General features: G+C 72.5%; 51 protein-coding genes and 2 pseudogenes (2 of these 53 cut by a window edge). 31 read left to right on the top strand and 22 right to left on the bottom strand.

The features are described from left to right. The 4 genes from AC0VY3_RS23935 to msrB all read left to right on the top strand — a co-directional run. Positions 1–234: the final stretch of a pyrimidine reductase family protein gene (locus AC0VY3_RS23935; protein ID WP_103511957.1), read on the top strand. The gene continues 555 nt to the left of window position 1, outside the view; only the last 234 of its 789 coding nucleotides appear in the window; its start codon lies beyond the left edge, outside the window; the stop codon is at positions 232–234. Between the two features lie 163 nt (positions 235–397). Continuing rightward, positions 398–850, top strand: a complete 453-nt coding sequence (locus AC0VY3_RS23930; RefSeq protein ID WP_030079682.1) for a hypothetical protein — start codon at positions 398–400, stop codon at positions 848–850. A gap of 69 nt (positions 851–919) precedes the next feature. After that, the gene (murC, locus tag AC0VY3_RS23925) at positions 920–2,320 is read left to right on the top strand and encodes a UDP-N-acetylmuramate--L-alanine ligase (protein ID WP_475550555.1); all 1,401 of its coding nucleotides are present in this window, start codon (positions 920–922) and stop codon (positions 2,318–2,320) included. 50 nt (positions 2,321–2,370) lie between these two features. Beyond that, the gene (gene msrB, locus AC0VY3_RS23920) at positions 2,371–2,778 is read left to right on the top strand and encodes a peptide-methionine (R)-S-oxide reductase MsrB (RefSeq protein WP_475550554.1); all 408 of its coding nucleotides are present in this window, start codon (positions 2,371–2,373) and stop codon (positions 2,776–2,778) included. A 91-nt stretch (positions 2,779–2,869) separates the two neighbouring features. Here the strand turns inward: msrB and AC0VY3_RS23915 are convergent, their stop codons facing one another. Further along, entirely contained in the window at positions 2,870–3,337 is a 468-nt protein-coding gene (locus AC0VY3_RS23915; RefSeq protein WP_103511954.1) for a hypothetical protein, read from the bottom strand. Positions 3,338–3,389: 52 nt separating this feature from the next. Beyond that, complete coding sequence (locus AC0VY3_RS23910) at positions 3,390–3,584, bottom strand: hypothetical protein (RefSeq protein WP_475550553.1); 195 nt, start codon at positions 3,582–3,584, stop codon at positions 3,390–3,392. 16 nt (positions 3,585–3,600) lie between these two features. On the opposite strand from AC0VY3_RS23910, the gene AC0VY3_RS23905 reads away from it, so the two are divergent. Then, complete coding sequence (locus AC0VY3_RS23905; protein ID WP_475550552.1) at positions 3,601–4,839, top strand: hypothetical protein; 1,239 nt, start codon at positions 3,601–3,603, stop codon at positions 4,837–4,839. Next, positions 4,823–5,644 (top strand): alpha-ketoglutarate-dependent dioxygenase AlkB, encoded by an 822-nt coding sequence (locus AC0VY3_RS23900; RefSeq protein WP_475550551.1) that lies wholly within the window; start codon positions 4,823–4,825, stop codon positions 5,642–5,644. Before AC0VY3_RS23905 ends, AC0VY3_RS23900 begins: the two co-directional genes overlap by 17 nt. 256 nt (positions 5,645–5,900) lie before the next feature. Here the strand turns inward: AC0VY3_RS23900 and AC0VY3_RS23895 are convergent, their stop codons facing one another. Next, positions 5,901–6,473 carry a peptidoglycan-binding domain-containing protein gene (locus AC0VY3_RS23895; RefSeq protein ID WP_103511950.1) on the bottom strand — a complete coding sequence of 191 codons (573 nt, stop codon included), beginning with the start codon at positions 6,471–6,473 and terminating at the stop codon, positions 5,901–5,903. 552 nt (positions 6,474–7,025) lie between these two features. Between AC0VY3_RS23895 and AC0VY3_RS23890 the strand changes: the two genes are divergently transcribed. Next, positions 7,026–7,766: a dienelactone hydrolase family protein gene (locus tag AC0VY3_RS23890; protein WP_475550550.1), complete on the top strand. Its 741-nt coding sequence runs from the start codon at positions 7,026–7,028 to the stop codon at positions 7,764–7,766. 36 nt (positions 7,767–7,802) lie between these two features. Here AC0VY3_RS23890 and AC0VY3_RS23885 read toward each other — a convergent pair whose 3' ends face one another. From AC0VY3_RS23885 to AC0VY3_RS23875, 3 genes are all read right to left on the bottom strand, one after another. After that, the gene (locus AC0VY3_RS23885; RefSeq protein WP_146065951.1) at positions 7,803–8,183 is read right to left on the bottom strand and encodes a hypothetical protein; all 381 of its coding nucleotides are present in this window, start codon (positions 8,181–8,183) and stop codon (positions 7,803–7,805) included. A 259-nt stretch (positions 8,184–8,442) separates the two neighbouring features. Further along, the gene (locus tag AC0VY3_RS23880) at positions 8,443–8,688 is read right to left on the bottom strand and encodes a DUF397 domain-containing protein (RefSeq protein WP_475550549.1); all 246 of its coding nucleotides are present in this window, start codon (positions 8,686–8,688) and stop codon (positions 8,443–8,445) included. Next, positions 8,685–9,563 (bottom strand): helix-turn-helix domain-containing protein, encoded by an 879-nt coding sequence (locus AC0VY3_RS23875; protein ID WP_475550548.1) that lies wholly within the window; start codon positions 9,561–9,563, stop codon positions 8,685–8,687. Before AC0VY3_RS23875 ends, AC0VY3_RS23880 begins: the two co-directional genes overlap by 4 nt. 153 nt (positions 9,564–9,716) lie before the next feature. On the opposite strand from AC0VY3_RS23875, the gene AC0VY3_RS23870 reads away from it, so the two are divergent. Further along, positions 9,717–10,178 (top strand): ATP-binding protein, encoded by a 462-nt coding sequence (locus AC0VY3_RS23870; protein ID WP_475550547.1) that lies wholly within the window; start codon positions 9,717–9,719, stop codon positions 10,176–10,178. A gap of 95 nt (positions 10,179–10,273) precedes the next feature. Here the strand turns inward: AC0VY3_RS23870 and AC0VY3_RS23865 are convergent, their stop codons facing one another. Then, on the bottom strand, positions 10,274–10,630 hold the full coding sequence (locus AC0VY3_RS23865) for a PRC-barrel domain-containing protein (protein ID WP_103511944.1): 357 nt from the start codon (positions 10,628–10,630) through the stop codon (positions 10,274–10,276). Between the two features lie 415 nt (positions 10,631–11,045). Between AC0VY3_RS23865 and AC0VY3_RS23860 the strand changes: the two genes are divergently transcribed. From AC0VY3_RS23860 to AC0VY3_RS23850, 3 genes are all read left to right on the top strand, one after another. Continuing rightward, a complete protein-coding gene (locus tag AC0VY3_RS23860; protein ID WP_103511943.1) occupies positions 11,046–11,249 on the top strand; it encodes a cold-shock protein in 204 nt (67 codons plus the stop codon). Between the two features lie 240 nt (positions 11,250–11,489). Further along, complete coding sequence (locus tag AC0VY3_RS23855; protein WP_475550546.1) at positions 11,490–12,941, top strand: DEAD/DEAH box helicase; 1,452 nt, start codon at positions 11,490–11,492, stop codon at positions 12,939–12,941. Positions 12,942–13,025: 84 nt separating this feature from the next. Continuing rightward, positions 13,026–13,367 (top strand): SCO5918 family protein, encoded by a 342-nt coding sequence (locus AC0VY3_RS23850; protein ID WP_103511941.1) that lies wholly within the window; start codon positions 13,026–13,028, stop codon positions 13,365–13,367. 98 nt (positions 13,368–13,465) lie between these two features. Here AC0VY3_RS23850 and AC0VY3_RS23845 read toward each other — a convergent pair whose 3' ends face one another. Then, entirely contained in the window at positions 13,466–13,825 is a 360-nt protein-coding gene (locus tag AC0VY3_RS23845; protein ID WP_103511940.1) for a hypothetical protein, read from the bottom strand. Between the two features lie 67 nt (positions 13,826–13,892). Further along, on the bottom strand, positions 13,893–14,393 hold the full coding sequence (locus tag AC0VY3_RS23840) for a MarR family winged helix-turn-helix transcriptional regulator (protein WP_475550545.1): 501 nt from the start codon (positions 14,391–14,393) through the stop codon (positions 13,893–13,895). Positions 14,394–14,454: 61 nt separating this feature from the next. Between AC0VY3_RS23840 and AC0VY3_RS23835 the strand changes: the two genes are divergently transcribed. Continuing rightward, on the top strand, positions 14,455–14,823 hold the full coding sequence (locus AC0VY3_RS23835) for a VOC family protein (RefSeq protein WP_103511938.1): 369 nt from the start codon (positions 14,455–14,457) through the stop codon (positions 14,821–14,823). Positions 14,824–15,153: 330 nt separating this feature from the next. Here the strand turns inward: AC0VY3_RS23835 and AC0VY3_RS23830 are convergent, their stop codons facing one another. The 3 genes from AC0VY3_RS23830 to AC0VY3_RS23820 form a co-directional block, all read right to left on the bottom strand. Next, positions 15,154–15,702 carry a hypothetical protein gene (locus AC0VY3_RS23830; RefSeq protein WP_146065950.1) on the bottom strand — a complete coding sequence of 183 codons (549 nt, stop codon included), beginning with the start codon at positions 15,700–15,702 and terminating at the stop codon, positions 15,154–15,156. A 14-nt stretch (positions 15,703–15,716) separates the two neighbouring features. Next, positions 15,717–17,996, bottom strand: a complete 2,280-nt coding sequence (locus AC0VY3_RS23825) for a hypothetical protein (protein WP_103511936.1) — start codon at positions 17,994–17,996, stop codon at positions 15,717–15,719. A 152-nt stretch (positions 17,997–18,148) separates the two neighbouring features. Next, the gene (locus tag AC0VY3_RS23820; RefSeq protein ID WP_103511935.1) at positions 18,149–20,653 is read right to left on the bottom strand and encodes a GTPase-associated protein 1-related protein; all 2,505 of its coding nucleotides are present in this window, start codon (positions 20,651–20,653) and stop codon (positions 18,149–18,151) included. 188 nt (positions 20,654–20,841) lie between these two features. Between AC0VY3_RS23820 and AC0VY3_RS23815 the strand changes: the two are divergent. From AC0VY3_RS23815 to AC0VY3_RS23780, 8 genes and pseudogenes are all read left to right on the top strand, one after another. After that, positions 20,842–21,411, top strand: a pseudogene (locus AC0VY3_RS23815) (alpha/beta fold hydrolase). Between the two features lie 132 nt (positions 21,412–21,543). Then, complete coding sequence (locus AC0VY3_RS23810) at positions 21,544–22,386, top strand: hypothetical protein (RefSeq protein WP_475550544.1); 843 nt, start codon at positions 21,544–21,546, stop codon at positions 22,384–22,386. A gap of 9 nt (positions 22,387–22,395) precedes the next feature. Then, positions 22,396–24,651: a bifunctional serine/threonine-protein kinase/ABC transporter substrate-binding protein gene (locus AC0VY3_RS23805; RefSeq protein WP_475550543.1), complete on the top strand. Its 2,256-nt coding sequence runs from the start codon at positions 22,396–22,398 to the stop codon at positions 24,649–24,651. A gap of 1 nt (position 24,652) precedes the next feature. Then, the gene (locus AC0VY3_RS23800; protein WP_475550542.1) at positions 24,653–27,157 is read left to right on the top strand and encodes a bifunctional serine/threonine-protein kinase/ABC transporter substrate-binding protein; all 2,505 of its coding nucleotides are present in this window, start codon (positions 24,653–24,655) and stop codon (positions 27,155–27,157) included. 296 nt (positions 27,158–27,453) lie between these two features. Then, positions 27,454–28,482 (top strand): L-threonine 3-dehydrogenase, encoded by a 1,029-nt coding sequence (gene tdh / locus AC0VY3_RS23795; RefSeq protein ID WP_103511932.1) that lies wholly within the window; start codon positions 27,454–27,456, stop codon positions 28,480–28,482. Between the two features lie 68 nt (positions 28,483–28,550). After that, positions 28,551–29,750: a glycine C-acetyltransferase gene (locus AC0VY3_RS23790; RefSeq protein WP_103511931.1), complete on the top strand. Its 1,200-nt coding sequence runs from the start codon at positions 28,551–28,553 to the stop codon at positions 29,748–29,750. A gap of 46 nt (positions 29,751–29,796) precedes the next feature. Continuing rightward, positions 29,797–30,720 (top strand): LysR family transcriptional regulator, encoded by a 924-nt coding sequence (locus AC0VY3_RS23785; protein ID WP_103511930.1) that lies wholly within the window; start codon positions 29,797–29,799, stop codon positions 30,718–30,720. A 52-nt stretch (positions 30,721–30,772) separates the two neighbouring features. Continuing rightward, positions 30,773–30,901 (top strand): hypothetical protein, encoded by a 129-nt coding sequence (locus AC0VY3_RS23780; RefSeq protein WP_475550541.1) that lies wholly within the window; start codon positions 30,773–30,775, stop codon positions 30,899–30,901. A gap of 270 nt (positions 30,902–31,171) precedes the next feature. Here the strand turns inward: AC0VY3_RS23780 and AC0VY3_RS23775 are convergent, their stop codons facing one another. Both AC0VY3_RS23775 and AC0VY3_RS23770 read right to left on the bottom strand, forming a co-directional pair. Continuing rightward, on the bottom strand, positions 31,172–33,853 hold the full coding sequence (locus AC0VY3_RS23775; protein ID WP_475550540.1) for an ABC transporter permease: 2,682 nt from the start codon (positions 33,851–33,853) through the stop codon (positions 31,172–31,174). Positions 33,854–33,879: 26 nt separating this feature from the next. Continuing rightward, positions 33,880–34,578 (bottom strand): ABC transporter ATP-binding protein, encoded by a 699-nt coding sequence (locus AC0VY3_RS23770; protein WP_475551726.1) that lies wholly within the window; start codon positions 34,576–34,578, stop codon positions 33,880–33,882. A 179-nt stretch (positions 34,579–34,757) separates the two neighbouring features. Here AC0VY3_RS23770 and AC0VY3_RS23765 point away from each other — a divergent pair, with 179 nt between their 5' ends. Beyond that, a complete protein-coding gene (locus AC0VY3_RS23765) occupies positions 34,758–35,990 on the top strand; it encodes a sensor histidine kinase (protein ID WP_103507003.1) in 1,233 nt (410 codons plus the stop codon). After that, positions 35,978–36,637 (top strand): LuxR C-terminal-related transcriptional regulator, encoded by a 660-nt coding sequence (locus AC0VY3_RS23760; protein ID WP_086778155.1) that lies wholly within the window; start codon positions 35,978–35,980, stop codon positions 36,635–36,637. Before AC0VY3_RS23765 ends, AC0VY3_RS23760 begins: the two co-directional genes overlap by 13 nt. 47 nt (positions 36,638–36,684) lie before the next feature. Here the strand turns inward: AC0VY3_RS23760 and AC0VY3_RS23755 are convergent, their stop codons facing one another. After that, complete coding sequence (locus AC0VY3_RS23755; protein WP_103507004.1) at positions 36,685–37,077, bottom strand: VOC family protein; 393 nt, start codon at positions 37,075–37,077, stop codon at positions 36,685–36,687. Between the two features lie 77 nt (positions 37,078–37,154). Here AC0VY3_RS23755 and AC0VY3_RS23750 point away from each other — a divergent pair, with 77 nt between their 5' ends. Both AC0VY3_RS23750 and AC0VY3_RS23745 read left to right on the top strand, forming a co-directional pair. Continuing rightward, complete coding sequence (locus AC0VY3_RS23750; protein ID WP_181010689.1) at positions 37,155–37,796, top strand: nucleoside/nucleotide kinase family protein; 642 nt, start codon at positions 37,155–37,157, stop codon at positions 37,794–37,796. Between the two features lie 119 nt (positions 37,797–37,915). Then, positions 37,916–39,064: an aminopeptidase P family protein gene (locus AC0VY3_RS23745; RefSeq protein WP_103507006.1), complete on the top strand. Its 1,149-nt coding sequence runs from the start codon at positions 37,916–37,918 to the stop codon at positions 39,062–39,064. A gap of 37 nt (positions 39,065–39,101) precedes the next feature. On the opposite strand, the gene treZ is transcribed toward AC0VY3_RS23745, so the two are convergent. After that, on the bottom strand, positions 39,102–40,862 hold the full coding sequence (gene treZ / locus AC0VY3_RS23740) for a malto-oligosyltrehalose trehalohydrolase (RefSeq protein WP_103507007.1): 1,761 nt from the start codon (positions 40,860–40,862) through the stop codon (positions 39,102–39,104). A gap of 212 nt (positions 40,863–41,074) precedes the next feature. On the opposite strand from treZ, the gene AC0VY3_RS23735 reads away from it, so the two are divergent. Beyond that, on the top strand, positions 41,075–42,493 hold the full coding sequence (locus AC0VY3_RS23735) for a GH1 family beta-glucosidase (RefSeq protein ID WP_103507008.1): 1,419 nt from the start codon (positions 41,075–41,077) through the stop codon (positions 42,491–42,493). Between the two features lie 14 nt (positions 42,494–42,507). Continuing rightward, positions 42,508–43,638 carry an alpha-L-fucosidase gene (locus AC0VY3_RS23730; protein ID WP_103507009.1) on the top strand — a complete coding sequence of 377 codons (1,131 nt, stop codon included), beginning with the start codon at positions 42,508–42,510 and terminating at the stop codon, positions 43,636–43,638. On the opposite strand, the gene AC0VY3_RS23725 is transcribed toward AC0VY3_RS23730, so the two are convergent. From AC0VY3_RS23725 to AC0VY3_RS23715, 3 genes are all read right to left on the bottom strand, one after another. Then, on the bottom strand, positions 43,610–44,521 hold the full coding sequence (locus AC0VY3_RS23725) for a GNAT family N-acetyltransferase (RefSeq protein WP_103507010.1): 912 nt from the start codon (positions 44,519–44,521) through the stop codon (positions 43,610–43,612). The genes AC0VY3_RS23730 and AC0VY3_RS23725 overlap by 29 nt on opposite strands. A 250-nt stretch (positions 44,522–44,771) precedes the next feature. Then, positions 44,772–45,017: a hypothetical protein gene (locus tag AC0VY3_RS23720; RefSeq protein ID WP_103507011.1), complete on the bottom strand. Its 246-nt coding sequence runs from the start codon at positions 45,015–45,017 to the stop codon at positions 44,772–44,774. After that, entirely contained in the window at positions 45,014–45,994 is a 981-nt protein-coding gene (locus AC0VY3_RS23715) for a GNAT family N-acetyltransferase (RefSeq protein WP_103507012.1), read from the bottom strand. The genes AC0VY3_RS23720 and AC0VY3_RS23715 overlap by 4 nt, the downstream gene beginning before the upstream one ends. A 141-nt stretch (positions 45,995–46,135) precedes the next feature. On the opposite strand from AC0VY3_RS23715, the gene AC0VY3_RS23710 reads away from it, so the two are divergent. From AC0VY3_RS23710 to AC0VY3_RS23700, 3 genes and pseudogenes are all read left to right on the top strand, one after another. After that, a complete protein-coding gene (locus AC0VY3_RS23710) occupies positions 46,136–46,873 on the top strand; it encodes an FHA domain-containing protein (protein WP_475550539.1) in 738 nt (245 codons plus the stop codon). Positions 46,874–47,016: 143 nt separating this feature from the next. Continuing rightward, positions 47,017–47,307: pseudogene (locus tag AC0VY3_RS23705) on the top strand (LysR family transcriptional regulator); the annotation flags it as partial. Between the two features lie 47 nt (positions 47,308–47,354). Further along, entirely contained in the window at positions 47,355–48,389 is a 1,035-nt protein-coding gene (locus tag AC0VY3_RS23700; RefSeq protein WP_475550538.1) for a cytochrome P450, read from the top strand. A 25-nt stretch (positions 48,390–48,414) separates the two neighbouring features. Here the strand turns inward: AC0VY3_RS23700 and treY are convergent, their stop codons facing one another. Further along, positions 48,415–50,793, bottom strand: a complete 2,379-nt coding sequence (gene treY, locus AC0VY3_RS23695) for a malto-oligosyltrehalose synthase (protein ID WP_103507502.1) — start codon at positions 50,791–50,793, stop codon at positions 48,415–48,417. Positions 50,794–50,875: 82 nt separating this feature from the next. Next, a complete protein-coding gene (glgX, locus tag AC0VY3_RS23690) occupies positions 50,876–53,005 on the bottom strand; it encodes a glycogen debranching protein GlgX (protein WP_103507503.1) in 2,130 nt (709 codons plus the stop codon). Positions 53,006–53,399: 394 nt separating this feature from the next. On the opposite strand from glgX, the gene AC0VY3_RS23685 reads away from it, so the two are divergent. Together AC0VY3_RS23685 and AC0VY3_RS23680 are read left to right on the top strand one after the other, a co-directional pair. Continuing rightward, on the top strand, positions 53,400–54,635 hold the full coding sequence (locus tag AC0VY3_RS23685) for an SAV2148 family HEPN domain-containing protein (RefSeq protein WP_475550537.1): 1,236 nt from the start codon (positions 53,400–53,402) through the stop codon (positions 54,633–54,635). Between the two features lie 96 nt (positions 54,636–54,731). Then, positions 54,732–55,445, top strand: a complete 714-nt coding sequence (locus AC0VY3_RS23680; RefSeq protein ID WP_103507505.1) for a 3'-5' exonuclease — start codon at positions 54,732–54,734, stop codon at positions 55,443–55,445. A 40-nt stretch (positions 55,446–55,485) separates the two neighbouring features. Here AC0VY3_RS23680 and AC0VY3_RS23675 read toward each other — a convergent pair whose 3' ends face one another. Next, on the bottom strand, positions 55,486–55,962 hold the 3' portion of the coding sequence (locus AC0VY3_RS23675) for a phosphotransferase enzyme family protein (protein ID WP_475550536.1). Its footprint extends 390 nt past the window's final position; only the last 477 of its 867 coding nucleotides appear in the window; its start codon lies beyond the right edge, outside the window — the gene reads right to left on this strand; the stop codon is at positions 55,486–55,488.

Genomic DNA, 55,962 nt, shown 5'->3' with positions numbered 1-55,962 from the left:
GACCGGGGGCTGACCCGGCAGCTCACCGAGGGCGGACCCCGGCTGCTCGGCCAGTTCGTGGCCGCCGGTGTGCTGGACGAGCTGTGCCTGACGATCTCCCCGATGCTCACAGCGGGTGACGCCCAGCGCATCGCCGGAGGCCCCGGGGTCGCCGTGCCGGAACGTTTTTTCCTGGCATCGCTGCTGGAAGAGGCCGGTTTCCTCTTCACTCGGTACCGTCGGACTGACAGTTAGCGGAATTTCCCGTTCCGGTTAGCTTCGGCTGGGCACACTTATCCCTGCAGTCCCCGTGGAAGCGCGGGGAAGGATGGTTTCAGCAAACGACCGTCGACGGTCGAGCCGGCAGTCGACGAGACGAAGAAGCGGAAGGGCGCCTGTCGTGTTCACAAGCGTTTTGATGATCGAGAAGCCGCTCACTCCCGAGGACGTGGATTTCGTCACCACCCTCCACGGCGAGGAGCGGATCTCGTTCGTCGTTCTGTTGCAGCCGCGCGGTGACCAGGCCGATGTCCTGCTGCGCGCGATCGACGACGTGGCGATGGGGGAACTGAAGGAAGCGGTCCGCGAGGGCGAGGAGCCGGAGGGCAACGAGGCCCGCGAACCCGCCGAGATCGGCCTCGAATACTCCCTACGGGCGCTGCGCGAGGCGGGCTCCGAAGCGGTCGGACAGGTGATCGAGGATCACCCGCTCGACAAACTGAAGACCGTGGTCGAGGACGCGGGCGCCGACGAGGTGATCGTCCTGACGGCCCCGCACTACGTGGAGGAGTTCTTCCACCGCGACTGGGCCTCCCGGGCCCGGCACAAGGTGGGCGTCCCGGTGCTCAAGCTCTTCGCGCACAGCGAATAGGCTGAAGCCGCGCGGCCCCCGGAGGCAAGCCGGTACCGCGCCACCACGTCACGGACCCTAGGAGCACAGATGGCACCCGGCATTCCCGCCGCCATGGAACGACCGCACTTCATCGGCATCGGCGGCGCCGGAATGTCGGGCATCGCGAAGATCCTCGCGCAGCGCGGGGCGAAGGTGGCGGGCAGCGACGCCAAGGAGTCCGCCACCGTCGCATCGCTGCGGGTGCTGGGGGCGACCGTGCACATCGGACACGCGGCAGGCCATCTGGCCGACGACGCGTCCTGCGTGGTCGTCTCCAGCGCCATCCGCGCCGACAACCCGGAGCTGCTCCGGGCGAACGAGCTGGCCATCCCGGTGGTGCACCGCTCCGACGCGCTGGCCTCGCTGATGAACGGCCTGCGCGCCATCGCGGTGGCCGGCACCCACGGCAAGACGACGACGACGTCGATGCTGGCCGTCGCCCTCTCCTCGCTGAGCCTGGCCCCCTCGTACGCCATCGGCGGCGACCTGGAGGGCCCCGGCACCAACGCCACGCACGGCGAAGGCGACATCTTCGTCGCGGAGGCGGACGAGAGCGACCGCAGCTTCCAGAAGTACGACCCCGAGGTCGCGATCGTCCTCAACGTGGAGCTGGACCACCACGCGAACTACGCCTCGATGGACGAGATCTACGACTCCTTCGAGACCTTCGTCGGCAAGATCGTCCCCGGCGGCACCCTGGTCGTCTCCGCCGACCAGCCCGGCGCGGTCGAGCTGACCCGCCGGGTCCGCGACCTGTCCGACCTCAAGGTCGTCACGTACGGCTCCGCCGAGAACGCCGACGTACGCGTCCACAAGGTCAACCCGCGCGGCCTGAGCAGTGAGGTCACCGTCCTCCTCAACGGGAAGTTCCTCACCTTCACGGTCTCGGTCCCCGGCGCCCACTACGCCCACAACGCGGTCGCCGCGCTCGCCGCCGGCGTCGCCCTCGGTATCCCGGCGCACAACCTGGCCTCCGCCCTCGGTTCGTACACCGGGGTCAAGCGCCGCCTCCAGCTCAAGGGCGAGGCGGCGGGCGTGCAGGTGATCGACTCGTACGCCCACCACCCCACCGAGATGACCGCCGACCTGGAGGCCATGCGCGGCGCGGCCGCCGACGCCCGCATCCTGGTGGTCTTCCAGCCGCACCTGTTCTCCCGTACCCAGGAGCTGGGCACCGAGATGGGCCAGGCCCTCGCGCTGGCCGACGCCTCCGTGGTCCTGGACATCTACCCGGCCCGCGAGGACCCGATCCCGGGCATCACCAGCGCCCTGATCATCGACGCGGCGAAGGAGGCCGGGGCCGAGGTCACCGCCGTCCACGACCAGGCGGACGTGCCCGCCGCCGTCGCGGGAATGGCGAAGCCCGGCGATCTCGTTCTCACCATGGGAGCGGGCGATGTCACCGACCTCGGCCCGCGCATCCTGGACCACCTGTCGAGCGGCCGGTAGCCGAGTGGCGACCGGATCGAGCGACCACCTGTCGAGCTGAGGAGCGGGACGTGTCGTACGACGTCGAGAAGCCGGACGAGCAGTGGCGGGCGGAGCTGAGCCCCGCCGAGTACGCGGTGCTGCGCCAGGCCGGCACCGAACCCGCGTTCAAGGGTGAGTACACCGACACCAGGACGGCGGGCGTCTACTCCTGCCGGGCCTGCGGGGCGGAGCTGTTCCGCTCCGACACCAAGTTCGAGTCGCACTGCGGCTGGCCGTCCTTCTACGACCCGAAGAACACCGACGCGGTCGAGCTGATCGAGGACCGCAGCCACGGCATGGTCCGCACCGAGGTGCGCTGCGCCCGCTGCGGCTCGCACCTGGGCCATGTCTTCGAGGGCGAGGGCTACCCGACCCCGACGGACCAGCGCTACTGCATCAACTCGATCTCGCTGACCCTGGCGCCGGACGAGAGCTGAGCCCGGCCGGGCTCACACCTGTGCCCCCGCTCCCTCCCGGCATACGCGGGAGGGAGCGGGGGCACAGTGCTGTCACCCCCACGGCGGGGGATCACCCGTCCGAAGACGTCTCCGCCTCGGACCGCAGCAGCGGGTGGATCACGCCCGGGAAGACCGTCGCCTGCACGATCTCCTCGGCCGACCCGCCCTGCACGACGGTCTCCGCGACGCCCCAGGGCCGCCCGGCCAGGTGGATGGTCAGGGTGTACGAGGAGGAGCAGCCGGTGCACTCGTAGCGGTCGGCCCAGGTCTCGACCTCGGTGGTGGAGCCCGGGTAGCGCTTCACATGGCGGTGGCGGGCGTGGCAGTGGTCGCAGGTCTCGCCCGGCTCGCAGGTCCCGCCGCACGGACACGGCACGTCGAAGCTGTCGGCGGGCTTCCAGCGCTGCACGAGGACGGCGTCGCGGGTGGCGCCCATGTCCTTCATGGCCTTGAGGTTGCGGGCGGCGACGTTGTACGACTCGCCGGTGGCGGCCATCCGGTCGCGGATGACGTCCTTGCGTCCGCGGTTGGTCGTCATGTGGTTCCTCCTGGGTTCACGCAGCCCGCCAGGAGGCCCATGAGTCAGATCATTACCTCTTTACGTTACCCGCCCCGGACCCGTACGCGTCGGACAGCCTGATCCGCACGGTGGAGCCGCCGGTCGAGACGCGGACGACGACGAGCGCGGTGAGCGCCGCCGCGGTCGGTGACGGCGAGCATGCCCGGCGTACAACGGAGAACGCGAAGAACGCGAAGAACTTCGTTGCCGGCTTTCGAGACCCCATGAGAGCATCACGCCCGATGCATACAGCAGAGGTATCAGAAGCCTGTATCGAGGACGCGAACAACGTCCTGATCGCTCCTTCGGCATTGCAGGACGACGACGCGGTCCGGGACTTCTTCGGCTCCACGATCACTCCGGAGCACCTTGCCTCCGGGGCGCCGGACCTCGCGCGGAAGACCGTCTACCTGTGTGGCGATGTCTCCGGAATCAGCGCCCACCCATTGCGCCCGGCCGACCGGGTGTTCGTCGTCCGCGAGCTGTCGACCGGTTACGACGAGCGCGCCGACGCACCGTGGGCCGTCGTCGGCATCGGCAGGGTGCCCCTCCGCGTGCACGGAGTCGGCGTGTACTACCGGCGCTTCTTCGAGCGCGATGCCGATCACTTCGGACGGATCAGCGCGGAGCACGCATTCCAGTCCCTGACGGAGTCCACCAAGCCCGGAACCGCCCACCGCAGCGGAATCTATCTCACGCCCGTCACGGAAGACGGTGACGGACTGCATTTCCGCCTGCTCCGGTGCTCCACGAACTTCTCGGGGCCGACCGAGAGCTTCCGCCCGACCGACACGGACATCGTCGATGCGCTGAACCGCGAGGCCGCCGACGTCTTCCGGAATCAGGCGCTGCTGAATCACGTCCTCGCGCAGGTCTACCACAACACCCTCGCCACGCCCGAGCGCAAGCAGTCCAAGGCCAGGATCTCGGCCCATGCCGACAAGACCAAGGACATGCCCGCCAACGGCATCATGGCTTTCTGCACGTTCTACGACGGGCTCGACAAGCTGCGCCCCTTGGCCGAAGACCCCTTCGATTACGGCGTGAAGCGTGCCAGCGGCCTGACCAGACTGCACTTCCGCCTCAAGAAGTCGGCAGAGGGAGGAGAGGGGCCCGAAGAGACCGCGCTCCCGGAGCAGTTCACGCTGACGCTCTATCCCGGCTCCGTCTTCTTCATGCCGCTGTCCACCAACCGCCGGTACACGCACGAGATCCGGCCCTCGGGTCTGGACGCCGAGTTGCTGCCGACCCGCCTGGGATATGTGGTGCGCTGTTCGAGCGCCGAAGCCGTGCACAAGGACGGCGACACCTTCCTCAAGAAGGCCGGAGGCCTGGTGAAGCTGGGGCCGCCCACGGAGGACGGCATGGACGATCTGCGCAGGCTGTACGCCGAGGAGAACAGGACCGCGTCCTTCATCGACTACGGCGGCAGGTTCCTCTTCAGCATGAACTCCGGAGACTACGATGCGCCCCGGGTCTAGCCTCTCGGACGAGATCCGCTCGTACGCGCTGCCTATCGCGCCGGATCTCTTCACGGAGCTGTCGGAATCGGCCCGTTGGGAAGAGGTGGGGAAGGGCCGGCGGGGCGCCACGCTGGCCAGGATCGACGAGGCGGGTGGTGTGCCGCTCGTGCGCACCACCACGCGGTACGGAAGCCCGACGCAGCGTTTCCGGCCGGTGCACGAGCGGCTGGCGCGACAGATCCAGGAACGCGCGGAGATCTCGGCCGCCACGTTCAACAACGCCCTCATCGAGAGCTACACGAACGCCTACAGGACCATGGGCTTCCATTCCGACCAAGCTCTTGATCTGGCCGACGAGTCGTTCATCGCCGTCTTCTCCTGCTATCAGCACCCGGAGGCGAGCCCGCCGAGGAAACTGATCTTCGAAGCGAAAGGGTCCGGTGCGGATTCCGGTGTGGGTTCCGGCGCGGGTTCCGGTGGCGAGTCCGGCGGCGAGAAGTTCGAGATTCCTCTCGTCCACAACAGCGTCGTCGTGTTCTCCGTCGCATCGAATCGGCGACTCAAGCACAAGATCGTCCTGGACGCACCCGACCGGACGGCGGACAACACCTGGCTGGGTGTCACGTTCCGGACGTCGAAGACGCTGGTCCGCTTTCGCGACGGGCACGCGCACCTTCCGCAGGGTGTGCGTCTCACGACGGCCGACGACGAGCAGCAAAGCGAGTTCTACCGACTGCGGCGCCGTGAGAACAAGGAAACGGACTTCGTCTACCCCTCGCTGACGTACACCATCAGCGAGAGCGATCTGATGCCACCCGTCTGATGCCAGTGAGCATTTTCCAGCCTCACGTTGACGCGTGGTGAAGGACGAGGACGGCTTTCGCCAGGTCGGTGATGCGGTTGGTGCTGCAGCGGGGCTTCCGCAGGAGTCGCCGGCAGGTGCGTCCCGTCGAGGATGACGAAGCCTCTACGGCACCCGTCCGTGCTGCTACGCCGTCAGACGTGGCTCGAAGACCTGGGGGAAGCGGGGCCGGTGAAGCGGCTGCCGTGGGCATCCGACCGCCTACCGGCCCCCGATGTCAGCAGCTGCGGGAGTTGTAGGTGGACCAGTAGGGGCCGCCCCCGTTGGGCGGGTAGAAGCGGTAGTTCCCGTCGGGCGAACGCTGCAACACGAAATCGTGCGAGCTGTACGAGCTCCTGGAACCCTTCACGCCGTCAAACACCACATACCGCCACCCGTTCTGGTTGTCGCGCTGCGCGATTCTGTCGCCGGCCTTTGTCCAGCTGTTCCGGCCGGCGGATCCGTCCGCGCTAAGGCCCTTGTCCGCTTGGAATTTCCTCGTTGCGGAATCAGTCTGGTCGCCGAAGACACCATCGATCCCGGACGAGGGCAAGTAGCCATTAGCCCAGAGAATCGTCTGCCAGAGACAGGCGACGTTCGAGGAGCGGTGCGTCCTGACGTTGACGACGCCCTCGTCATCGAAGTCGTCGCCGACCGCGCCGCTGCCGTAGACGTACGCCCTGCCGCTGTAGGAGCCGCTGGCCGCAGCCGGAGTGGCGGTGGTGACGGTGACGCCGAAAGCCAACGAGGCGCCGACGACGGGGACCGCTGCTCTGCGCAGCACGCGACGGATGGAGCGGATTGTAGACATGGATCTCCCTGGGTGGGTGAAACGCGGGCAAAGGGTTCCGGGTGCTACCTGGCGGTAGTCACGCCGATGAGGATCCGGACTACTCGTGCTCCCGGTGGCCGGCCACGTGGCGCGCGGCTGGGCGAGGCACGGATCTTCCGAAGCTCGGCATCGCTCCGGTGCCGGCCCCCGGCTCTGACATGCGGGATGCCAAGCGACACGGCACCACCGAGTGGCCGCGACCACGCGGGCGGATCGAGTTCGCGAACGAACGGCGCAAGTGAACTCCCCCGAGATTGATGAGCATTCAACAGTCCGGTACGGCGAGCATAGTGGTCCCGCCCGGTTCGGTGGGCTGTTCTCTGTTCCATGAGGAGCGGTGACCACAATCGGTGCCGCCGTCGCGTCGCCGTCGCCGTCGGCTCAGGACCGGGAGTCGCTTCCGACATCGTGCGGTGCCGGACCGGCATGGTGGAAGGGAGGGCCTTCCGGCCTGACGCCGTTGGCCTCGCTGCTCTGCCGTCGGCAGAACACCGGCCGGACCGGGCTCGACGATCACTACAGTCCGGTCCCATGACGACGACGGTGACGACGCGTACGGTCGAGTATCCGGCCGACGGTCTGACGATGATCGGGCACCTCGCGCTCCCGGCCGGTGCCGGCCGCCGGCCCGCGGTGCTGCTCGGGCCGGAGGGCATGGGGCTGAGCGACGTCGAGCGCCGCCGGGCCGATGCGCTCGCCGAACGGGGATATGTGGCGCTGGCCTTCGACCTTCACGGCGGGCGCTATCTGGGCGACCCCGAGGAGATGCTGGCCCGTTGCCTGCCGCTGCTCGCCGATCCCGACCGGATGCGGGGCATCGGCCATGCGGCGCTCGACGTGTTGCGCGCCGAACCGCGGACCGACCCCGACCGGATCGCCGCCGTCGGCTACGGCACCGGGGGCGCGGTCGGGCTGGAGCTCGGCCGCGACGGCGTCGGCCTGCGCGCGATCGGGACGGTCAACGCGACCACCACGGGCCGCCCGGGTGAGGCGGCGCGCATTCGCTGCCCGGTGTGGGCCGGGGTCGGGTCGGAGGACCCGATCATGCCGCCCGAGCAACGGAACGCGTTCACCGCCGAGATGCAGGCCGCGGGCGTCGACTGGCGTCTCACGGTCTACGGCGGAGCCCTGCACGCCTTCCACCACCCGCCGGTCGACCACCCCACGGTCCCCGGCGTCGGCTACCACCCACAACACGCGCGGCGCGCCTGGCGCGATGTCGTCGGCCTGCTCGCCGAGTGCCTGCCCGTGACGGGCGATCCGAAGGCATGACCCGGGCAGGCGAGCTCGCGCCGAGACCGGCGGCCGCTACGCGGAACCCGCTGCCGCCCCACCCTCCGGCCGGTCGTCCTTCCGGTATTTGACCGCCAGTACCGCGAGACCCACTCCGGCCAGGCCGAGGGCGCCACCGATGGCGACGACGACCCAGCCGAAGAAGTCCTTCGCCGAGTCCTGCCGGCCCACGGCCTCCTCGGCGCCGAACGAGTCCGTCGTCCCGCCCGTGGACCGGGAGTGGCGCTCACACGTCTCGCCCTCCTCGATGACCTGGCTGCCGCAGAGCGCCGGCGGCGTGTCGACGATCATGTCCCTGCCCAGCAGCCCGACCCAGATCCCGGCCGCCAGCAACGCGAGCACGACGATCGACATGCAGCCCCACTGGCCGGCATTCCCCACTGCCTTCTTTGTCATGGTCACGGACGCTACCGCTCCCAACTCGGGCCTGCTCACAGGGGTACGGCACAGCCCGCTTCCGGCCGGACCGGGGAGCGCTCACCGCAAAAGAGCGCGGTCCGGCGGTGCGATCAGTCCTGCGGGCGGGCTTGTTGCGCCCGGGTCGGTTCGGCGGTCGACCGACGCGGGATCTCGACCGTGCCGGAGAGCCGGCGGGTCACTGTCGCGCGCTCCACGTCGTCCATGTCCTCCACGGCCGGCCGGTGGACGATCTTCGTCAGCCCTGGGCGGCGTAGGCGAGGAAATACGTCCAGGCGGCCGGGGCGAGGGCGAGCTGCGGGCTCTCGTCGAGCTTGGAGTCGCGGACGTGGACGGTGGAGGGGCAGGCGGCGACCTCGACGCAGTCGTCGCCGGAGCCACTGCTGTAGCTCGACTTGTGCCACTCCAGGGCGACCTCGACGCAGGAGTCTCCCGAGCCGCTGCTGTAGCTGCTCTTGAACCAGACCAGGGGTGTGGTGCTCATCTCGCTCCTCGCATCCGCCGCATCAGGCTCTTGGAGTCGTCCAACGAGAGAGCCTGTGAACGCATACTTGCACACCGCATCTGGAGCGCGCTGATCACTTTGGGGTCGGAGACGAACTGTCCGTGCTCCTGCCCTTCCAGATAGCCGAACCACTGGTGATCCGGCGTCTCCAGCAGCCGCATCGGCCCATGCAGTCCCGCGTGGTGATGCCGCACCAGCGGCATGATTTGGACATCCACATTGCGCAGCTCGGACAGGTCGAGAATGTGGTCGACCAGCTCCCTGGTGACCTCCTCGCCGCCCAAGTCCCGCAGGAACAGGTGCTCTTCGAGAATGAAGCTGAACGCGGTGTTGGGCCGGTTCCGCAGGAGCTCCTGACGTTCCAGCCGAGCCGCGAGCTGTGCCTCGATCTGCTCGTCGGCGAGCGGTGGCAACTGGTCGACGAACAGCGTCCGTGCGTACGCGGGCGTCTGCAGCAGCCCCGGAATCAAGCGGCACTCGTACGTGTACAGGCTCAGCGCCTCCAACTCCAGCTGTGCCCACTGCCGGAACCAACTCGCCAGCCCCTTGCGCCGCGTCAGATGCTTCGCCGCCGCCAGGATCACCCCGAACGCGTCGAGGAGGCTGTCCGCGCGCTCCGCGAAGTCCGGAGGCGGGAGGCGGCGGCCCTGTTCGATGGAGGCGATGGTCTCGGGTGAGTACCCGACGAGCGGGGCGAACTGCTCCTGCGTCAGTCGCGCCCGCTTGCGGAAGGTCTTGACCACCTCTCCGAACATCTTGAGGATGTACTGCGGTTCGGGTTCGCCGCTGCGCCCGCCGCCGTTGCCGAAGGTCCCGTACGTAGTGCTGTCGATGCCGTCCGTGCCGTGCGTCATGTACGGCCACCTCCCCGTGCGCCAGTCCTGGTCCGAGACCCGTCCATGCTCACGGAAAGTGACCCGTACCGTCCACCCTTCGCACCCGTACGCTGACTGAGCGTACGGGTTGCTGACCTGGTGGAGCGGGTCCGGGGCCCGGAATCTGGGGGCATGGAAGCGTCTACGAAGACCCAACCCTCCGTAACCGTAAGTGTGTTCAACCGTCAGTACTGCGCTGATCCACGCGGCGCGCGGCTCGCCCGCCGCGTCGGCCTCCACAAGCTGCACACCTGGGGCATCCCGTACCTCAGTGACGCATCGGAGTCGGCGGCCCTGATCATCGGTGAGCTGACGGCCAACGCGGCGACCCATGGCCGGGTGCCCGGCCGCAACTTCGAACTGCGGCTGTCGTACATGCCCGGCGATCCGGCCGCGCCCGGCCTTCTGCGGATCGAGGTGTCCGACACCCGGGGCGAGCGCCGGCCGCCCGGCCCCGGTGAGATCACCGTGCCGGACGGCGGCTCCGACGGCGGGCGCGGGCTGCTGATCGTGGAGGCCCTGGCGGACCGCTGGGCGGTCTTCGACCGCAACCCGGGCAAGACGGTCCGGGCGGAGCTGGACCTGCTGTGCTGACGGGTCCGGCCGCGATACCGGCGGGCCTGTCCTGTCGGTGCGTACCGCTGGGCTGCCGGGCGGGCCGGGCCGGGACGGGTGGTGGGCGTGTGCGGTCAGCGGCGGGCGAGTTGCCGCTCTCCGCCGGCGCCCGGCCGGTAGGGCAGCCCGTAGTACGTGAAGACCTCTTCCTCCGCCTCGGCGGGCAGGATGTCGTCCATGCCGATCGACGGCGCCTTCTTCACCAGCGCCTTGTCGTAGGCGACCCTGACGTAGTCGGGGCCGACGATCGCCTCGTCGAGGGGGACGAAGGCCAGTTGGTGACGGGTGGGGAGCCCGATGCGCACGGTGGCCATGGCCGGTTCGTCGGTGGTGGTGTCCACGTAGACCGCTTCGAGCACTCCGATCTTGTGGCCCTCCGGGTCGATGACGTTCCGGTCGCGCCACTCACGGATTTCGGCTGCATGGATCATGGTCTGCCTCCTGAAGCGCTCTCGGGCTGTTGCTCACGCCCTTTGCTCACCCAGGTTATCGAAAAATGTCGGAGTGTAACCGTGGGCTCTTTTTCTGATTCTTCGGACCTGAAACGCTGCGCTCCAGGTGGGGCAATATCTGTGGCCGCCGCATGAGGTTTCGGCTCGTCGGGTGAAGAGGGTTTTTGCTTCGAGTGGGGGAGTGGGGTTATTCTCGGCATCCGGATCACCACGGCGTGCTACTGTCGTTTCCAGTTGCAGTCTTGCTGTTCCCAAACTTCGAGCGCCGCCGCCGATTTTCGGCCGGTGCAGTCGCTTCCGTTTTTCCGGACATCGTTCTCCGGGTGGGGCATCACCGCGGCGACCCGGCATCCGTACCTCACGGGCCGGTGTACTGCCCCAAGGGAGACACGACATGGCATCCGGCACTGTGAAGTGGTTCAACGCGGCCAAAGGCTTCGGCTTCATCGAGCAGGACGGCGGCGGGGACGATGTGTTCGCCCACTTCTCCAACATAGCCGCCGACGGCTTCCGTGAACTGCTCGAAGGTCAGCAGGTCACTTTCGACATCATGTCGTGCCAGAAGGGTCTGACGGCCGAGAACATCGTTCCTGCCTGACCTCACCCGTATCCAGCACGATCGCGCGTATCGCGCTCTCGTCACTTCGCACCTGGCACCTCGCACCTCGCACCTCATTTCTCGTTTCTGACATTTCGTGTCTCTTCTCCGCCTGCGCGCCTGTTTCGTCTGCGCGTCGGCATTTCTCGCACGTTTCTTTCGGCCCGTTCCTGTGATTCCCCGCGCTGTTTCTCCGCTGCGGGAATTCCTTGGTACGTGCCGTATCAAGGAAGGTTTCCTGTGAACTCCACCCGTACGAACGACCGCACCTCCCGCACCTCCCGCAACCGCAGCCGTACCGGCGGCCCGAGCAGCCCGCGTCCGGTCGGCCGCGGTCGGCGGCCCGTCGTGGTCCAGGGCGAGTTCGCACCGCCGAAGACGCTCACCCCCGCACTGCCCGCCGTCGAGGCGTTCGCCGAACTCGACATGCCCGCCCTGCTGTTGGCCGCGCTCACCGCGCAGGGCGTGAGCGTTCCGTTCCCGATCCAGGGCGCGACCCTGCCGAACACCCTCGCGGGCCGTGACGTCCTCGGCCGGGGGCGCACCGGCTCGGGCAAGACCCTCGCCTTCGGCCTGGCCCTGCTGGCCCGTACCGCCGGACAGCGCGCCGAACCCCGTCGGCCGCTGGCTCTGGTCCTCGTACCGACGCGTGAGCTGGCCCAGCAGGTCACCGACGCGCTCACCCCGTACGCCCGCTCGGTGAAGCTGCGCCTGGCCACGGTGGTGGGCGGCATGTCCCTCGGCCGGCAGGCCAACGCGCTGCGCAGCGGCGTGGAAGTCGTCGTCGCCACCCCGGGGCGGCTCAAGGACCTCATCGAGCGTGGCGACTGCGCCCTGGACCAGGTCGCGATCACCGTGCTGGACGAGGCCGACCAGATGGCCGACATGGGCTTCATGCCGCAGGTCACCGCGCTCCTGGACCAGGTCCGCCCCGAGGGCCAGCGCATGCTGTTCTCCGCGACCCTCGACCGTAACGTCGACCTCCTGGTCCGCCGCTACCTCACCGACCCGGTCGTCCACTCCGTCGACCCGTCCGCGGGGGCCGTCACGACGATGGAGCACCACGTGCTGCACGTCCACGGCGGCGACAAGCACCGGGCGACGACGGAGATCGCGGCGCGCGAGGGCCGGGTGATCATGTTCCTGGACACCAAGCACGCGGTGGACAAGCTCACCGACCACCTGCTGCACAGCGGCGTACGGGCAGCCGCCCTGCACGGCGGGAAGTCCCAGCCGCAACGGACCCGTACTCTCGCCCAGTTCAAGACCGGGCACGTCACCGTCCTCGTCGCCACGAACGTCGCGGCGCGCGGCATCCACGTCGACAACCTCGACCTCGTCGTCAACGTCGACCCGCCGACCGACCACAAGGACTACCTCCACCGCGGCGGCCGTACCGCACGCGCCGGGGAGTCCGGCAGCGTCGTCACCCTGGTCACGCCCGGCCAGCGCCGCGACATGACCCGCCTCATGACCGCCGCCGGGATCGTGCCCCTGACCACCCAGGTCCGCTCCGGAGAGGAGGCGCTCGGCCGGATCACCGGATCCCAGGCCCCCTCCGGCATCCCCGTGACGATCACCGCGCCGGTGGCCGAGCGGCGCCGGCGCAGCGCGGTTCCGCGCGGACGGCGCAGCTCCGCCTCCGCCACCCGACGTGCGACGGGGCGCCAGTCGTCCTTCGCGGCCGCCTAGCCTGCGCGACCGCTCCTCGCCCCTTCTCGCGGCTTTCGCCGCTTCCTCGCCGCTTTTCCTTCGCCCTTCACCCTGTGAGGCAACATGCGCTGTGTCATCGCCCGCTTCCCCTTCGACCTCACCAAGAGCGGCGTCCTGGAGTCGATGAGGGGCATCAAGCCCGAGCAGGTCAGCGGTGAGTCCGTGATCATCGGCCGCCGCACCTACCCGGTCAAGCAGGTCGGGCAGGTCATCACCCGCCAGGACCGCCGCGACTTCAGCGCGGGCGAAGTCCTCCGGGCCATGAGCCGACTCGGCTTCACCTGCACCGGCCGCGCCGCAACGGTCGCAACCGCCGCTCCCGAGAGCGCACTTGTCGCGCCTCGGCGCGTACTCAGCCCGTTCCAACAGGCCTCCGCACTGCTCGGAAGCCCCGCGGCCGCCTGACGGGCGGGCGCGGGGCTGGTTCGGGCGGCCGGCGCTGGGTGACGACCGGCGCTGGTTACGGCCGGCGAAGGGGCAGAGGGCTGTGGGGCGTGGGTGGGTCAGTGGTCGGAGTAGCTGAAGTCGCCCATGGTCCAGGCGCTGACGTCCTCGATCGCCACGCGATACATCCCGCCCGTCTCCGGGATTCCCACCGTCCCCTGGAGAATCCGCGCCACATGGAAATGCAGATGTGTGGGCGGCCCTTCCTTGTGCGCGGTGGCGGTGAAGGCGGCGGAGAACTCGCTCAGCCGGGCCGAGTCCGCCAGGACCTCGGAGACCCGCTGCCTCCAGACCGCCTCCGGGGCGAGGCGGCCGGTGATGACAGCACCCCCGGCGACCACGGTCAGGGACATCTGGTTGCTGTGCCCGGACTCCACCAGGGCTACGACGTCAGTGAGCAACTCGTCAGGCTTCGACATGAAAGCCGATTCTAGTCGGCGGCTCCCGTCTCAGGCCGACCGGTCGGCCTGAGACGGGAGCCGCCGTCTACCTGTTGCCTTGAGGGTCCTCGGCTCGCCTCTGCTGAGCGCCGCCGTCGCGGTCGCCCTCGCGCAGGGAATGAATCATGCTCCGCAGGTTCCGGAACGCGCCTGCCTGCTCGGTCTCGGTCATACCGGCCAGCATTCTGAGCTCGACGGACCGGACCGCCACGGTCGCCTTCTCCAGGCTCTGCCGGCCGCGGGGCGTGAGCTGCGCGGGAAGGACCTTTCCGACGGCCGCCTCCGCGGGCCTGGTCACATAGCCGTCCCGCTCCAGGGCCTGGAGCAGCACGTTCATCGACTGACGCGTCACGAACGCGCCGCGCGCGAGCTCGGAGTTCGACATGCCCGGCCGTTGCGCGAGCAGTTCCAGGCAGGAGTAGTGCGTCACGGTCATCCCGAGGGGGCGCAGCACCTCCTCCATGGCTGCCCGCAGCGCACTCGAAGCCTCTTTGAGCAGGTAGCCCAGCGATTTGTCCAGGTCGATCCCGGCGCCCTTTTGACTCATGTCAGGAGTCTGACATACGGTGTTCGTGTCATAAAACTGACATGAACGAAGGAGTGTCATCATGCCCGCCACCGGCCCCGACTTCATCTCGCTCCAGGTGCGCGACCTCGACGCCTCGCAGGCGTTCTACGAGCAGTACCTCGGCCTCGTCCGCTCGCAGGCCGGACCTCCGCACGCCGTCGTCTTCGAGACGAAGCCGATCGCGTTCGCACTGCGCGAGATCATCCCCGGCACGGACCTCGCGTCCGTCGCGCAGCCCGGCATCGGGGTGGCGCTCTGGCTCCACGCCACGGACGTCCAGGCGATCCATGACGCGCTCGCCGCCGCCGGTCACGCCGTCGTCTCGGCCCCCGTCGACGGCCCCTTCGGCCGGACGTTCACCTTCGCGGACCCCGACGGCTACCACGTCACGCTCCACGACCGCGCCTGACGGGGCTGGTCCGGGGCGGGAGGCTTGGGCGCTCTGCGTCGCCCCGGGCGCGCTTGAGCGCATACGTGGGGGTAGTCCGTGATGAGCCGTGTGCGTATCTTCGGTTTCTGGGTTTCGCCGTCTCCGCCGTATTGCTGGCGGGATGTGAAGCACGGTGCCGTACGGCGACGACTGGAGGACGAACTCGCCGGGAAGAGCGTCGATGCTCTCGTGGCGGCATTGAAGGCGGCACGTCCCACCGTCGCGTCGCGCTCGGAGGCGCCCGCCGCCAAGGCTCTCGCCTCTACGTGTGAATAAAGGTGTTGCCTGATCGCCGTGTGCCCCGTGAGGTCATGCGCACTTGAGTTCCTTCTGGGCGAAGGCGGTGAACTGTTCGAGGAGGCCGGGGAGGGTCTTACGTTGGTTCTCGACTCGGGTGCCGCTGACGTAGATGGTGAGCTGAAGGAATTTTGCGGTCGACGGACCGGAGTTGGCTTTCGCCTTGCAGGGGAAATAGGTGATCCCTCCGGTATTCCAGACGATCGCCTTCTTTCCGACGTGAACCGAGTCCGGCTTCAACTGGTCGAAGGAGCTCCATTCGATGATGTCCTCGATGTCCTCGAAGCGTGCGTGCGCACCGAATCCGCGCATTCCGTCAACTCCGATCAGGCAGCTGATGGACCTGTCGCGATCGGTGAAGAAGAAGTCCTCGGTGTCCTGAGTCAGCTGGTCGCCGGTCGGCAGGATGCGTTGTACCTCACTGCGATCGAATGCGTTCCAGCAGAATTGATTCGGCAGCTTCGGTGCTGTCTTGGCCTTCTCTTCGGCGCAGCCCGCCACCCCTGCGGTGAGTGCCATCGACAGGGTGACGGCTGCTGTGAGTCGTCTGGTGCGGCGCACGGATGGTTGCTCCCTCAGGGGCGGTTCTTCTCGGACATGTTGTGACCACTGGAGTAGGCATCCGCCGTTGCCGTGGAAGCGGATCCCCGGTAGGTGTTGTATTCCTCGGGTGTCAGCCCGGCGGATTTACCGCCCGTGACCACAGCGGCTGCTGCGGCCTTCTTCGCGGCCTCTTCTGCCCTCGCGTACCCTTCTCCCGATTCGAGGGCGGCCCCGTCCAGATTCTCTTCCTTCGCGTTGTTCACCACTGATTCCGTGACGTCCTCCTGAATCCACGTGATGGCGTCCCCGCCGAAGGGAAGCAGTTCGAGGTATTTCGCTCCGACGAGGTCGATGATTCGATTCGTCCACTTCGCGTTGTCTTCGACGCCCTGGTTGTACTCGTCGATCTCGTGCGTCTTCAGATCCACAATCGCATGCGCCCTCGCCTCCGCCATCATCCCCGCGATCTCCCCGCCGGGATGAACGGCGTTGCGGATCGCCTCGCCCATGTCCGCATGGCGCTCGGGATGGCGGAACGCGTCGCCCACGAGCGCCGTCGTGTAGGCCTGCTGCGCGTGGGTGATCGCACCGTAGGCGTCCGGATCCTGGCCGACCGAGCCGAGGAACCTCGTCATCAGGTGCTTCTCGAATTCGGCCGGTTCGCCGAATGGCTTGATCTGGCCCGCCGCGTTCTCCGCGGTTGCCTGCAAGTCCGGCATGTACTCCGCCGCCATGGCGCCGAACCGCGGAGCCAGGGCGCTCAGCGGGCCGGGCGGGTCACCCGCCTCGGCCGACACCAGCTCCGGGTTCGTACCGATCTTCTCGACGACCTTCTCCATGACACCGCTCATGTCCTTGGAGTGCCGCACCGGCGGCGCGTCGTCGTCGCCCGGGACGCGTCCGGTGACCGCTGCCTCCAAGGCGTTGCCCATGGCCGTCTGGCCGAGCGTGGTGCCGCTTTCGGCCGTGGTGTCGTACCAGTCGTCCGCAGGCTTCTTGTCGAGCATGTAGTCGACCACGCTCTGCGCGTCCTTGCCGCGGGTCTCCACGTCCAGCAGGGTGACGATGCCGTCGTTGTTGGTGTCCGACCGCAGGTTCTCGTTGAAGAACTGCGCCGACGCCGCGGGATGCCTGCTCATCGCCTCCATGAGGCCGGTGACCGGGTTGAAGCCCTTCCCGCCGTCCGCGCCCAGGTTGATCGCCATGTCCTGGTTGTACGGTAGGTTCCGGGACCAGATCTCGGGGTCCTTCTTGTCCATGGCGATCATGTCCCGGCCGACCGACGTCAGGAACTGCTGGTCGTACGTTCCTTCCCGCAGCAGCGCCCCGAGTGCCTGGTAGCCGTACACCTTCGCGCCGACGCCCGCGTACCCGGAGACGTCGATCTCCTTGCGGCCCGCCTTGAGGAGTTGCGAGGTCCAGGCGGGGTCCAGGTGGTTCGGCACCGACGGGGTCGTGGCCAGGCCCAGCATCGCGCCCATGTCGCTCTGGATGTTGCGGACCAGGCCCACCCGGTCCGCGCCCGCCGGGCCGAGCGACGTGGCGTCCAGGGACATCCGTGTGTACGCCTCCAGCGTTCCCTCCGCGCCCAGCCTGCAGTAGAAGGCGGTGGCGAACTCCGGGTCGCCGCGGTTGTCGTCGATGATGTCTTCGAGTTCGCGCAGCGCATCGAGGTTTCGGGCGGTGCCGCCCTCGCCCGTGACCGTCTTCAGCAGTTCCGACGCATGGCCCGCCTGCTCCGCGTCGAGCGTTTTGTAGGCGGGCTTGCTGAAGTCGTGCCCGCTCTTCATGTTCGCTTCGAGGGCGCGCTTCAAGGACTCGTCGGCATCCGAGCAGTCCTCGACGATCCGGTCGACCTTCCGCTGCCAGGACGCGACGGCTGCCTTCTGCTTGCGCAGTGCCTCCGGATAGTCCGGATCGTGCTGTGCGGTCCGGTCGTCCGCCAGGTCGTGCCGCGCCGACACCTTGCCCTTCGCGCTGATCACCACACCTGCCGCCGGGCCCTCTTCGTCCCGTAGGGCGATCAGCGTCTTCTTGGCATACGCGAAGGATGTGTGTGCGTCCACCAGCAAGGACTTGATGCCCCGGGCCTGGGCCACGGCGTCCTCGAACTCCGCTGCGGTCTTCCCGACGAACGCCTTGGTGACCCCGGCGTTGACGCCTTCCCACCGGGCCTTGGCCGCCTTCGCCTTCATGCCCGTTCGGGCATCCTCGGCGAGCTCCTCCAGCCTGGCCACCGTCGTGGTCCAGTCGTCAGCCGCTGTCTTGAGTTTCCCGACGGGCGCGTTCACCACATCGTCGAAGGTCAGCACGGTTCCCCCATGAACGGCTGGTCGGAGCACGGCGGCGCGGATCCGCCCCCACGGGACGCCAACCTATCCCGGGCACACAGAGGCGGCGTATGCACGTGCGATTTCGAGACATGCGCAAGGGCCCCGTGCAGGGCTCCTGCCGGGAACCCCGCTCAGCCCCGCCGCACCCGTCCCGCGATCCGGCGACCCAGCCGGCCCAGGGCGCTGACGCGGTTCCAGTCGCGGAAGGCGTCGGCCCGGCCGCTGCTGCCCGTGCGGCCCACCGTCGCCTCGACTTCCGCGACGTCCTCGGCCGACATGGCGCGGACGGCGGGGCGCAGGACCTCGTCCAGGAGGGCGGCGGCAACCGGGGGCCACGTGCGGCCCGCGTGCGGGTGGGCGGTCCAGACGGTGAAGCAGTCCGCCGCGTAGGCGGGCTGGGTGCGCAGCCGGGCCCGTACGGCTTCCGTCCGGGCGGTGCGGTCGTACGCGGCGATCAGGTCGGGGTCGTCGCCGTGGACGAAGTCGTACAGCTCGGCACCCGGGCGGTCCGGGGCCAGCAGGCGTTCGGCCAGGGCGGCGTACGCCCGCTCCCGGAGCGCCGGTTCGACCGGCTCCGCCCGGGCGCACAGGGTGCGGACCCGCTCCGCCCAGCCGGGATCCGGTGCGCCCGTGCGCAGTTCGCGGACCAGGTCCAGCAGGAGGAGGCCGGCCCGTTCGCGGCCGCCGATCTCGGTCGGGTAGCCGCGCAGCAGGTCATGGGCGAGGCCGGCCGCCTCGTCCGTACCGGCGGCGGACGCGCCGAGCGCCGCGTCGACCAGGCGGGCCCACGTACCGGCCGCGCGGTGCGAGTCCGAGGTGGCCGCGTCCAGCAGCAGGCGGGCCTCCTCCACCGTCGGGGCGCGGTCCTCCCAGACCAGGCCCACCGCCGTGCGCAGCACCAGCGGCTCGGCGAAGGGGGAGAGGCCCGCCGCCCGCAGCACCCGGTGCCACACCGCCGCCCGGTCACCGCCCAGCGTCGCCATCGCGCCCGGCACCTCGGCGCACATCCGCAGATGCGGCAGCGCCTGCGTGCCCGTGAACGGCAGCGTGACCCGTTCCAGGAACCGGGCCACTGCCCCGGGGTCTTGGGGCGCGATCCGGTCCAGTGCGCCGAGCAGTGCCGTCCGCACCTCGAACTGTTCGTCCAGCAGTTCCAGCAGGGCCGGCGCGAAGGCCGGGGCGCTCTCAGGACCTTCCCTTCCGCCTTCCTCCTCCGCCGCCTCCGCCAGCAGCGCCGGTGCCAGGCGGTCCACCACGCCCGGCAGCAGATCCGCGCCGTCCACGCCCAGCAGCCGGGCCACCCGCAGCAGTTGTACGGTGCGCGCCACCGAACGCGATCCGGCCGTGTCGGCCAGTTCGGTCAGGATCTCCGGGCCCAGCCGCCCGGCGACCTCCGCCCCCTCCGGGCCCGCGAACGCGTCCCGGCGCGGCAGTTCCAGCGAGCCGTTGCCGCCCCGTACCGCCTCGGTGACCAGCATCGCCGCGAGCGGCGCGGTGACCGAAGCCGGGCTGCGGCCCTCCAGCGCGCCGAACAGCCGCCCGGCCGCGTCGAATTCGGGGCCCGTACGGTCGTCGATACCGGGAGAGGTGAGGGCCTCGACCAGCTGGCCGGTGCGCTTCGCGTCCAGGGCGTAGGGGCGGTCGGCCGCCCAACCGGCCGCCGCCGCACGTCCGTCCGGGCCGAGCGCGATCCCCGCGCAGAGCGCCGTCACCGCCAACGGGCCCGCGGCGAAGGGCTCTCCGGGCAGTTCGCGCGCCTCCCGGAACAGCTCCGGCGACCGGCTCCGCCAGACCCGGGCCGCCGTCGTCGCCCATACGTCGTCGTCAGTACCGGCCACCGGAGCCTGCCCCGCGCACTCGTGCACCCGCAGGCCCGCCGCTCGCGCCGCCGCCGCGTCCTCGGGCCCCACCCCCACCACCCGCGACGCCGAACTGCCCGGGCGCCGCGTGTACGTGGTGAACGTCAGCCGCTCCGCGTGCTCCCTCGGCAGGGCGACGGACGCCAGCCCCAGCCACCGGGCCACGTCCGCGCACTGCCGCTCCACCAGCACCACCGGTCGCCCGGTGGCGGCCTCCGCCTCGCTCGCCCGGCGCAGATCCGCCAGCACCGCCGCCAGCCAGGGGCCGCGCGAGACGGCGAAGTCGTCCAGGCCCTCGGAGACCGCCGCCGGGCCCGGCGGCAGCGTCAGCGGGTCCGGTATCGCCCCGGCGGGCGTCGTCGACACCCAGAGCGGCGAGCGCCACGCCTCGACCGGCAGCCGGTCGCCCGGCAGCGGAACCCCCGGCGGCAGGTGCACCGCGTGCGCGTGGAACCGGACGCCCTGCCTCGACCCCGGTCCTGACCCCGGCCCCGAGTCGCTGCCGCCGCCCGTGTCCCGTACCGGGGCCGAACGCGCCACCAGCCGGCTGCCGTCGGACAGCACCGCGTAGCCGAACGCCTGTGGCAGCGAGCGCAGTTCACTGTCGGACGGCCGGTCGGGAACGCCTCCGGGCAGCTCGTAGCGCACCAAGGGCTCGATCTCCGCCAGCAGCGCACCCGACACGCCGGGACCGACCGACGTGAACCGGCCCGCCGCTCCCTCGGATCCCTCGGCCCCCGGCGCGGCGGAGGTGTAGTGCACCTGTGCAAGGCTCATCTGTCGGCCCTCTTCGTCCTGCCGCGCCCGGTCCCCGTGCCTGCCCCCGTACGGCTGGGTCGGGGGAGAAGTCCGCAGCCGCGGGGGCGACGCTATCAAGGACGGGGAGGTATTCCCTACGCTGCGTCAGGCCCCGGCCCGAGGTCGGTCCGGGGTTGGTCCGAGGCCGGCCGGACTATGTCGACCGCATGGGCGACGTGAGGCTTTCGGCGGGCGTGATCGAGTACCACGACACCGGTGGTGACGGGCCCGTGGTGGACCTCCTGCACGGCGTGGCCATGGACGGACCGCTGTGGGACGTCGTCGTCGCCGGACTCGGGGACCAGGTGCGGTGCATCGTGCCGACCCTGCCGCTCGGCGGACATCGCAGGCCCATGGGGACCGGGGCCGACCTGTCCGTTCCGGCCGGTGCAGAGCGCGCCGGAGATCCGGCGCGACCTGCGCGCCTATGTGCTCGGAGTACCCGAGAGAGCCGAACTGCCGCGGTGGAGTAAGCAGTTGCGTACGGTCGACCGTCCCGCGCTGGTGATCTGGGCGAGCTAGGGCCTGTCGTCAAACTGCCGTCGTCGCCCGGCAGGCGGCAGTTCGACGACAGGTCCCAGGACAGGGTGATGCCGATCGAGCACGGGCGCCGGCTCGCCGAGATCCTGCCGCAGGGGCGGCTGGTGGAGGTGGCCGACAACTGCACGCTCCTTCCTCAGGACCGGCCTGCCGCCCTCGTCGAACACATCGGCGCCTTCCTCGCCGAGACGGCCTGACGGCCTCGTCCGGGCGGTTCCGGGGCGGTGCCGCCCCGGTCCCGACGCGGTAACAGTCGTCCTGCAGCCCCCGCATGTCGCGCCGGGCTTACTTATGATCGACGCGGCGTCGAGGAGGAACGGGGAAACGTTGTGACCTGTCACGTGCCGTTAAGAGGGGTTCGCTTCGCGCTGCCTCCGACGCTGGCCCTGACGGCCGCGCTGCTCGCCGGCTGCTCCGGGGCGGCGGGCGACTCCGGGGATGTGGAGAAGCGCGACGCATCTGCGAGTGCGAGCGCTGGTGCGGACTCCGGTGGCGGAACCGGGACCGGACCGGCACCCGGGGCGACGGCCACGCTCGAACCCGACCCTGCCCGGCTTCCCAAGACCAAGGCCGCGGCACGCGAGTTCATCGACCGTGTCATCGCCGGGCCCGACAGCTTCGGCCCCGGAGTGGTGAAGCGGAGCCCGTACGAGAGCGGCCCGGCCACCTGGCCCGTGCTCGGCGAGGACTGCGTCTGGCAGCAGCAGAAGCCCGCCCACAGCGTCCTCGCCACCCTCACCCGGTCGTTCGAGCTGCCCGCGGAGAAGGCCAAGGGGCCCGTGCGCCTCGCCGCCGTCGTCACCGTGCACCGCACCCGCGAGGACGCGGCCTGGGAGATGGCGGAGTCGATCGAGGAGACCATGCGCTGCCCCACCCAGCAGTTGCGCGAGGGCGAACTGATCGGCTCCATGGTCGCCGCGGCGCTGTTGGGCGGCGAGGTCACCCAGACCAACTCCGAGGACGCGCTCAGCGAGCGCGGCCAGTACCAGAGTTCGGAGCTCGGCGGGCCGCACCACTACGCCTGGCAGCAGGCGCAGACCCTGCGGTTCACCGTGGCCGTGACCGGCAAGGGGGCGAAGGGGCGCACCGAGCGGGAGGTCGACGATCTGGTGGTCCAGGCGCAGGCCGCCATGCTGGTCCGGCTGGAATCCGCCGTCGAGAAGCAGAGCTGAGGCCGGGCGATGGATGACCTGCGACCCACCGACCCCGCCCGGATCGGCGGCCACCGGCTCCTCGGGCGCCTCGGCGCGGGCGGCATGGGCGTCGTCTACCTCGGGCGCACCGACGCCGGAGCGCTCGCCGCGATCAAGGTGATCCTGCCCGAGTACGCCGGGGACGAGGACTTCCGGACCCGCTTCCGCCGCGAGGCCGAGGCCGCCCGCCGGGTCGACAGCCCCTGGGCCGTGCCCGTCACCGGTGCCGACACCGAGGCCGAACGGCCATGGCTCGCCACGGAGTTCGTGCCCGGGCCGATGCTGTCCGACGTCGTCGCCCGGCGCGGACCGCTGCCCGTGCGGAGCGTCACCGTCCTCGGCCGGCTGCTCGCCCGCGCCCTGGCCGCCGTGCACGCCGCCGGGCTCGTCCACCGCGACGTCAAACCGGGCAACGTCCTGCTGACGGCCGGCGGCCCCCGGCTGATCGACTTCGGGATCGCCCGCGCCGCCGACGCCACCGCCCTGACCGCCACCGGGTTGATCGTCGGCACCCCCGGCTTCCTCCCGCCCGAGCAGGCGTCGGGGCAGACGGCCGGGCACACCGCCGGGTCCGCCGGTCCTGCCGGTTCCGCCGGGGACGTCTTCTCGCTCGGCTGCCTCCTGGCGTACGCGGCCACCGGCCGGCCGCCCTTCGGCAGCGGCGCGGTCGACGCCGTCCTCTACCGCACCGTCCACGACGCACCCGACCTCGACGGCATCGAGGACCCCGGGCTGCGCGCGCTGCTGGAGCGGTGCCTCGCCAAGGACCCCGGCGAACGTCCGGCCGCCGCCGGCCTCGACACCCTGATCGCCGAGGACATACCCGCCGGGACGGCCCCCGACTGGCTGCCCGAGGACGTCGTCCGGATCATCGCGGACCGGTCCGCCGCCCTGCTGGCCCTGCCCGACATCGACGCCACCGTCACCGAGGAGCCCGGCCCGCCCGAACCCGCCCCCGGCCGCCGGAGGTTCCTGCTGTTCGCGGCGGGCGGCGCGGTGGCCGTCGGAGCGGGCGCCTTCGCCGCCGTACACCTCACCGGTGGCGGATCCGACGGTGGTGGCGGAGACGGGGCACCCGGCGGGCGCCGCTGGATCATCGGCGTGCACGCCGACCTCACCGGACCCCTGAGCGCCGCAGGACGGGCCCAGGAACGCGGTGTCCGGCTCGCCGTCGACCGCTTCAACTCCCTCGACAGCAGGCCCTTCCGGCTCGCCGTGAAGGTCCTCGACGACCAGGGCGACGCCGACCGCTCCGCCCGGGTCGCCGAGGAGTTCGCCCGCGACCCGGAGGTCATCGCGGTCATCGGCCCCACGAGCGACGAGGCGGCCGGGGCGGCACTCCCCGCGTACGACGAGGCCGTGCTGCCGGTTCTGACGGTGTCGGCCCTCCAGATCGCCTTCCCGAAGCGGGCCAACGGCTCCTTCTTCCAGGCCGCCCCCTCCTACGCCTCGCTCTCCATCCCCATCGTCAACCGGCTCCTGCTGCGCCCCGACGTCGAGAAGCTGGGCATCCTGATCGACCGGGCGGGCGGACAGGCGGCGTACCAGGCGGGCTATGCGACCAACCTGATGACCCCCGACCTCACCACCGGCACCACCTACCCCCGGGTGGTGCCCGCCGGGACGCGCGTCTTCGACCCGGTCGTCACCGACCTCCTGTCCCACCGCAGCGACGCGCTCTTCTACGCCGGCGACGCGACCGGAGCCTCCCGGGTCGCCCGCATCCTGGCCGAGCAGTCCTTCGCCGGACCGCGCATGGCCCAGCACACCGTCATGGGGCCGGAGTTCCTGAAGCTGGCGGGCGCGGCGGCCGACGGCTGGGAGTTCGTCGCCCCGTTCACCGACGCGGGCGCCCCGGCCGCCGCGACCTTCGCCGCCGCCCACCACAAGCGCTTCGACGCCGCGCCCGCCGCCTGGTCGGCCGAGGCGTACGACGTGGCGGGGCTCGTCGCCCGCGAACTGGCCGCCCTCGCCGTCGCCGCCTCCAAGGCGGCGACGGCCGGGACGAAGGGCGCGACCGCCGGTGGCAAGGGGGCGTCGGCGAGCGCCACGCCCTCCGGTGACGGCGGGCCCACCCGGTCCGCGCTCACCGCCGCGATCGCCGCCGCACGGTACGAGGGCATCTCCCGCACGTACGCGTTCGACGAGGAACGTCAGCGACTCGTCGGCCAGGACGCCCATCTGTACCGGGTGGAGGACGGCCGCCACCGCTATCTCGGCCCGGCCCCGAAGCCGAAGAGCTGACGTGCGGCCCCTCACCTCCGAGGACCCGCGCACCGTCGGCCCGTACCGCGCCCTCGTCCGGCTCGGCGCGGGCGGCATGGGTGTGGTCTACCTGGCGCGCTCGGCGGGCGGGGCGCTCGCCGCCGTGAAGGTGATCCGGGCCGAGCACGCCGCCGACCCCGGCTTCCGGGCCCGCTTCCGGCGCGAGGCGGAGGCCGCCGCCCGGATCACCGGCCCGTGGGTGGTCCCGGTGCTCGGCGCGGACACCGAGGCCCGCGAGCCGTGGCTGGCGACCGCGTTCGTCCCCGGGCCCTCGCTGGCCGAGGTGGTCGGAGCCGGCGGCCCGCTGCCCACGACTTCCGTCCGGGCGCTCGGCAGCCGGCTCGCCGCGGCCCTCGTCGCGGTCCACGAGGCCGGGCTGATCCACCGCGACGTCAAACCCGGCAACGTCCTCCTCGCCCTCGACGGCCCCCGCCTCATCGACTTCGGGATCGCCCGCCACGAGGGCGCCACCGCGCTGACCACCAGCGGCGCGGTGATCGGCACGCCCGGCTACCTGGCCCCCGAACAGGCGTCGGCCGCGCCGCTGGGGCCGCCGTGCGACGTGTTCTCGCTCGGCTGCGTCCTCGGGTACGCGGCCACCGGCCGGCCGCCGTTCGGCGCGGGCGGCGGGGCGGGCGCCCTGTTCCGCACGATCCACGAGGAGCCGGACCTGACGGGCGTTCCGCCCGGCCTGTCCCCCCTGATCGCCGCCTGCCTCGCCAAGGACCCGGCAGCCCGGCCGACCGCGAGCCGGGTCCGCGACGCGCTGGAGACGGACGGGGCAGCGTTTCCCGGCGGGCCCGGGGGCGCGGGGGCGAGCCCGGACCGGGTGCCCGACCCGCGCGTGTGGGGAACGCCGGACCCGCGGGTGTCCCCGGACCCCCGGGAAACGCCGGACCGGCGGGTGTCCCCGGACCGCCGGGAAACGCCGGACCGGCGGGTGTCCCCGGACCGCCGGGAAACCCCGGACCGGCGGGTGTCCCCGGACCGCCGGGAAACCCCGGACCCGTGCGTTACCCCCCGCACGGCCCCCGACCCGGACACTGCCTCCGACCCGGACACTGCCTCCGACCCGGACACTGCCCCCGACCCGGACACTGCCCCCGACCCGGACACCGCCCCCGACCCGGACACCGCCCCCACCCCCTGGCAGATGCCCGCCGGGTTCTCCGCCCTGATCGCCGAGCGGTCCGCGGCCGCCCTCGCGCTGCCGGATCCCGAGCCGTTGCCCGTCACGCTCGCCCCGGCCGGGGACGAAACCGCCGGGCAGGCGGGCGGTCCCACCCGGCGGAGGCTGCTCACCGCCGGGGCGGCCGGGGCCGTTCTCCTCGCCGGGGGCTCCACCGCCACCTGGTTCGCCCTGCGCGGGCGCAACGAGGGGGCGGGCGGCTCCGCGACGGGATCCGGGGAGCCGGCCACGTACAGGATCGGGCTCCACGCCGACCTCGGCGGACCCGGCCGGGCCACCGGGCTGGCCCACCAGCGCGGCGCGCAGCTCGCCGTCGCCGACCACAACTCCCGTACCGACAAGGCGTTCCGGCTAGCCCTGCGCACCGAGGACGACACGGGGGATGCGGCGGCGGCGCTCCGGGTGGCCGGGCGGATGGCGGCGGACCCCTCGGTCGTCGCCGTCCTCGGCCCCACCGGGCAACTGCTGCGTGAGGACCTCGTCCAGCGGTACGGCGCGGCGCGGCTGGCCACCGTCGTCGTCGCGGCGGGCTCCAGCACCGTAGAGTCCGGCACCGGCCTCCACCTCTGCGTGACCCGCCCCCTCGACCGGATGCTCTCGACCGGCCTCATCAGCTATCTGATCCGCACCCGCCCCGCGACCCGCATCCTGCTCGTCGAGGATGCCGCCGACCCTGGGCTCGCCGGGGAGGTCGGGGTCAGCTTCCGCGAGGCCGCCCTCACCGGCGTCACGCTCCTCGAACACCCCCTGGCCCGGGGGAACGCGGGTTTCGGCGCGGTCGTCCGCAAGGCGGTCACCGGCAAGGCCGACGCCGTGGTCCTCGGGAGCGGCGACGCGTCCCGGGCCGCCCGCCTGGCCACCGCACTCGCGGACGAGGGCTTCACCGGCACCCGGGCCGCCGTCGGACCGGCCCTCGGGCCCGCCTTCCTCGACGGGGCGGGCGAGGCCGCCGAGGGCTGGGTCTTCGCCGAGGCGTACGCCGACCCGGCCGCCCTCCCGGCGGCCGCGGCGTTCACCGCCGCCCACCGCAAGCGCTTCGGCGCACCCCCCGCCACCTGGGCCGCCGAGGCGTACGACGCGGTCGGCCTGATCGCCCGCGCCGCCGGGACCACCAGCGCCTCGGGCGAGGTCCGCAGCGGTATCGGCGGGCGGCTCGTGCGGACCGAGCACCGGGGGATCGCGCGGACCCTCGCCTTCGACGCCTCGACCCGGCAGGTGCGGTACGAGAACGGGATCTTCCTCTACCGGATCGAGCAGGGCCGCCCCCGCTTCCTGGGCCCGTACGGAGAGCTGTAGCCGGGGAAACGAAGGCCGGGGAACGGCAGCGGTCGGTGAAGCCACGGCCAGGTGTGAAGATCTCCTGCGGCGGCGCTTAAGAAATCCTCGATGGACCCGGGGCCCCGCCGTACGGCAGCCTTCTCGGTGACGGCCGGGGACGGCGCGTGGAGCCTTTCGAGATGCTCCGTCCCGTCCCGCCGAACCCCCACCATGGTGGGTGACACCCAAGATCCACCCCGGGCCGCAGGGTTCCTCCGACATGCCCCGAGGCCCGGGGTATCCACTTCGCGTACCGACGTCAGGGAGCCGCAGCCGTGAAGGCACTCGTCAAGCAGAAGGCCGAACCCGGACTGTGGCTGATGGACGTGCCGGAGCCGGAGTACGGCCCCACCGACGTCCTGATCAAGGTCCTGCGCACCGGCATCTGCGGCACCGACCTGCACATCCGCGCCTATGACGGCTGGGCCCAGCAGGCGGTCACCACCCCGCTGGTACTCGGCCACGAGTTCGTCGGCGAGGTCGCGGCCCTCGGCTCCGACGTCGCCGACATCACGGTCGGCGACCTGGTCAGCGGCGAGGGCCACCTCGTCTGCGGCAAGTGCCGCAACTGTCTGGCCGGCCGCCGCCACCTCTGCCGCTCCACCGTCGGCCTCGGCGTCGGCCGGGACGGCGCGTTCGCCGAGTACGTGGTCCTGCCCGCGTCCAACGTGTGGGTGCACCGCGTCCCCGTCGACCTCGACATCGCGGCGATCTTCGATCCGTTCGGCAACGCCGTGCACACCGCGCTCTCCTTCCCGCTGGTCGGCGAGGACGTCCTGATCACCGGCGCGGGCCCGATCGGCATCATGGCCGCCGCCGTCGCCAAGCACGCCGGCGCCCGCAACGTGGTCATCACCGACGTCAGCGAGGCCCGCCTCGCCCTCGCCCGCAAGGTCGGCGTCAGTCTCGCCCTCAACGTCGCCGACCGCACCATCGCCGACGGACAGCGCGAGCTGGGCCTGCGCGAGGGCTTCGACATCGGCCTGGAGATGTCCGGCCGCCCCGAGGCGATGCGCGACATGGTCGCGAACATGACGCACGGCGGCCGGATCGCGATGCTCGGCCTGCCCGCCGAGGAGTTCGCCGTCGACTGGTCCCGCATCGTCACCTCGATGATCACCATCAAGGGGATCTACGGCCGCGAGATGTACGAGACCTGGTACGCCATGTCCGTCCTGCTGGAGGGCGGCCTCGACCTCGCCCCCGTGATCACCGGCCGGTACGGCTTCCGCGACTTCGAGGCGGCCTTCGACGACGCCGCGAGCGGCCTCGGCGGCAAGGTCATCCTCGACTGGACCGTCTGACCGTCTGACCGTCTGACCGTCTGACCGTCTGATCTTCGAGCTTCTCCTCGCATCCTTAAGGAATCCGCATGTTCGACTCCGTACGCGACGATCTGCGCACCACCCTCGACGAGATCCGCGCCGCCGGGCTGCACAAGCCCGAGCGCGTGATCGGCACCCCGCAGTCCGCGACCGTGGCCGTCACCTCCGGCGGACGCGCCGGCGAGGTCCTCAACTTCTGCGCCAACAACTACCTCGGCCTCGCCGACCACCCCGAGGTCATCGCCGCCGCCCACGAGGCACTGGACCGCTGGGGCTACGGAATGGCCTCGGTCCGCTTCATCTGCGGCACCCAGGAGGTCCACAAGGAGCTGGAGCAGCGGCTCTCGGCCTTCCTCGGCCAGGAGGACACGATCCTCTACTCCTCCTGCTTCGACGCCAACGGCGGAGTCTTCGAGACGCTGCTCGGCCCGGAGGACGCGGTCATCTCCGACGCCCTCAACCACGCCTCCATCATCGACGGCATCCGGCTCTCCAAGGCCAAGCGCCACCGCTACGCCAACCGCGACATGGCCGACCTGGAGACGCAGCTCAAGGAGGCGTCCGGGGCGCGCCGCCGCCTCATCGTCACCGACGGCGTCTTCTCCATGGACGGCTACGTCGCCCCGCTCCAGGAGATCTGCGACCTGGCCGACCGCTACGACGCCATGGTCATGGTCGACGACTCGCACGCCGTCGGCTTCGTCGGCCCCGGCGGTCGCGGCACGCCCGAACTGCACGGAGTGATGGACCGGGTCGACATCATCACCGGCACCCTCGGCAAGGCGCTCGGCGGAGCCTCCGGCGGTTACGTCGCGGCCCGCGCGGAGATCGTCGCCCTGCTGCGCCAGCGCTCGCGCCCGTACCTCTTCTCCAACTCCCTCGCCCCGGTCATCGCCGCCGCCTCCCTCAAGGTCATCGACCTGCTGGAGTCCGCCGGCGACCTGCGCGAGCAGCTGGCCGCCAACACCGAGCTGTTCCGCACCCGGATGACCGCGGAGGGCTTCGACATCCTGCCCGGCGACCACGCCATCGCCCCCGTCATGATCGGCGACGCGGGCAAGGCCGGCCGGATGGCGGAACTGCTCCTGGAGCGCGGCGTGTACGTGATCGGTTTCTCGTACCCCGTCGTCCCGCAGGGCGCGGCCCGCATCCGGGTCCAGCTCTCGGCCGCGCACTCCACCGCCGACGTGAACCGCGCCGTGGACGCGTTCGTCGACGCGCGGGCCGCCCTGGACGCGGAGGCGTAACCGCTCACCGGATCGGGTACTCGCCCCGACCTGGGACAATGGGCACATGATCGATGCGCGGCGGCTGCGAATCCTCCGTGCGGTGGCCGACCACCGCACCGTGACCGCGGCCGCCGCCGCGTTGTACCTGACGCCCTCCGCCGTCTCCCAGCAGCTCGCCGCCCTGGAGCAGGAGACCGGCCACCGCCTCGTCGAACGCGGCGCGCGCGGCGCCCGGCTCACCGCCGCCGGGGAGATCCTGCTCAGCCACACCAATGTGGTCCTGGCCCAGCTGGAACGGGCCGAGGCGGAGCTGGCCGACTACAGCGCGGGCGTCGCCGGTACGGTCACGGTCGCCGCGTTCGCCACCGGCATCGGCCTCGTCCTCGCCCCCGCCCTCACCGAGCTGGCCCGCACCGCGCCCGGCATCCGGGTCAAGGTCCAGGACGCGGAGGGCGACGCGAGCGTCCCGATGGTCCTGGACCGGCAGGTCGACGTGGCGGTGGCCGTCGAATACCGGGGCGCGCCCGCCGAGGACGACCGCCGCCTCACCCGCGTCCCGCTGTACTCGGAGCCGTTCGACGTGGTGCTCCCGGTGCACCACCGGCTCGCCGACCAGGCCCAGGTGCCGATCGCCGACCTGGCGAAGGACCAGTGGATCGGACAGTATCCGGGCAACCCCTGCCATGACGTGGTGGTCCTGGCCTGTGAGTACGCCGGGTTCGCCCCGCGCCTCGAACACTCGTCGGACGACTTCCATGCCGTGGTCGCCCTGGCCGGGGCGGACGCCGGAGTGGCCCTGGTGCCCCGCTCCGCGCTGCGCGGGATGGAACTGACCGGGGTGGTCGTCCGCCCGGTCGAGGGCAGCGCCCCCACCCGCCGGGTCTTCGCGGCCGTACGGCAGGGGGCCGAGGGCCATCCGCTGATCCGGCCGGTGCTGGACGCGATGGAGGCGGTGGCCGTACGGGAAGCGGGGCTGGCCCGCGCCTGAGCGCCCGTCCCCGGTCGGCGGGCCCGGCCCGTGCCCGACCTCGGTCAGGACCGTGTGGACCGAGGCCGCCATCACGGCCATGCCGAACATCGCGATCAGCAGCGTACGGACCCGGGTGGCGGAGGCCGCGATGTCCCCGTGGACGGCGAATCCGGCCCAGGTGGTCCAGAAGGCCAGGTAGAGGATCCCGTACAGGCCGGGATCCGCCGGCTGCGGGCCGTCGTGCGGCAGATGGGCCGGCTGTCCCGCCCGGCGACGACGACGAGATCGAAGAACAGCTCGTTCCAGCCGGCGTGCCGCTCGGCGGGCGCGGCACTCCCCGAGGACTCCTCGGCCTCCATGGACCCATGGTCATCGGACGGTGTCCGGCCGCGCCTCGGCTGCGGGCCGAATGGCGACGGGGCGGGGCCAGGGGTGGCCGTCCGCCACCCGTGACCCCGCCCCGTCTTCCTCACCGCACCCCGCGCCCCAGGACGAAGCGTCCGCCCGACGCGCCCGGGACCAGCGTTCCCGCCGCCGCGGCGAGCGCCACCGCCCCCGCGATCACTCCGTAGTGCGCCGGCGGGAGGTACGGGGCCGTGCCCGCCACCGAGACGGCGAACGCGGTCAGCGGGACCGCGGCCACCGCCGTGCCGATCACCAGCCCGGCGACCGTCACCAGGCCGGTCTCCAGCACCAGCATCCGCCGCAGCTGCCGACGGCCCGTGCCGACCGTCCGCAGCAGCCGGAACTCGCCCCGGCGGCCGATCGTGATCAGCGCCAGCGTGCTCACCACGGCCAGCAGCGCGAAGCCGCCGATCACGCCTACGCCGATGACGATCATGGCGTTGTCCTCGTCCGGGACCGGCGGAGCGATCCTGACGTCGTCGGCGGTGGCGGCCCGCACCGCCACCCCGCCGCCGTACGGAGCCAGCGCCTTCCGCACGTCGGTGACCGCGTCGGCCCCGGCCCCGGACCCGGTCCGGATCAGGACGACCTGGTCCCGCGCCGCCGAGACATGGCCCGCCAGCGCCTCGCGCGGGAAGAGGAACTCGCCCAGGCCCAGCTCGTGTCCGTACACCGCGACGACCCGGGGCTCCACCCGCGTACCGTCGCCGAGCCGCAGCGCCACCCGGTCCCCGGGGCCGACACCCAGGCTCTTCGCCCGGTCCGCCCCGACCGCGACCGCGTCCCGCCCCGTGAGCCGGTCCAGGTCGCCCGCCGTGACCCGGGGGTCGAGCGTGCCGGACAGGCCGCGCGCCTCCACGCCCAGCACGGGCAGCCGGGTCAGCACCGGTTCGCCCGCCTCCCGGTCGGCCAGGACGACCGCCGAACGCAGCACCCCGGTCGCCGCCGTGACCCCCGGCGCCTCCCGCACCGCCCGGGCCACCCCGGCGGGCAGGCCCGCCGCACCGCCCGTCGCCACCAGGTCCGCCCGCAGCGCGGCGGACGCCTGCTGGTCGGAGGCCCGCTCCAGCGTCGGCCCCGCGGCGAGCTGCACACAGACGAACGCGACCACCAGCACGATCGGGGTGAAGGCGGTGGCGAGCCGCCGGGTGTGCGCCGAGGCCGCCCGCTCGGCCAGGAACCCCGAGACCCCGCCCGCCCGGCGCAGCGGACGGCCCAGCACTCCCAGGGCGATCCGGGCGATCCGGGGCCCCAGCAGGGCGACCGCGATCACCAGCGACAGCGCCGCGCCCGAGGCGGCGGCGCCCGCCGCCTGACCGCTCTGCGTCGTCGCCACGCCCGCCGAGCTGACCCCGGCGAAGGCCAGCACCACGCCCGCGACCGTGCGGAACCGTCCGGGCCCGCTCGGCTCGTCCGCCGTCGCCGCACCCAGCGCGGCGGCGGGCCGCAGCCGGGTGATGGACCGGGCGGCGAGCATAGCGACCGGCCGCGCGAGCAGCGCGACCAGCAGCCCGCCGGCCAGCGCGGCGGCGGGCGGCAGCCACCACGGCACCGGCAGCGGAAGCGTCCCGGTGGTCAGCAGCGCACGCATCGCGAGCCCCAGCGGTACGGCCCCGAGCCCGCCCAGCAGCGCCGCCAGCGCGGAGACCCGGCCCGCCTCACGGCCGATCGCGGACCGGAGCTGACGGGGCGAGGCACCGACCGCCCGCAGCAGCGCCAGCTCCCCGGATCGCTGATGGATCGCCTGGGACAGCGTCGAGGCGATCACGAGGAGCGCCACCATCAGCACGGTCCCGCCGATCGACCCGAGCAGGGCCAGCCGGTCGCCGCGCCCGCCGAGCGCGTCCACCTGCTCGGCCTCCCCGCGCTCCGCCCCCGTCAGCACCCGTACGCCCCGGTCGGATCCGGCGACGCCCGCGTTCTCGGGCAGCACCGTGCCGATCGCGTCGCGCAGCGCCTTCGGCGCGACGCCCGGCTCCGCGATGACACCGATCGCGTCGATCCGGCCCGGGTGCCCGGCCAGGGCGGTCAGCCGGGGCTCGGTGAAGAACACGGCCGGGGGACCGTCGCCGCCGTGCCCGGTGCGGGCGATGCCGCTGACGGTGTACGTCCGGGCGGTCCCGTCGGCCCGCAGTACGATCCGCTCGCCCGGGGCGGGGCCGTCGGCCGCCAGGCCGCCGTCCAGGACGACTTCGGTCGCGTCCCGCGGGGCCCGCCCCTTAGCCAGTTCGTACGGGGTGAGTGCGGCGGACGGCCAGGAGCGGCCCACCGCGGGCCGCCCGTCGCCGGTGGCCACCGGCACGGAGTCGTCCGCGACGGCCTTCGCCACCCCGTCGGCCCCGGCCACGGCGGCCAGCACCGAACGGTCCAGCCGGGCCCGCTCGGGCAGATACGCCGTCGCCGTCTGCGGTTCGCCGCCCCAGGGCTTCGCGGTGTACGACACCTTCTGGTCCGCCGCCACCATCGCGTCGGCGCCCGCGTACCGCTGCACCGGTGGCGCGGCCACCAGCAGCGAGCCGACGACGAACGCGAACGCGCCGATCAGCGCGGCCGCCGCGCCCGTCGCCACGATCACCGCCGCCCAGGCCCGCCGGTGCGTGGCCAGCGACCGCCGGGCCAGGAACGCCGACGCCCGCCGCGACCCCCGCCGTACGCCCCGCGCCTCCCGGGCCGCCGTACCCGTACGCTCCCGTGCCGCGGAGGAACCGGAACGCGTCCCGGTGGGCTCCACCGCAGCGGACTCCATCGGAGCCGACCTCATCGCACGCGACTTCATCGCAGCCGGCCGCCGTCCATCGTCAGCACGGTGTCCGCCCAGCTCGCCGCCACCGGATCATGGGTGACCATCACGACCGTGCGGCCCTCGATCCGTACGGCGTCCCGCAGCAGGGCCAGCACCAGCGCCGCGGACTCCGGGTCGAGCGAGGCGGTCGGTTCGTCCGCGAAGATCACCTCGGGCTCCGTCACCAGCGCCCGGGCCACCGCGACCCGCTGCTGCTGGCCGCCCGACAGCGTCGGGGGCCCGTCGCCGCCGCGCCCCGCCAGACCCACCCGGGCCAGCAACTCCCGCCCCCGCGCCAGGACCTCGGGTCCGCACGGATCCGCACCGCCCAGCACCAGCGGCAGCACCACGTTCTCCTCGATGGACAGCGACGGCACCAGATTGAGCGCGTGCGACTGGAAGACGAACCCGATCCGGTCCCTGCGCAGCCGGGTCAGCGCCGCCTCCGAGAGCGACCCGAGATCGATGCCGGCGATCCGCACCGTCCCCGAGGTCGGCCGGTCCAGGCCTGCCGCGATCTGGAGGAAGGTGCTCTTGCCCGAACCCGAGGGGCCGACCACGGCGGTGAAGCTCCCGGCCGGGACCGTACAGCTGACCGCGTCGAGCGCCGTCGTCCACCGGCTGCCTCCGCGCCGCCCGTAGCTCCGGCTCACCCCCTCAAGACCGAGCGCGGCCGCCTGCTCCACCATCGTCGTGCGCACTGTTCGCCTCCACCGTCCACATACCGTTTGACCTGCTAGAACGCTATGAGCCGGGGCGCGGCCGGGCGAGGGTGCGCACTACCGGACCGGGGGTGGAGCCAGCTGCACCCCCGGCCGGGGGCCCGCCCCCCTCCGGCGGTGGGCCCGCACCCGTACCGTGGGCTGCCATGAGCAGCTCCCCGTCCGCCCCTCTCACGCTCGCCGTCCGGCGTTCCTGGGACGCCTCGCGCTATCTCTTCCTCGGCATCGGGATCGCGATGCTGACCTACCTCGGCGCGTTCCTGGTGGTGGCGGCCCTCCTGTTCGCCGTCGCGATCATCGGGCTGCCCGCCCTGCCGGAGGCCGCCACGCTGCTGCGCCGGGCCGCCGGGGCGGAGAGCCGCCGGGCGGCGGCCCGGCTCGGGCCCGGACACCGGCCGGCCTCCTACCCGCCGCCGCCCGGCGGTGAGTTGTCCGAACGGGTCCGGTGGACGCTCACCGACCGGACGACCTGGCGGCTCGCGCTCTGGCTGCCCGTGCAGACGCTCTTCGGGATGGGGCTCGGCTATCTCGCGATGGTCCTGTGGCCCGTCGCCCTGCTGGTGGACGGGATCGTCCTGCCGGTCGTGGGACTGGTGGACCGGCTCCGGGCCGACGAGTACGGCACCGAGCCGCCCGAGCGGCCGGGCTGGGCGCTGCGCTGGCATCCGGTGCTGGCCGACCTCTCGGCGGGCTGGACGCTGGCCCTGCTCGCCCCGCCGCCGGCCGCCGAACTCACCGAACGGATCGCCCACCTCACCGAGAGCCGGGCCGGTGCGGTCGCCGCGCACGGGGCCGAACTGCGGCGCATCGAACGCGATCTGCACGACGGCGCCCAGGCCAGGATCGTCGCCCTGTCGATGCGGATCGGGCTCGCCAAACAGCTCCTCGACCGCGACCCGGCCGCCGCGCGGGCCCGCCTGGACGAGGCGCAGGACGGGGCGGACGCCGCGCTCGCCGAGCTGCGGCACGTGGTGCGCGGCATCCACCCGCCGGTGCTGACCGACCGTGGACTGGCCGGTGCGGTACGGGCGTTGGCCGCCGACGTCGCCGTACCCGTCACGGCGGACCTGGACGCGGTGGAGGACGGCCGGCGGCTGCCCGCCGCGATCGAGGCCGCCGCCTACTTCGTGGTGGCCGAGGCGCTCACCAACATCAGCAAGCACAGCGGCGCCACCGCCGCCCGGGTCCGCATCGACCGGCCCCCCGGCCTGCTGCGGGTGTCCATCGGCGACGATGGTCGCGGCGGCGCGGACGAACGCGCCGGCAGCGGGCTGGTGGGCATCCGGCGGCGGGTCGCCGCACTGGACGGCGCCACCCGCGTCAGCAGCCCCGCCGGGGGGCCGACGGACATCGAAGTGGAGCTGCCGTGCGGATCGTGATCGCCGAGGACAACGCCCTCCTGCGCGAGGGCCTGATCCTGCTGCTCACCAGCTCCGGACACGAGGTGGTGGCCGACGCGGCGGCCGGCCCGGAGATCCTGCCCGCCCTGCTCGAACACCGCCCGGACGTCGCCGTCCTGGACGTACGGCTGCCGCCCACCTTCCGTGACGAGGGCCTGCGGGCCGCGCTCGCCGCCCGCGCCGAACTGCCGGACCTGCCGATCCTGGTCCTCTCGCAGTACGTCGAGGAGACGTACGCCGCCGAGCTGCTCGCCCAGGGCGCCCGGGGCATCGGCTATCTGCTCAAGGACCGGGTGGGCCGGGTCGAACAGTTCCTGGAGGCGCTGGACCGGGTGGCGGCGGGCGGCACCGCGCTCGACCCGGAAGTCGTCTCCCAGCTCCTCACCCGCAAGTCCTCGGCGGGCCCGCTCCAGAGCCTCACCGCCCGCGAGCGCGAGGTCCTGGAACACATGGCTCAGGGCAAGGCCAACGGCACCATCGCCGCCGAACTCACCGTCTCCGAAAGAGCGGTGAGCAAGCACATCGGCTCGATCTTCGCCAAGCTCGGCCTGGAGCCGGACGACGGCACCGTCCACCGCCGCGTCCTCGCGGTGCTGGCCTACCTGGAGGGCCGGGGCGGGCACTGACCCGGGCCGGAGCGGGGGCGGACGGGCCCGGACGCGGGCGGACGGGCTCAGGCGGCCGGCTGGAGCAGGTCCCAGCGGTTGCCGTACAGGTCCTCGAAGACCGCGACCGAGCCGTACGTCTCGTGCCGGGGCTCCTCCAGGAACCGCACCCCGGCCGCGCTCATCCGCGCGTGGTCGGCCGCGAAGTCCTCGGTGTGCAGGAAGAAGCCGACCCGGCCGCCTGTCTGCGCCCCGACGGCCGCGGTCTGCGCCTCGTCCTTCGCCCGGGCCAGCAGCAGCCCCGTTCCCGAGGCCGCCCCGCGCGGGCGCACCACCACCCAGCGAGTGCCGTCGCCCCGGTCGGTGTCCTCCACCGGCTCGAAGCCGAGGGCGTCGCGGTAGTACGCGAGCGCCTCGTCGTAGTCGCGGACGACCAGGGTGACCAGGGCGATGTGGGACATGGCGAGGGAGTCCTTCCAGCGATGAGGTTATACGTAACACTAACGCCGGAGCTCCCCGCCGCCGCACAATGCCCCGCATGGACATCGTGGACGGTACGAGCAACGGCGGCCTCGCCGCACTGACGGACCGGGCCCGCGCGCTCGCGGACGCCGGACAACGGCGCGTCCTCGGGATCGCCGGCCCGCCCGGAGCCGGCAAGTCCACTCTCGCGGACCGGCTGGTCGCGGCCCTGGACGGACGCGCCGCCCTCGTCCCGATGGACGGCTTCCACCTCGCCGCCGCCGAGCTGGACCGCCTGGGCCGCGCCGACCGCAAGGGCGCGCCGGACACCTTCGACGCGGCCGGGTACACGGCCCTGCTGCGGCGGCTGCGCGACCCGGACCCGGAGCACGCGGTCTACGCGCCCGCCTTCGACCGGTCGCTGGAGGAGCCGGTCGCCGGTGCGCTGCCCGTACCGCCGGACGTGCCGCTCGTCGTCACCGAGGGCAACTACCTGCTGCTCGACGAGGGGCCGTGGGCGCCGGTGCGCGGGCTGCTGGACGAGGTGTGGTTCCTGGAGCTCGACCCGGAGGTCCGGGTGCGCCGCCTCGTCGACCGCCATGTGCGCCACGGCAGGCCCCGGCCGGACGCCGAGGAGTGGGTGGCCCGCTCCGACGAGGCGAACGCCCGGCTGGTGGCGGGCGGCCAGGACCGGGCCGACCTGGTCGTGCGCCTCTGACCCGCCGGGCGCTCCCGGAACCCGGCCGGGGCGTCCGACACACGCCGGCAAGCCGGTCGCGTACGCCCCGCCGGGCGGGCAGGATGCTGTGTGCCGTGTCGCACCGCCAGGAGGCCCCGATGTCCAGCCCGACCCCGTCCGCCCAGCAGCCCGTCCCGCCCGTGCCCTTCACCGCCGACGACTACCGGGCCCGGATGGCACGGGCCGCCGAGTCCGCCGCCGAGGCCGGGCTCGCCGGGGTGATCGTCGCGCCGGGCCCCGACCTCGTCCACCTCACCGGCTACCGCCCCGTGAGCACCGAACGCCTCACGCTCCTCGTGCTCCGGGCCGGCCAGGACCCGGTCCTGGTGGTCCCGACCCTGGAGGCCCCCGACGCGGCCGCCGCCACCGGGGCGCCCGCCCTCACCCTGCGCGACTGGACCGACGGCAAGGACCCGTACGCGGTGACCGCCCCGCTGCTGGACGCCGAGGGCCGCTTCGGCGTCAGCGACAACGCCTGGGCGATGCATCTGCTGGGCCTCCAGCGGGAGTTGCCCGGCACCTCCTACGCCGCGCTCACCGAGGCCCTGCCGATGCTCCGCGCGGTGAAGGACGCGGCCGAGCTGGAACGGCTCGCGGCCGCCGGCGCCGCCGCCGACGCCACGTACGAGGAGATCCTCAAGGTGCGCTTCTCCGGCCGCCGGGAGGTCGACCTGGCCACCGATCTCGCCGCGCTGCTGCGGGAGTTCGGGCACTCCCAGGTCGACTTCACCGTCGTCGGGTCCGGTCCGAACGGAGCCAACCCGCACCACGAGGCGGGCGAACGCACCATCGAGCGCGGCGACATGGTGGTCCTCGACTTCGGCGGGCTGAAGCACGGCTACGGCTCCGACACCTCCCGTACGGTCCATGTCGGCGAGCCCACCGCCGAGGAGCAGCGGGTCCACGACATCGTCCGCGAGGCCCAGCAGGCGGGCTGTGCCGCCGTCCGGCCCGGCGTCGCCTGCCAGGAGATCGACCGGGCGGCCCGCGCGGTGATCACCGAGTTCGGCTACGGCGAACGGTTCATCCACCGCACCGGCCACGGCATCGGCGTCACCACCCACGAGCCGCCCTACATGATCGAGGGCGAGGAGCAGCCGCTCGTGCCCGGCATGTGCTTCTCCGTGGAGCCCGGCATCTACCTCCCGGGCCGCTTCGGCGTCCGGATCGAGGACATCGTGGCGGTCACCGAGGACGGCGGGCGGCGGCTCAACGCCACCGCCCGCGAACTGGCCGTCGTGGAGTAGGCGCGCCTGCAAGGGAGTTCGGGGTGTTCAAGGGCGTTCAGTCGTCCGCCAGCACCACGCACGACTCCGGCGGCAGATGCAGCACCCCGTCCGCCCCCGGCGCCTCCACCGGCTCCCAGGCCGCCAGCACCCGTCCTCCGGAACGGCGGTGGCGGCCGAGGCCGAGCGGGATCGCCGCCGGCCTGTCGGCCAGGTTCACCGCGACCCGCAGATCACCCCTGCGGTACGCGAACCACCGCGCGTCCTCGTCGAACGCGGTCTTCACCGACGCCAGGTCGGGGTCGTGCAGATCGGGCAACGTACGCCGCAGCGCGATCAGTTCGCGGTACCAGGCGAGCAGCCGTGCGTGCGGTTCGCGCTCCGGCTCGGTCCAGTCGAGGACCGAGCGGTCGCGGGTCGCCGGGTCCTGCGGGTCGGGGATCTCCTCCTCGTCCCAGCCGTGCGCGCCGAACTCCCGTCGCCTGCCGTTGCGTACGGCCTCGGCCAGCTCCGGCTCCGTATGGTCGGTGAAGAACTGCCACGGGGTGCGCGCCCCCCACTCCTCGCCCATGAACAGCATCGGCGTGAACGGACCGGTCAGCACGAGCGCGGCGGCGCACGCCTGGAGGCCGGGGGAGAGGGAGGCGGCGAGGCGGTCGCCGAGCGCGCGGTTGCCGATCTGGTCGTGCGTCTGCGCGTATCCGACGAAGCGGTGCGCCGGGGTACGGGACACGTCGACCGGGCGGCCGTGGGTCCGGCCCCGGAAGCTGGACCACGTCCCGTTGTGGAAGAACGCCGACGTCACCGTCTTGGCGAGGGCGGCGAGCGGGGCGCGGGCGAAGTCGGCGTAGTAGCCCTGCGACTCGCCGGTCAGCGCGGTGTGCAGGGCGTGGTGGAAGTCGTCGTTCCACTGGGCGTGCAGCCCGAGGCCGCCCGCCGGGCGCGGAGTGGTGGTGCGCGGGTCGCAGAGATCGGACTCGGCGATCAGCCCGAGCGGCCGCCCCAGCTCCACCGCCAGCGCGTCGACCGCCGTCGACAGCTCCTCCAGGAAGGTCAGCGCCCGGGTGTCGGCCAGCGCGTGCACCGCGTCCAGACGCAGCCCGTCGAGCCGGTAGTCGCGCAGCCAGGCCAGCGCGCTGCCCAGCAGGAACGCCCGCACCTCGTCGGAGCCCGGCGCGTCCAGATTGACCGCCGCGCCCCACGGGGTGTGGTGGGTGTCGGTGAAGTACGGTCCGAAGGCGGGCAGATGGTTGCCGGACGGGCCCAGGTGGTTGTGGACGACGTCCAGGACCACCCCGAGCCCCAGCCCGTGCGCCGTGTCGACGAAACGCTTCAGCCCCTCCGGTCCGCCGTACGGCTCGTGCACCGCCCAGAGCGAGACGCCCTCGTAGCCCCAGCCGTTGACCCCCGGGAACGGGCAGAGGGGCATCAGCGACACATGGGTGACGCCCAGCTCCGCCAGATGGCCCAGTCGCGCCGCCGCCGCGTCGAACGTGCCCTGCGGCGTGTACGTCCCCACATGCAGCTCGCACAGCACCGCCCGGTTCAGCCGCCGCCCCGCCCACCCGTTGCGCCAGGCGTACACCTCCTGGTCGACGACCGCGCTCGGGCCGTCGGGCCCGTCCGGCTGACGCCGCGACCGGGGGTCCGGCAGCAGCGGCCCGTCGTCCACCCGGAACCCGTACCGGTCCCCGTCGGCCGCCTCCGCCTCGGCCGTCCACCAGCCATCGCGCCCCGCGTCACGCTCCATCGGGGACCGGACGTCCGCCGCCTCCAGCACGACCGAGTCCGCCTCGGGGGCCCACACCTCGAACTGCATCCACCACTCCTCGTCCCTGGGCGGGGCGCGCACGGCCGGCGGCCGGGCTTCACGCTCCACGCGACAGGCTCTGTTGCCGCCCGCCACCGGCGATTAAGGTCTGGTCCTGATCATTGCCCGGCGCGTTGCCGCTCATACGGATTTCGCGCACCCGTACTGGTTGTGCCGACACGTGACGGTTCCGCTCATACGCACGGCTGCTGGAGGCCGCGATGACCCTGCCGATGTTCCCGCCCGGCTTCCTCTGGGGAGCCTCCGCCTCCGCCTTCCAGACCGAGGGGGCGGTGGACGCGGACGGCAAGGGCCCCTCCGGCTGGGACGCCTTCGCCGCCCAGCCGGGCCGGATCAAGGACGGCACCGACACCACCCGGGGCACCGGCTTCCACGCCCGCTACCGCGAGGACGTCGCCCTGCTGGCCGGGCTCGGCGCGGACGCCTTCCGGTTCTCCGTCAGCTGGCCCCGCGTGGTGCCCGGCGGCAGCGGAGCCGTCAACGCCGACGGGCTCGACTTCTACGACCGGCTCGTCGACGAGCTCTGCGCCCACGGCATCACCCCCGCCCCGACCCTCTACCACTGGGACACCCCGCTCCCGCTGGAGGAGGCGGGCGGCTGGCTCGACCGGGACACCGCCCACCGCTTCGCCGAGTACGCGGGCATCGTCGCCGAACGCCTCGCCGACCGCGTCCCCATGTGGATCACGATCAACGAGCCCGCCGAGGTCACGATGCTCGGCTACGCGCTCGGTGAGCACGCCCCGGGCCGCACCCTGCTCTTCGACGCCCTGCCCGCCGCCCACCACCAGCTCCTCGCCCACGGCCTCGCGGTCCGCGCCCTGCGCGCGGCGGGCGCGGACAACATCGGCGCCGCCCTCTCGCACGCCCCGGTCTGGACGGCCGGGGACACCGACGAGGACCGCTTCGGCGCGGAGTTGTACGACACGCTCACCAACTGGCTCTTCGCCGACCCGATTCTGACCGGACGCTACCCGGACGAGGGGCTCGCCGCCCTGATGCCGGGGCCGGTCGCCGACGACCTGAAGGTCATCTCCACCCCGCTCGACTGGTACGGCGTCAACTACTACAACCCGACCCTCGTCGGAGCGCCCCGGCCCGAAGCCCTGGACACCTTCTCCGGCTTCACGATGCCCGCCGAACTTCCCTTCGGGATCCGGGAGATCGAGGGGTACGAGAAGACCGGATTCGGCTGGCCCGTGGTCCCCGAGGGCCTCACCGAGATCGTCACCTCGCTGCACACCCGCTACGGCGACCGCCTCCCGCCGCTGTACATCACCGAGAACGGCTGCGCCCTGGAGGAACCGCACGCCGACGACCGCCGCATCGCCTATCTGGAGAGTCACCTCACCGCCCTGCGCTCGGCGATGGACGCCGGGGTGGACGTACGCGGCTACTTCACCTGGTCGCTCACCGACAACGTCGAGTGGACGGAGGGCGTCTCGCAGCGGTTCGGCCTCGTCCACATCGACTACGAGACGCTGGCCCGTACGCCGAAGGCCTCGTACGCCTGGTACCGCGACCTGATCCGCGCACAGAAGCGACAGGAGCAGCGACAGGAGCAGCCGCGGAAGCGGAACCCGGCGGTCGAGGGGGCTTACGCGACACCGCCCGAATGATCGATACTCCCGCCATGGTCGCTTCATGGTGGTCCCGGGCCCGACTGGGGATCTTCGTTCACTGGACACCCGCCTCCGTCCCCGGCTGGGCCCCGCCCTACGTCCCCGTCGGCGAACTCCCGGCGGCGGGCCGGCGTGCGCCGCTGGGCTGGACCTCGTACGCGGAGTGGTACGAGAACGCGCTCCGCTTCCCCGGCTCCCCGGTCGCCGCCCACCACCGCGCCACCTACGGCACCCGCCCCTACACCGACTTCGGCCACGACTTCGAGGACGGGCTCGCCGGCTGGGACCCGGCGGCCTGGGCCCGCTCCTTCCGCGAGGCGGGCGCCGGATACGCGGTCCTGGTCACCAAGCACCACGACGGGTTCTGCCTCTGGCCCTCCGAGACGGAGAACCCGCACCGCACCGGCTGGCACACGACGCGGGACGTGGTCGGCGAGTTCGCCGAAGCCGTACGGGCCGAGGGCCTGCGCTTCGGCGTCTACTACTCCGGCGGGCTCGACTGGACCTTCGACGACCGGCCCATCGGCACCGCGGCCGACATGTTCTCCGCCGTGCCGCGCGGGAGGTACCCCGCCTACGCGGACGCGCAGCTGCGGGAGCTGATCCGCCGCTACCGGCCCGACATCCTCTGGAACGACATCGCTTGGCCCGCCTCCGCCGCCGAGATCCGCTCACTGGTCGACTTCTACCGCTTCACCGTCCCGCACGGTGTCGTCAACGACCGCCTGCTGCCCTACGCCCCGCACTGGCGGGGCCTGAACCTGCCGGGCGCGAAGGCGCTGTACAACTGGTGGGACCGCCGGACGGTGGCGCAGGGCGAGGGCTTCGTCCCGCGCACACCGCCCGTCTTCGACTTCCGCACCCCGGAGTACGCCCGCTACGAGGGCTCCGACCCGTACGAGATCACCCGGGGCGTCGACCACAGCTTCGGCTACAACCGGGCCTCGGGGGCCGACGCCTTCATCGGCCGCGAAGCACTCACCTCACTGGTCCGCGACACGGCGGCCGACGGCGGGAACGTCCTGCTCAACGTGGGGCCGCGCGGCGAGGACGCGACGATCCCCGCCGAGCAGCGCCTCCGCCTGGAGTGGCTGGCCGAGGAGGCCGGGGCCCTCACGCCAGATGGACCCACTCCTGCGTGACGGGGTACCCGGCGCGGGCGAACGCGGCGGCCATCGGCGCGTTCCCCTGGTCCGTCGCCCCCGCGACGAACTCCGCGCCCTGCTCGACGAGGAAGCGCGTGCACTCCACCAGCAGGTCGTAGCCGTAGCCGTGCCCGCGGGCCTCGGGGACGACCCCGATGAAGCCGACGCAGGGCCCCGACGGGTTGTGCGCCGGCACCTGGATGCCCGCCACCTCTCCGTCCGGGGTGTACGCGAGCCGCCACCACTCCCGCGGCGAGGGGCACCAGTGGAAGAAGTCCAACTCCTCCTGGGCCGCTGCCTCCAGGCCGCCGGGACCTTCGATGGCCTTGCGGGCATGGGCGTCGAGCGTGGCCGAGTGGACGCGGCGCAGCACATCGAGGATGACGGCGTCGTCCGGTTCCGGGCGGTAGGTCAGCCGGCCCGTCCGCTCGGGCAGCGGGCAGTCGGGGGTCCAGCGATAGCGGTAGCGCTCGACCAGCGGCTTCATCCCGGCCGCCGTCGCGGCGGCGACCCGCTCCTCGACGGCGGCCCGCGCCGCCGGGTCGTCCCGCCATCCTGCGGGCGCGATCAGTTCGTACTCCTTGTCGAACGGGGCGCGGCGCAGGAGTTCGGCGCCCGCCTCCGCCTCCCCGTCCGCGAAGTCGAACCAGTTGAGCACGACCGGCTCGGTGTCGTCGGGCCCGCCCCACCAGGCGGCCCTGGCGATCACGGTGTTCTCGCGAAGCGCGACCCAGGACCAGTCGGGGCGGTACTCGCCGCCGTCGGCCGTCGAGGTGTAACCGTGGCCGAAGGCGGCCCGGCCGACGAAGGGGCTGTCCTGGAACGTGGTGAAAAGTGCGGCGTCGCTCGGGGTGAGCGCGCGGATGACCAGATCGGTCATGAAGGTGTCCTCCGGGACGGAATGCCGCGCTCCCGGTCAGACGAGGTCCGACACCGCCCGGCGGACGGGGCGGGAGCGCGAGAAAGATGTACTGCGGATGGTGGTGCGGCTGTTCCCGCGCATGTCTCTCGCCTCCTTCCACGACGGGCGTCGGATGTCGATGCCGACCCTAGCCAACGTCGACGCCCGCCGTCCACCGCATATCCGGCGAGAATCCGGGATCCTGCCTCCGGGGCGTGCCCGAGGCCCCTCACTCCCGGTCGCGGCTCCGGCGCTGCAACGCCTCGCGGCGCTTGCGGAGCGCGGCCTGCCGACGGTGGGCGGCCTTGCGCTCGCGGGCCCGGCGCCGGTCCTCGGGCGTGCGGTGCTTGCGCGGGCTGACGAAGACGACCATCGCCAGCCCGCCGAGGACCAGAAGCACCAGGAGCGCGACGAGCACGCCCAGGACCGTGACGCCCACCGGTTCGTCCGCCGCCAACGCCGACCACGCGTTCATCCGGTGCGCTCCTCGCTCTTCTCCGCGTCCCAGACCATATTGAACGCCCGCTCGAAGGTGACGTACCCGAGACGCTCGAAGGACCTGGCCATCGGTACGTTGCCGAGATCGGTCGCCGCCCGGATCCGCTCCACGCCCTCGGCCGCCAGCACCCGGGTGCCCTCGGCGAGGAGATCGTCGATGTACCCGTGGCCGCGCCGGGCGGGCAGCACCCCGATGTACGCGATGATCGGGTGGTAGTTGTTGCGGGCCGGGATCACGAAGCCGACCGGTTCGCCGGTGGGCAGTTCGGCGATCCGCCACCAGGCCATCGGGGTCGAGTACCCCGCCAATTCCTCGTCGTAGTGCTTCTCGGCCGCCGCGCGGGCGTCGAGCCCGGACGCCAGGTCCTCCTGCCCGTGGGCGTCGAGGGTGCCTTCCATCACCGGCGTCATCAGCGCCAGCAGGTCCTCCCGGCCGGTGACCTGACGGAACACCAGCCGGCCGGAGTCCCCGGGCACCGGCGTACCGGCCCGCCACTCCAGCCGCAGCCGCTCGACCAGCATCCGCGCCCCGGTCGCCGCCACCGCCGCGATCCGGGCCCCGACGACCTCCCGGGCCACCGGGTCCCCACGCCAGTCCGGCGGTACGAACCGCCCGTACTCCGGCCGCCGCGCACCGGCCGGGACCACGGCCTCCGTCGCCGTCTCCAGCAGCCCGACGCCGATCTCGACCCGCTCCGGGACGGGCAGGGCGTCGTCCAGGTCGAAGAAGTCCAGCGCCAGCGGATCGCCGCCCGGCGCGTTCGTCCACCAGGCGGCCCTGGCGACGACCCGCTCGCCGTCCAGGGCGACCCACATCCACTCCGGGAGGCGGCGTCCGGTGGCGAGATCGTCGGCCAGCTCGTGGTCGAGAACATACGAAAGGCGGCTGAACAGGCCGAGTTCGCCGGGTCCGGACAGCGGACGGATCGTCGGGCGGGATGGCGCAGGGGACACACGGTCTCCTCGTGGTGGATGAGCGGCAGACCCTAGCAAGGGGGCCCGGGGCCGTCGCGTGAGGAAGCGGCGCAGGTCAGCGCGGGAGGTAACAGGGTCTCGTCTGGACACTCCGGCCCCTTCGGCCCGACAATCGTCCACGTGACATCCTCCTTCGAGTTCCACGCGAGTCCCGCGCGGCTGTCGGACGCCCAGCGCGACCGTGTTCTCGGCCTGCTCAGAGAGGGTGCCGCCCAGGGCAAGTTGTCGCACGACACCTTCATGCGGCGCATGGAGCTCGCCCTCGTCGCCCGCCGCCCCGAGGAGCTGGCGGCCCTCACCTCCGACCTGGACGGCGGCGGCCGCTGGTCCCAGGGCCTGGTCCGGGCGGTCGGCGGGATCTCCGCCTTCCCCGGGCGACTGCGCCGCGCCTGGCAGACCGAGCGGCTCCCCAAGCTGCTGCTCCCCGCGCCCGGCCCGCATCCGCTGCTCATCGGCCGCGACCCGGCGAACGGGCTGCGCCTCAACCACGAGACGGTCTCCCGGCTGCACGCCGAACTCTCCGCGCAGAACGGCCGCTGGGTGCTGCGCGACCTCGGCTCCACCAACGGCACCTGCGTCAACGGCCAGCGGCTCGTCGGCTCCATTCCGGTGCGCGACGGCGACCAGGTGAGCTTCGGCCGGATGAGCTTCCGGCTCACCGCCCCGGCCCCCCGCCCGCCCGAGTCCCGGCCGTCCGCCGCCCGCCCGCCCGAACTGCCGCCGCACGCACCACGGCCGTCCGCCGCCGCCCCGTCCCAGCTCCCGCCGCACGCCCCCGAACCCCCGTCGAACGGGCCCGGCCGCCCGGAGCAGGGCTCCGACCGCCCGCCGCAGGGTCCCGGCCTCCCGTCCGCCTGATTCCGGCCGCCCGCCGCGAGGTCCGGGCGTCCCGTCCGTCCGGCGCGGCCTCTCGCCCGGCCGACCCCACGCCGGGACGCCGGGCCCGTGCCCGGCCCGGGCTTCAGTGCTGCTGGTGCAGTCCGCGTCCGGCCGGCGTCAGGAACACCTCGACCGCGATCCGGATGGCGGCGGCCGGGGTCGGGGTCTCCACCGCACCCGGCCACACCGTCCGCGGCGCTCTCGGCGAGAACTGCGCGGTCCTGAGCGTCGACCCGCCCTGGCTGCGCGCCCTCGCCGTCTTCTCCCGCGTCCCCCTGACCGGGGCGGCGGCCGCCTTCACCGAGCTGCTCGCCACCCTGCCGGTCACCGGGATACGCCCTCCGCACCCCACCGCCGCCTCACCCGAACGGGCGTACGTCGACTGCGGCGCGCCCCCGGCGGTGGTCCCCTGAGAGAACGCGCGTCGGCAGCCGGCGCACCGATGTCCAGGGGGTGTGAGATGTCCGTCGAACGCCCCGAATCCCTGCCCGCCGCCCGCCGTCCGCACCGGCTCGCGGGCGGGCAGCCGGGACTGCTGACGCCGGGGGCCACGACGGATCCGTACCGGCTGCGTCTCTACCGCCTGCTGCGCACGCACTACCCCCTCGGCTACGACCCGGGCCTCGGCGCCTGGCTGCTGAGCCGGTACACGGACGTGGCCCTGGCCCTCACCGACCCCCGGTTCACCGGCTACCCGCACGACGGCACCCCGCGCGGCCGGGCGCCCGTCCCGCTCGGCCTCTGCCGGGGCAGCCTGGTCTGCCGCCCGTCCGCCGTGCCGTGGAGCGCCGCCGCACCCGCCGTCGAGCGGACCGCGTACGTCCTGGCCCGCCGGATCGCCGGGCGCGAGCGGGCGGACCTGGTCGCCGACTTCTGCCGGTGGCTGCCCGCCGGGGCCGCCGCCGCGGCGGCGGGGCTCTCCTACCCGGACCTGAGCACCCTGCCCCGGCACGCCTTCCAGCGGCGGACCGGCGGGGCGGCCGACGACTGCGCCGGGCCCACCGCACTCCGCGAACACGCCCTCGCCTCGTTCCTGGCGAACATGCTGGACGACCCCGACCTGCTGGCCGCCGCGACGGCCGTACCCGGGACCGGAGCAGGGCCCGGCACGCTGCTGGGCCGGGCCTGGACCGAGACGCTGCGCCGCGATCCGCCCGTCCAGATCGTGCTGCGCCGCACCCGTACCGAGGTGACCGTCAGCGGCGGCACGCTTCCCGCCGACGCGCCCGTCGCGTGCCTCATCGGCGCGGCGGGCCGCGATCCGGCCCGGTTCGGCGCACCCGACCGTTTCGACCCGCTGCGCACCGACGCCGACCCGCTGCTCATCGGCCCGGCCGGTTGCCCCGCCGCGCTCCTCGGCAGACTGGAGGCCGAACACGGCCTGCGCGCCCTGCTGACGGCGATGCCCGGCATCCGCTGGGCCGAGGGCTTCCGCCCGGTGGCGGGCGGCCTGCTGACCCGGGGCCCGCGAACCCTGCTCGTACGCCCGTCCTGACGGGCGGGGCCATGGCCCCCGGTCGTCAGTCCCGCACCCGCCGCAGCAGTGCCACCGGCCGCTCGGCGAACAGCTCCGCCGCCGCCACCGCGCCGCCCGGGAACTCGCGGCCGGGTGTGGCCGACAGCAGATCCCGCCAGGGCCCGTCGGCCGGCAGCTCCAGCACCGAGTCCCGCCAGCCGCCGCCCTCGGCCAGCCGCAGCGACAGCCGGGTCACCGCCGTGACCACCTCGCCCGACCGGCAGAACGCGTGCAGATGGGAGGCGGCCGGACCATCGGCCGTCAGCGGCACGTACGTACCCGACTCGCCGAACGCGTCCGGCAGTTCGCGCCGCAGCCCCAGGGCGACCGCCGTCAGCGCCTGCTTCTCGTCCGGTACCTCGGGCCGCCGGAACGGCCGCCGGTTGTCGGGGTCGACCAGGGCCAGGTACTCGCTCTCCGTGCCCTGGTAGAGATCCGGCACGCCCGGCATCGTCAGATGCACCAGAGCCGCCCCCAGCACCTGGGCCCGCACATGCGGGGCGAGCGCGTCCGCGAACTCGGCGATCAGCGTCCGAGCCACGCCGGATCCGTCGCCCGGACCGGCGGCGACGAACTCCGACACCGCCCGCTCGTACGCCGGATCCGGCTCCGTCCAGCTGGTGAAGAGGCCCGCCTCGCGCACCGCCTTCAGCAGGGCCGGCTCCAGCCGCTCGAACAGCTCCTCGGCCGGCAGCCCCGCGCAGCCGTACGCCGACTGCCAGGCCGCCCACGCCAGTTGTGGATCCGGGGCAACGACGGCGGTCGCCGCCGTCAGCTGCGCCACCAGCGCCGCCCACCGCTCAGGGCACTGGGTCAGCACCGCGATCCGGGCCCGGACGTCCGCGCTGCGCTTGGTGTCGTGCGTGGTCAGGACCGTGCCGGTGGCCGGCCGGTCGCGGGCGGTCCGGGCGGCGAAGGCGTGGAACTCCTCCGGCGACACCGCCGGCCGTTCCGGGGCTCCGCCCACCTCGGTGGCCGAGGTCAGGGGTACGTACCGGTAAAACGCCGTGTCCTCCACCGACTTGGCGTGCAGCGCGGACGCGGTCTGGGCGAACCGGGCGCAGAACGCGGCCTGTTCCTCCCCGCCGCCGAGCCGCCCGAGCGCCAGATCCCGTACGACGTCGACGGCCGCCGCCTCCTCCGGCACGGAGAACACCGCCTTCGCCTCCCGCACCGCCTCGTCGGTCAGCGTCTCCCGGGCGATCCTGGTCGGCGGCTCGCCCGCCGTGACGTACGGGCGGTAGACCGGGACCCGTACCAGCAGCTCCCGCACCGCCGTCCGCAGCGCCCACGGCGCGTGGTCGCGCAGCGCGGGGTCCCGGTCGCAGATCCCGGTGGCCTGCCGGGTCAGCCAGGCCGTCTCTGCGGCCAGCTCATGGGCCGCCACCCGGTACGCGGCCCGGCGTACCGTGGCCGTCCAGTCGCCGCCCCGGTCGGCGGGCGGGCCCGCGAACTCCCGGTAGTGGCCGAGCAGCTCCGCCGCGCCGGAGGGATCGGTGAACAGCCCGTCGATCCGGTGCAGCGCGTCGTACCCGGTGGTGCCCGCGACCGCCCAGTCCGCCGGGAGGCGCTCGTCGCCGGTGAGGATCTTCTCCACCACCGTCCAGCGGCCGCCGGTGGCCTCGTTCAGCCGTTCCAGATAGGCGGCGGGCGCGGCGAGGCCGTCCGGATGGTCGATGCGCAGGCCGTCCAGCACTCCGTCGTGGAGCAGTTCGAGGACCTTGGCGTGCGTGGCGTCGAAGACCTCCGGATGCTCGACGCGCACCCCGATCAGCTCCGGGACGGTGAAGAAGCGCCGGTAGTTCAGCTCGGTGCGGGCCAGCCGCCACCAGCCGAGCCGGTAGTGCTGGGCATCCAGCAGCTCCGGCAGCGGAAGGCCCGCGGTGTCGGCGCGCAACGGGAACTCCAGGTCGTGGTAGCGCAGCACCTCTCCGTCGGCGTCCACGGCCAGGTGCTCCAGCTCCCGGCCGAGCGGCCCGGCGAGCACCGGCAGCAGGACCCGGTGGCCGCCCGCCGCCCAGTCGATGTCGAACCAACGGGCGTACGGGGAGGCCGGGCCCTCGCGCAGCACCTCCCACAGCTGGTGGTTGTGCCGGGGCGAGGCCGCCATGTGGTTGGGCACGATGTCCAGGACCAGACCGAGCCCGTGCTCGCGGGCGGCCGAGGCGAGCGACCGCAGCCCCTCCTCACCGCCCAGCTCCGCCCGGACCCGGCTGTGGTCGACCACGTCGTAGCCGTGCCGGGAGCCGGGGACCGCCTCCAGCACGGGCGACAGATGGAGGTGCGAGACGCCGAGCTCGGCGAGGTACGGCACGGCCTTCTCGGCGGCGGCGAACGGGAAGTCGGGCTGGAGCTGAAGCCGGTACGTGGCGGAGGGCGTCATGGATCTCTACGTACCCCGCCCGGGGCGATCCGTGTCACCCCGGGCGGAACACTCACTCCAGCCGTCTCTCGCCGCCCACCGCTCAGGCGGGCCGCTTCAGCACGGTCAGGCTGCGCCCGATCAGCGTGACCTGCTCGCCCTCGGCCACCTTCGGCCCCGTCCCCGGCGGCACCCCGTCCGGCCGCGCGGTGTCCACGACGACCTGCCACTGCTCCCCGTGGTCGACCGGGACGGCGAACTCCAGCGTCTCGGCGCTCGCGTTGAACATCAGCAGGAACGAATCGTCGGAGATCCGCTCGCCGCGCGGCCCCGGCTCCGAGATCGCGTGGCCGTTCAGGAACACGGTCATCGCCTTGGCGTGGGCCGCCTGCCAGTCCTGCTGCGTCATCTCCTCGCCCTCGGGCGTGAACCAGGCGATGTCGGACAGCTCGTCGTGGGTGCCCTCCACCGGCCGGCCGTGGAAGAAGCGGCGACGCCGGAAGACCGGGTGGTCGCGGCGCAGCCACACCATGGCCCGGGTGAACTCCAGCAGGGTGGAGGCCGGCGCGTCGGCCGGTTCGTCCGGATCGGGCCAGTGCACCCAGGCGAGCTCGTTGTCCTGGCAGTAGGCGTTGTTGTTGCCCTGCTGCGTACGGGCGAACTCGTCGCCGTGGCTCAGCATCGGCACGCCCTGCGAGAGCATCAGCGTGGCGATGAAGTTCCGCATCTGGCGGGCCCGCAGCTCCAGGACCTCGGGATCGTCGGTCTCGCCCTCCGCGCCGCAGTTCCAGGAGCGGTTGTGGCTCTCGCCGTCCCGGTTGTCCTCCCCGTTGGCGTCGTTGCGCTTGTCGTTGTACGAGACGAGGTCGTGGAGGGTGAAGCCGTCGTGGCAGGTGGTGAAGTTGATCGAGGCGAGGGGGCGTCGGCCGTCGTCCTGGTAGAGGTCGGAGGAGCCGGTGAGCCGCCCGGCGAACTCAGCCAGGGTGCGCGGCTCGCCCCGCCACAGATCGCGGACCGTGTCGCGGTACTTGCCGTTCCACTCGGTCCACAGCGGCGGGAAGTTGCCCACCTGATAGCCGCCCTCGCCGACGTCCCACGGCTCGGCGATGAGCTTCACCTGGCTGACCACCGGGTCCTGCTGCACCAGGTCGAAGAACGAGGAGAGCCGGTCCACCTCGTGGAACTGGCGGGCGAGCGTCGCCGCGAGATCGAAGCGGAAGCCGTCCACATGCATCTCGGTCACCCAGTACCGCAGTGAGTCCATGATCATCTGGAGGACGTGCGGGGACCGCATGAGCAGCGAGTTCCCGGTGCCGGTGGTGTCCATGTAGTAGCGCTGATCGTCGGTCAGACGGTAGTAGGAGGCGTTGTCGAGGCCGCGGAAGGAGAGGGTGGGCCCGAGGTGGTTGCCCTCCGCGGTGTGGTTGTAGACCACATCGAGGATGACCTCGATCCCCGCCTGGTGCAGCGCCTTCACCGCCTGCTTGAACTCCAGCACCTGTTCGCCGCGGTCGCCCCAGGAGGCGTAGGTGTTGTGCGGGGCGAAGAAGCCGATGGTGTTGTAGCCCCAGTAGTTGGTGAGCCCCATGTCCGACAGCCGGTGGTCCTGTACGAACTGGTGGACGGGCATCAGTTCGATCGCGGTGACGCCCAGTTCGGTCAGATGGGCGATCACCTCCGGATGCGCGAGGCCCGCGTACGTACCGCGCAGCTCGGGCGGGAGGCCCGGGTGCAGCATCGTCAGGCCCTTCACGTGGGCCTCGTAGATCACCGTGCGGTGGTAGTCCGTCCGGGGACGCCGGTCGTCGCCCCAGTCGAAGTAGGGGTTCACCACCACCGAGCTCATGGTGTGCGGGGCGGAGTCGAGGTCGTTGCGGGCGTCCGGCCTCCCGAAGGGGTAGCCGTACACCGCCTCGCCCCAGTCGATCTTCCCGGCGACCGCACGGGCGTACGGGTCCAGCAGCAGCTTCGCGGAGTTGCACCGCTGCCCGCGCTGGGGTTCGTAGGGTCCGTGCACCCTGAAGCCGTACTGCTGACCCGGCATCACCCCGGGCAGATAGGCGTGGCGCACGAACGCGTCGGTCTCGCGGAGCTCCACCGCCGTCTCCGAACCGTCGTCGTGCAACAGGCACAACTCGATCCGGTGGGCGGCTTCGGAGAAGACCGCGAAATTGGTACCGGCGCCGTCGTACGTGGCGCCGAGGGGATAAGCGTGTCCCGGCCAGACCTGCATGATGAAGACTCTTCCACTTCTGATCCGGGTGCGGTGGCTTTCCTCGGCCCGTTACTTCCCGAATACTCCCCGAAAATGCGGTGCTCACCTAGGACGTCGCGCGGTGCGGCCGGGTCCCGTCGCCCGGTTCGGCCCGCACCGGTCAACTTCGGACACTCCCGTGCCGCCCCGGACACGCATCCGGACCGTGTCGCCCGGCGGGCGTCCGGTTCCCGACCGGTGGCAGGGGCTCCAATCACTATGAATCCGCTCACTCCACCCGATCTCGCCGCAAGGAACAAGCCTGAGCAGTGGGGGAGTTGAGAAAGTCGCCTGCGCATCGGGCTGCGTCGGATCACGCTCCCGGAGTACCCTTCCTTGATCGTTGGGTGGGGGAGTGGAAGGCGGTACGCGGGTGAGCTCGGGAGGGTTCGAGCTACCCCCAGGTGACGCAGGTCACGAGGGGGAATCGACCGATGCCCCGCCCGGGGCGGTGTCCCTCGCGCAGCCCATGGAGATAGGCGCCGAGCTGGACTGGGGATCGGAGGCCTGGGGCGAGGTGCGCACCCGCGCCCAGCGGGCCGGACGGGCCTATATCTGGCTGAATCTGGTCGAACAGCGCCTTCGGGCAGTGGTCGCAGCCGTCCTCCGTCCGATCTACGAGCCGGTGCACGGCGAGGAGTGGGTGGTGGCCGCGGCCGGACCGGCCGGGCAGGAGTGGGTGCAGCGCGCCGTCGCCGTCCGCGAGGTCTCGCGCCGCAAGGGCTATCTGCTGGACCCGGCCGACGACAACGTCCTCAGCTTCCTGACGCTGCCGCAGCTGCGGGAGCTGATGGTCCAGCACTGGCCGTGCTTCGAGCCGTACTTCGACGACCGGCGCGATGTCGAGCTGGCCCTCGACGAGCTGGAGGTCGCCCGTAACGTCGTCTCCCGCAACCGCGCGCTGAACGAGGCGGTCCTCTCCCAGGCGGAACGCGCCTCGGCCCGGCTGCTGGACATCCTCGGCAGCGGGGCCGGCGTGCCCTCGGCCGACCGGCTGCCGGTGGACGCGGTGGAGCAGCTGGTCGGCGACCGGTACGCGGACGTGGTCTCCGTCCACCCCGACCGGGTCCGGCTCCAGCGCCAGCTGCCCGCCGAGGACCTGTTCGGCGGGGCACGGCGGCTCGACGCCATCGGCATAGGCCTCAACCTGCTCGTGCAGAACTTCTCCGGCCGCCGGCTCGTCCGGCTCGCCGAGTCGGGCTGCCGGGTCCGGCTGCTGTTCATCAACCCTGCCAGCAGTGCGGTGCGCCGCCGCGAGCGGGAACTCGGCCTCAAGAAGGGCGAGCTGAGCCGCTCGGTGGAGATGAACATCCTGCACATGCGCCGGGTCCGCTCCAAGCTCCGCGACCCGGGCGCGTTCGAGATCCAGGTCTTCGACGAGACACCGCGCTTCACCGCCTACCTGGTGGACGGCGACGGACCGGACGCGGTGGGCGTCGTCCAGCCCTATCTGCGCCGCGCCCGGGGCATGGAGGCGCCCGTGCTGGTGCTGCGCGGCGGAGGCAGACGCACGGTGGTGCGGGCGGGGCAGGACAGCGAGCACGGCCTCTTCGAGACGTACCGCGAGGAGTTCGAGTCGGTCTGGACGGACTCCCGGCCGGTCTCCTGACGTGCAGCCGCCCGCAGGCCCTGTCAGTGGCCCGTGCGAAGGTGGTCATCACTCGAGGGGAGCACCACGGGGGAGCACCATGAAGGAGGTATCGGGATGAGCTGGCACCAGGGCACACTGGTCGGCTTCGACCTGGAGACGACGGGGACCGACGTCGAGAACGACCGGATCGTCACCGCCGCACTCGTCCGGCTGGAGCCGGACGGGGCCGTCGCCGAGCAGCGGACCTGGCTGCTCGACCCGGGGGTGGCGATACCCGAACAGGCGTCCGCGATCCACGGCATCGGCACCGACCACGCCCGTAAACACGGGGCGCGGGCCGCCTCCGCGGTCGAGGAGATCGCCCATGCGGTGGCCGACGTGCTGCGCTCGGACATCCCGCTGGTCGTGATGAACGCGCGCTACGACCTCTCGCTGCTGGACCGCGAATGCCGCAGGTACGGGCTGCCGTCGGTCGAGGAGCGGGTCGGCGGGGCGCCCTCGCCGGTCATCGACCCGCTGGTGATCGACAAGCACGTCGACAAGTACCGCAAGGGCAAGCGGGCCCTCCAGGCGCTGTGCGACCACTACGGGGTCACGCTCGACGGAGCCCATGACGCGAGCGCCGACGCGGTGGCCGCGGTGCGCGTGGTGCGCCGGATGGGAGAGCGCCACCGGCCGGTCGGCGCCCTGCCGCCCGCCGAGCTGCACGCCCTTCAGATCCGGGCGGCCGCCGAGCAGTCGGCCTCGCTCCAGGCCTATCTGCGCCGCACGGCCGACCCGGCGGCGGTCGTCGAGTCGTCCTGGCCGCTGATCCCGCGCAGCCGCTGAATCGATGTACCGCTGAGCCGCTCGGAGCTCGCCGGGTCGTTCAGAAGGGGTACCACCGGACCTCGGGATCGCCGTCGCGCAGCGAGGCCACCCGGCGGCGGAACTCGACGAGCGCCTTCGGGTTGGCCGGGGCGTGCTGGGAGACCCAGGCGCAGCTGGCCGTCTCGCGGGCGCCGCGCAGCACCGCGCACCCCTCCCACTCCCGGACGTCCCAGCCGTACGCGGAGGTGAAGGCGCCGTAGGCCGCCGGGTCGAGGCCGTAGCGGTCGCGGGAGAGGGCGAGGACGACCAGGTCGTGTTCGCGCAGATCGGCGGAGAAGGTCTCCAGGTCGACCAGGACCGGGCCGCCGGGTCCGACATGGACGTTGCGCGGGAGCGCGTCGCCGTGGATCGGGCCCGGGGGCAGATGCGGGACGAGAGCGGCGGCCGCGGCCGCGAAGCCGTCGCGGCGCTCGCGGAGGTAGTCGGCGTCCGCCGGGTCGATCGCGTCTCCCGCCAGGCTCAGCCACCGCTCCAC

It is taken from the genome of Streptomyces sp. iso_384, assembly GCF_056172905.1.
Note: the sequence above shows the minus strand (reverse complement) of the source record. Positions and strands in the feature narration are given on the sequence as shown.

What these genes read in the sequence shown, in the direction of transcription:
- AC0VY3_RS23680 (WP_103507505.1), top strand. Translation starts at nt 54,732, where the DNA reads ATGAGCTGGCACCAGGGCACACTGGTCGGCTTCGACCTGGAGACGACG.
- AC0VY3_RS23930 (WP_030079682.1), top strand. Translation starts at nt 398, where the DNA reads ATGATCGAGAAGCCGCTCACTCCCGAGGACGTGGATTTCGTCACCACC.
- AC0VY3_RS23915 (WP_103511954.1), bottom strand. Translation starts at nt 3,337, where the DNA reads ATGACGACCAACCGCGGACGCAAGGACGTCATCCGCGACCGGATGGCC.
- AC0VY3_RS23860 (WP_103511943.1), top strand. Translation starts at nt 11,046, where the DNA reads ATGGCATCCGGCACTGTGAAGTGGTTCAACGCGGCCAAAGGCTTCGGC.
- AC0VY3_RS23850 (WP_103511941.1), top strand. Translation starts at nt 13,026, where the DNA reads ATGCGCTGTGTCATCGCCCGCTTCCCCTTCGACCTCACCAAGAGCGGC.
- AC0VY3_RS23910 (WP_475550553.1), bottom strand. Translation starts at nt 3,584, where the DNA reads ATGGGGTCTCGAAAGCCGGCAACGAAGTTCTTCGCGTTCTTCGCGTTC.
- AC0VY3_RS23865 (WP_103511944.1), bottom strand. Translation starts at nt 10,630, where the DNA reads ATGATCCATGCAGCCGAAATCCGTGAGTGGCGCGACCGGAACGTCATC.
- AC0VY3_RS23720 (WP_103507011.1), bottom strand. Translation starts at nt 45,017, where the DNA reads ATGAACGCGTGGTCGGCGTTGGCGGCGGACGAACCGGTGGGCGTCACG.
- AC0VY3_RS23700 (WP_475550538.1), top strand. Translation starts at nt 47,355, where the DNA reads ATGTCCGTCGAACGCCCCGAATCCCTGCCCGCCGCCCGCCGTCCGCAC.
- AC0VY3_RS23725 (WP_103507010.1), bottom strand. Translation starts at nt 44,521, where the DNA reads ATGACCGATCTGGTCATCCGCGCGCTCACCCCGAGCGACGCCGCACTT.
- AC0VY3_RS23885 (WP_146065951.1), bottom strand. Translation starts at nt 8,183, where the DNA reads ATGACAAAGAAGGCAGTGGGGAATGCCGGCCAGTGGGGCTGCATGTCG.
- AC0VY3_RS23870 (WP_475550547.1), top strand. Translation starts at nt 9,717, where the DNA reads ATGGAAGCGTCTACGAAGACCCAACCCTCCGTAACCGTAAGTGTGTTC.
- AC0VY3_RS23745 (WP_103507006.1), top strand. Translation starts at nt 37,916, where the DNA reads ATGTCCAGCCCGACCCCGTCCGCCCAGCAGCCCGTCCCGCCCGTGCCC.
- AC0VY3_RS23735 (WP_103507008.1), top strand. Translation starts at nt 41,075, where the DNA reads ATGACCCTGCCGATGTTCCCGCCCGGCTTCCTCTGGGGAGCCTCCGCC.
- AC0VY3_RS23905 (WP_475550552.1), top strand. Translation starts at nt 3,601, where the DNA reads ATGCATACAGCAGAGGTATCAGAAGCCTGTATCGAGGACGCGAACAAC.
- AC0VY3_RS23750 (WP_181010689.1), top strand. Translation starts at nt 37,155, where the DNA reads ATGGACATCGTGGACGGTACGAGCAACGGCGGCCTCGCCGCACTGACG.
- AC0VY3_RS23785 (WP_103511930.1), top strand. Translation starts at nt 29,797, where the DNA reads ATGATCGATGCGCGGCGGCTGCGAATCCTCCGTGCGGTGGCCGACCAC.
- AC0VY3_RS23790 (WP_103511931.1), top strand. Translation starts at nt 28,551, where the DNA reads ATGTTCGACTCCGTACGCGACGATCTGCGCACCACCCTCGACGAGATC.
- AC0VY3_RS23765 (WP_103507003.1), top strand. Translation starts at nt 34,758, where the DNA reads ATGAGCAGCTCCCCGTCCGCCCCTCTCACGCTCGCCGTCCGGCGTTCC.
- AC0VY3_RS23840 (WP_475550545.1), bottom strand. Translation starts at nt 14,393, where the DNA reads ATGAGTCAAAAGGGCGCCGGGATCGACCTGGACAAATCGCTGGGCTAC.
- AC0VY3_RS23730 (WP_103507009.1), top strand. Translation starts at nt 42,508, where the DNA reads ATGGTCGCTTCATGGTGGTCCCGGGCCCGACTGGGGATCTTCGTTCAC.
- glgX (WP_103507503.1), bottom strand. Translation starts at nt 53,005, where the DNA reads ATGCAGGTCTGGCCGGGACACGCTTATCCCCTCGGCGCCACGTACGAC.
- AC0VY3_RS23820 (WP_103511935.1), bottom strand. Translation starts at nt 20,653, where the DNA reads ATGAGCCTTGCACAGGTGCACTACACCTCCGCCGCGCCGGGGGCCGAG.
- treZ (WP_103507007.1), bottom strand. Translation starts at nt 40,862, where the DNA reads ATGCAGTTCGAGGTGTGGGCCCCCGAGGCGGACTCGGTCGTGCTGGAG.
- treY (WP_103507502.1), bottom strand. Translation starts at nt 50,793, where the DNA reads ATGACGCCCTCCGCCACGTACCGGCTTCAGCTCCAGCCCGACTTCCCG.
- AC0VY3_RS23875 (WP_475550548.1), bottom strand. Translation starts at nt 9,563, where the DNA reads ATGACGCACGGCACGGACGGCATCGACAGCACTACGTACGGGACCTTC.
- AC0VY3_RS23755 (WP_103507004.1), bottom strand. Translation starts at nt 37,077, where the DNA reads ATGTCCCACATCGCCCTGGTCACCCTGGTCGTCCGCGACTACGACGAG.
- AC0VY3_RS23895 (WP_103511950.1), bottom strand. Translation starts at nt 6,473, where the DNA reads ATGTCTACAATCCGCTCCATCCGTCGCGTGCTGCGCAGAGCAGCGGTC.
- AC0VY3_RS23835 (WP_103511938.1), top strand. Translation starts at nt 14,455, where the DNA reads ATGCCCGCCACCGGCCCCGACTTCATCTCGCTCCAGGTGCGCGACCTC.
- AC0VY3_RS23805 (WP_475550543.1), top strand. Translation starts at nt 22,396, where the DNA reads ATGGATGACCTGCGACCCACCGACCCCGCCCGGATCGGCGGCCACCGG.
- AC0VY3_RS23845 (WP_103511940.1), bottom strand. Translation starts at nt 13,825, where the DNA reads ATGTCGAAGCCTGACGAGTTGCTCACTGACGTCGTAGCCCTGGTGGAG.
- AC0VY3_RS23880 (WP_475550549.1), bottom strand. Translation starts at nt 8,688, where the DNA reads ATGAGCACCACACCCCTGGTCTGGTTCAAGAGCAGCTACAGCAGCGGC.
- AC0VY3_RS23770 (WP_475551726.1), bottom strand. Translation starts at nt 34,578, where the DNA reads ATGGTGGAGCAGGCGGCCGCGCTCGGTCTTGAGGGGGTGAGCCGGAGC.
- AC0VY3_RS23900 (WP_475550551.1), top strand. Translation starts at nt 4,823, where the DNA reads ATGCGCCCCGGGTCTAGCCTCTCGGACGAGATCCGCTCGTACGCGCTG.
- murC (WP_475550555.1), top strand. Translation starts at nt 920, where the DNA reads ATGGCACCCGGCATTCCCGCCGCCATGGAACGACCGCACTTCATCGGC.
- AC0VY3_RS23890 (WP_475550550.1), top strand. Translation starts at nt 7,026, where the DNA reads ATGACGACGACGGTGACGACGCGTACGGTCGAGTATCCGGCCGACGGT.
- AC0VY3_RS23775 (WP_475550540.1), bottom strand. Translation starts at nt 33,853, where the DNA reads ATGGAGTCCGCTGCGGTGGAGCCCACCGGGACGCGTTCCGGTTCCTCC.